Raw genomic sequence first — 56,766 nt, 5'->3', positions numbered from 1 at the left:
CCGCGCGGCCACAGGCGCGGATCCGGGGCGAATCGGATGCGCAGTTCGCCCTCGCGCAGGGCCGCGCCGGCGACCGTGCAGCGGCGTAGGGCGGACGGGAGGGCCACGATCCGGCGGAAGCGGCCGGCCGTGATCACGATTTCGTCGCCGCGCCGGACGAGGTCGAGTTCGTCGCGTATCGCGCCGGGGAGCGGGACGGTCCAGACGAGCACGCCGTCCTCGGCGATCCGGTCGGTGACGGGCCACTCGACGGGGGTGGGCGCCGGGTTGACGGCGGGCACGGCGAGCTCGGCCAGGTCGTCGTGGCCGTGCGGGTCGCGGCCGAGGTGGGCGACCGGGTGGACGTCGTAGGACTCCTGCCAGTCGGCGAGGGCCTTGCGCTGCTGGGCGACGAGTCCGGCGAGCCAGGTGTCGGACGCGTTCTCGGGCAGCACGCGGTTGGCGACCAGGGTCTCGGTGCGCAGACCGCGCAGGGCGAGGCCGAGGGTGGCGGCGCGGACGGCGTCGGCGCCGGCCGGTCCCGGTTCGGCGACCAGCCGTACGGACGTGGCGCGGTCGGCCACGACGGCCTCGACGGCGGCCAGTTCGAGGTCCCAGCGGGCGGCCGTCTCGTAGAGCCAGTCGGCGGGCATGGGGACGCCGGCGAGCCGGCCGAGGACGGGGCGCAGGGCGCGGGCGGCCTGCCGCTCGGGCGGCAGCAGCCTGCGCAGGTAGCGGCGCAGTTCCTCGGGCAGGGCGAGCAGGGCGAGGGCCTGCGGGGTGGGTGGGAGGTCGACGACCAGGAGGTCGTAGCGCTCGGACAGGGCGGCGTCCCGCAGGGCGCGCAGGAAGGACAGTTCCTCGGCGCCGGGGAGGGGGGTGACTTCCTCGGCGTCCAGGCGGGAGGCGCCGAGGAGGTCGAGGACGTTCGCGGCGCGGGACTGGAACGCGGTGAGGTCGTCCCGGAAGCGTTCGGCCGCGTCGGGGCGCCACGCGGTGAGGTGCGGCGCGATCCGCGCCGGGGCGGGTCCCGTCGCCGTGCCCAGCGCCGCACCGAGGGTGTCCGTGCGGTCCGCGCTCAGCACGAGGGTGTCGCTGCCCTCGCCCGCCGCACGCAGGGCGGTGGCGGCGGCGAGGGTGGTACGTCCACAGCCGCCCGGGCCCGTGATCAGGATGGTGCGCATGAGGGTGAACGGTACCGCCGCGCGCCGCCCCGGGACGTCGCGCCTACTTCTCGGGCGACTCCACCCGCTTCTTCAGCCCCGCCAGCGCCCGGTCGATGATGACCTTCTCGGCCTTGCGCTTGATCATGCCGAGCATGGGGATCTTGACGTCGACGGTGAGCTGGTACGTCACCTCGGTGGCGCCGGCCCCGGCGGGCTTGAGGAGGTACGAGCCGTCCAGGGAGCGCAGCATCTGGGACTTCACCAGGGTCCAGGAGACCTCGTTCTCGCCGGTCCAGGTGTAGCCCAGGGTCTGGTCGTCCTTGATGGCCCCGGCGTCCATGACGAGGCGGACCTGCTCGGCGCGGCCCTGGTCGTCGGTCTTGAGGACCTCCGCCTCCTTCACCTCGCCGGTCCAGTCCGGGTAGCGGGCGAAGTCGGCGATCACCGCCATGACGTCGGCCGGAGCCGCCTCGATCGTGATGCTCGAACTGGTGTGTTCCGCCATCGCCGTGGCTCCTCCAGATGCGGGCCGTTAGTCGGGTGCGACGTGCGCGAGCGTGCGCACGTGTGTGCAGCGTGAAGGCTACCGCGCGCCCGACCAGGCGCCTTCACCCCATCTGGGGTCGTTCACCATTCGAGTACCCAGGGCCGTCCCGTCCCGGCGAAATGCCCCACGTTCACGCATTCGGTCGCGCCGATCCGCATCCGCCGCACCAGCGGCTGGTGGACGTGCCCGAACAGGGCGTAGCGGGGCCTGGTGCGGCGTATCGCGTCCAGCAGGGCGCGGCTGCCGCGCTCGAAGCGGCGCGCGACGGTGTCGTACACCAGTTCCGGGACCTCCGGGGGTATGTGCGTGCACAGCACGTCGACCTCGCCGACCGCCTCGATCTTCGCCGCGTACTCCTCGTCGCTGATCTCGTACGGCGTCCGCATCGGGGTGCGCAGTCCGCCGCCGACGAAGCCGAACGTCCAGCCCCCGATCTCCACCCGCTGTCCGTCCAGGACCGTGGTGCCGGGACCGGCGTACTCCCGCCACAGGGGGGGCATGTCGACATTGCCGTACGTCGCGTACGTCGGCGTCGGGAACACGGCGAACATCTCGGCGTACTGCTTGCGCACCGCCTTCTCGATCGCGGAGGCGCGGTCGGCACCCATGCCCGCCCACAGCCGGGCCCCGAACTCCCGCGCCTCCTCGAAGCGGCGGGCGGTGCGCAGCTCGACGAGGCGGTCGGCGTTCGCCACGCCGAACAGGTCGGGGAAGATCCCGCGCGAGTGGTCGGCGTAGTCCAGGAAGAGCACGAGGTCGCCCAGACAGATCAGGGCGTCGGCGCCGTCACCGGCGCTGGCCAGATCATGGGCGTTGCCGTGCACATCGCTGACCACATGGATGCGCGTCCTTCGGTTACCGGCGGGTGTGGGTGCCATGGTGATCAAGGGTAGGCGTGTGCGGCACAGGTGAACAGTGACGGTCGGACCTGCGGTTACTGGCCAGTCAGTAAGGGGGTGGACTACCGTACGCGAAGGAACACCAGTCTGTGTGACGCAGCGAACATCTCGCCGGGAACCCCTGTCGAAAAAGCCATACCGGCGGGTAACGTCCGGGCAGTCCAGTCGTGCTCTGGATTTCAACCACTGATCCTCAAGGTTCGTGGTGGACAACCGGAGTACCTGCCCGAGCCTTGGACCGCACCGTCGCATCGCACAACGTCGTGGCGCCGGCGCCCTATGAGGAGCAGCAGTCTTGCGCGAGTTCAGCCTTCCGGCTTTGTACGAGGTCCCTGCGGACGGCAATCTGACCGACATCGTCCGCAGAAACGCCGCGCAGCATCCCGACGTCGCCGTCATCGCCCGCAAGGTCGACGGTGTCTGGCAGGACGTGACGGCCACGGCGTTCCTGGCCGAGGTGCGCGCCGCGGCCAAGGGACTCATCGCCTCCGGTGTGCAGCCCGGCGACCGGGTCGCCCTGATGTCCCGTACCCGCTACGAGTGGACCCTGCTCGACTTCGCGATCTGGAGCGCCGGCGCGATCACCGTGCCGGTGTACGAGACCAGTTCGCCGGAGCAGGTGCAGTGGATCCTGAGCGACTCCGGTGCCACCGCGTGCATCGTCGAGCTCGACACCCACGCCGCCGCCGTCGACTCGGTGCGCGACCGCCTGCCCGCCCTCAAGCACGTCTGGCAGATCGAGGCCGGCGCCGTGGAGGAGCTGGGCCGGCTCGGCCAGGACGTCACGGACGCCACCGTCGAGGAGCGCAGCTCGCGCGCCAGGGCCGACGACCCGGCGACCATCGTGTACACGTCCGGCACCACCGGCCGGCCCAAGGGCTGTGTCCTCACCCACCGCAGCTTCTTCGCCGAGTGCGGGAACATCGTGGAGCGGCTGCGGCCGCTGTTCCGCACCGGTGAGTGCTCCGTCCTGCTCTTCCTGCCGCTCGCGCACGTCTTCGGCCGGCTGGTCCAGGTCGCGCCGATGATGGCGCCGATCAAGCTGGGCAACGTCCCGGACATCAAGAACCTCACCGACGAGCTGGCCGCGTACCGGCCGACCCTGATCCTGGGCGTCCCGCGCGTCTTCGAGAAGGTCTACAACTCGGCGCGCGCCAAGGCGCAGGCGGACGGCAAGGGCGCCGTCTTCGACAAGGCGGCGGACACGGCGATCGCGTACAGCAAGGCGCTGGACACGCCGTCGGGCCCGTCCATCGGTCTGAAGATCAAGCACAAGGTGTTCGACCGGCTCGTCTACAGCAAGCTGCGCGCGGTGCTCGGCGGCCGGGGCGAGTACGCCATCTCGGGCGGCGCCCCGCTGGGCGAGCGTCTGGGCCACTTCTTCCGCGGTATCGGCTTCACGGTCCTGGAGGGCTACGGCCTGACCGAGTCCTGTGCGGCGACCGCGTTCAACCCGTGGGACCGGCAGAAGATCGGCACGGTCGGCCAGCCGCTGCCCGGCTCGGTCGTGCGCATCGCCGACGACGGCGAGGTGCTGCTGCACGGCGAGCACCTGTTCAAGGGCTACTGGAACAACGAGGCCGCGACCGCCGAGGCGCTGGCCGACGGCTGGTTCCACACCGGTGACATCGGCACCCTCGACGAGGACGGCTACCTCAGGATCACCGGCCGCAAGAAGGAGATCATCGTCACCGCGGGCGGCAAGAACGTCGCCCCGGCCGTGATCGAGGACCGTATCCGGGCGCACGCGCTGGTCGCGGAGTGCATGGTGGTGGGCGACGGGCGGCCGTTCGTGGGCGCGCTGGTCACCATCGACGAGGAGTTCCTGGGCCGCTGGGCCGCCGAGCACGGCAAGCCGGCGGGCTCCACCGCGGCGTCGCTGCGCGAGGACCCGGATCTCGTCGCTGCGATCCAGGACGCGGTCGACGACGGCAACGCCGCGGTGTCGAAGGCGGAATCGGTGCGGAAGTTCCGCATTCTGTCCTCCCAGTTCTCGGAGGAGTCGGGCCACCTGACGCCGTCCCTGAAGCTCAAGCGCAATGTGGTGGCGAAGGACTACGCGGACGAGATCGAGGCGATCTACCGGAAGTAGCGGTCCTGCTGTCGGTGCGTCATGGCGCGGTGTCCTCGGCGAGGACCCGCGCCATGGTGCGTTCGGCGAGCGCGGTGATGGTGACGAAGGGGTTCACCCCGATCGACCCGGGCACCAGCGAGCCGTCGGTGATGTACAGCTTCGAATAGCCCTTCACCCGGCCGTAGTCGTCGGTGGCCCTGCCCAGCACGCAGCCGCCCAGCGGGTGGTACGTGAAGTCGTCGGCGAAGACCTTGCTGGTCGAGCCGAACAGGTCGTACCGGTAGATCGTGGCGTTGGCCAGGTTGATCCGGTCGAACAGCTTCTTGGCCATGCCGACCGACACCGCGCTCTGGGCCGGGGTCCAGCCGAGCTTCACGGAGCCGGAGGCCGCGTCGTAGGTGAATCTCGCCCGCTCCGGGTTCTTGGTGATCGCCAGATAGAGGCTGACCCAGTGCTCGAAGCCCATGGGCAGCGGGGCGATCTCGGCGAAGACCGGGTTGTCGGTGTTGGCCCAGTCGTCGATGCCCAGGACGGGCATGGTCGCCTGGTTGGCGCCGACCGTGTCCCAGATGTGGTTGGCGCGCCCGAGCATGGTGTTGCCGTTGGTGCCCCAGCCGGCGCCCACGCTGGAGTTCAGGTCGGGCAGGGTGCCGGTGTCCCGGGCGCGGACCAGGAGTTCGGTGGTGCCGAGGCTGCCGCCGCCCAGGAAGAGGTAGGTGCAGCTGTACTGCTTGGTCTCGACGACCGCGCCCGTGGCGTCGATCCGGTCGGCGGTCAGGACGTACGTCCCGTCGCCCGCCCGGCTGACGGCCTTCACCTTCTCCAGCGTGTGGATGGTGACGTTGCCGGTGCCGAGCGCGGCGGCGAGATACGTCCTGTCGAGGCTGCGCTTGCCGTAGTTGTTGCCGTAGATGACCTCGCCGGCGAGCGCGGACCTGGTGGCCGTGCCGGCCGCCTCGCGCTGCATGTAGCCGAAGTCGTAGACGTTGGGCACGAAGGTGGTCTTCAGGCCCGCGTTGGCGGCGGCCTTACGGGAGGTGCGGGCGAACTTGTACCACTCGGTCGACTCGAACCAGGCCGGGTCGACGGTGTTCACGCCGAGCATGGAACGGGCGCGCGGGAAGTACGTGCCGTACATCTCCGCCGCGTCCACGGTCGGGAACTGCTCGGTGAAGTACGACTGGAGCGGGGTGACCGCCATCCCGCCGTTGACCAGGGAGCCGCCGCCGACACCCCGCCCGACGTACACGGACATGTTGTCGTAGTGCACCCGGTCCAGGACGCCCGGGTAGGAGCTGATGTTCTTGTTGACGAGGTCCAGCCACAGGAACGTGGCCAGCGGTGCCTCGGTGCGGGTGCGGAACCACATGGACCGCTCGTCCGGGGCGCTGGTGGAGCAGAAGACCTTGCCGTCGGAACCGGCGGTGTTCCACAGCCGGCCCATCTCGATCACGAGGGTGCGGATGCCGGCCTGGCCGAGGCGCAGGGCGGCCACGGCGCCGCCGTAGCCGGAGCCGACGACGATCGCGGGGGCGCTCTCGGCGGCGGCCGGTTCGGCGGCGTGGGCGGACTGGAGACCGATGCGGGTGAGACCGGCCGTGGCGGCGGTCTGGAGGGCGACCATGCCCAGGATTTGACGTCTCGTCAGCTGACGCTGCATCAGTTTTGCTGTCATGCGCGCAGCATGTGCGGATTTTCCGGTTCCGCCTAGAGGACCGGCAGGGTCTGAATCGAACCTTTGCAGCAGCTTCTTACAGGGCAGCAGCCTTTTACAGCAGCGCCTCGGTCCGCTTCACAGCAGCTCCTTGAGCCGCTCCGCGAGCAGGTCCCAGCGCCACTTCTCCTCGACCCACTGCCGCCCGCGCTCCCCCATCCGACGGCGCAGTTCGGGGTCCCCGAGGAGCGTGACGATCCGGTCGGCGGCGTCCCCGGGGGAGCCGCCCCGCACGACCCATCCGGTCTCCCCGTCGAGCACCGCGTCGGGCGCCCCGCCCGAGTCGCCGGCGACGACCGGCAGCCCGGTGGCCGAGGCCTCCAGATAGACGATCCCGAGCCCCTCGACGTCCAGCCCGCCGCGCCGGGTCCGGCACGGCATGGCGAAGACGTCCCCGGCGCCGTAGTGCGCGGGCAGCTCCGACCAGGGCACGGCCCCGGTGAAGCGCACCGAGTCGGCGACCCCGGTCTCCCGGGCGAGCCGGCGCAGGTCCCGCTCGTACGGCCCGCCGCCCACGATCAGCAGGACCGCGTCCGGCTCCTTGGCGAGGATCGCCGGCATGGCCCGGATCAGCGTGTCCTGCCCCTTGCGCGGCACGAGGCGCGAGACGCACACCACCACCGGCCGCTCGGTCAGCCCGAGCCGCGCCCGTACCTCGTCGCCGCCCGACTCCGGATGGAAGGTCTTCTCGTCGACGCCCGGGGGCAGCTGGACCATCCGGCCGGCCGCCCGCGGCGTCAGCGCGCCGGCGATCCGCGAGCGGGTGTACTCGCCGAGGTAGGTGATCGTGTCGGTGGACTCGCCGATCCGGCGCAGCAACTGCCGCGCGGCGGGCAGCTGGGCCCAGCCGGCCTCGTGCCCGTGGGTGGTGGCCACCAGCCGCTCGGCGCCGGCCCTGCGCAACGCCGGGGCCATCAGTCCGAGCGGGGCCGCCGCCCCGAACCACACCGAGGTGCACCCGTGCTCGCGCAGCAGCCCGACCGCCCGCCGGGTCACCCCCGGCGTCGGCAGCAGCATCGTCGTACGGTCGCGTACGACGGTGAAGGGCTGGTCGGCATCGAACGCGGCCGTCGCCTCGACGCCCTCCCGGCTCCGCTTCCAGGTGGAGGCGTAGACGACCAGCCGGTCGGGGTCCAGACGCAGCGCCATGTTGTGCAGGAACGCCTGGATGCCGCCCGGCCGGGGCGGGAAGTCGTTGGTCACGATCAGCGTCTTGTGCATCGCCGCCGACCCTACCCAACCGGCGCACGAGGGGCACGGGCGCCCGCGGCCGTGCTTCATGGCACTCGCACAGGCCGACGGGGGATCATGGGGCCGCACCCACCGCAGTCGGACGAACAGGGGTTCAGGTGAACAGGACGGGCGCGGGGTGGTCCCCGGTGTGGCTGCTGGGCGCCTGGGGCGTCACCCGGGTGGTGCTGGTGCTCTTCGTGGTGAGGGTGTTCGTCATCCCGGGGGTGGACGTCACGACCGACGTGTCCGTGATCTACCACGGCTGGTACGAGGTGCTGCGCCACGGCAGCTTCCCGGTGGGCGACGTGACCTGGCAGTACCCGCCCGCGGCGGCGCTGGCGATCCTCGCCCCCGGCGTCCTGCCCTTCCTCGGCTACACCACGGCGTTCTTCGTCCTGGCCTGCCTGGCCGACCTGACCGCCCTGGCGCTGCTCCTGTACGCGGGCCGGCGTCCCGACGCGTCATCGCGGGGGGCCTGGGTGTGGGTGGCCGGCGTCCCGCTGCTCGGGCCCACGGTGTACGCGCGCTACGACCTGATGGTGACCGCGGTGGCGGTCGCCGCGCTGCTCGCGGGAGCCCGGCACCCCCGGGTGATGGGCGTGCTGGCGGGTTTCGGCGCGATGGTCAAGGTGTGGCCGGTGCTGCTGCTCGTGGGGGCCGTACGGCGCCGGGCGTGGGCCGCGGCGGCGGTGACCGCGGGCGCGCTGGCGGTGCTGTTCTCGGCGGCCATGCCCGGCGCCTTCACCTTCCTCACCGCCCAGCGCGGCCGGGGCACCGAGGTGGAGTCACTGGGCGCGCTGGTCTTCCATGTGGCGCGGCACTTCGGCTGGCACGGCCAGGTGCTGCTGAACTACGGCTCGGTGGAGTTCCTCGGGCCGTACGTCGGCCTGGTGAGCACGGCCGCCCTGGCGCTCACCGGCGCCTGCTTCGGCTGGCTGGTGCTGTGGCGGCTGCGGGCGAACCGCTTCCCGCCGCAGGCGCTCGCGGAGGCGGCCTTCACGGCGGTGCTGATGTTCACGGTGACCAGCCGGGTGATCAGTCCGCAGTACCTGGTGTGGCTGATCGGCCTGGCCGCCGTCTGCCTGTGCTCCCGGCAGAGCCGCATGGGGCTGCCCGCCCTGCTGCTGGTGACGGCCGCCTTCGTCACGGTCCTGGAGTTCCCGATCGGCTTCGCCCACGTCGTCGCCAGCGACCTGTACGGCACGACCCTCCTGCTCCTGCGCAACGGACTGCTCCTCACCGCCACGCTCCTGGCCGCCCACACCCTGTGGCACACCACGGTCTCCGCGCCCGGCACCCCACGGCTGCCGAGCCAGCCGACCCACACGAACGGGACCCCGGTGTCCTCCTGAGCGGACGTGGGACAACGTCCCCCGCCAGGTCAAGCCGCCCGGGTGAACGGGGTCTTCGACTCCTCCCGGTTCCGGGACCGTCCGAACAGCAGTGTGGCGAAGCCGTACTGGAGTGTCATCGCCAGTGCCAGTGCCAGGCAGATGCCCGGGAGGCCGAGTGGGGACAGAGCGTGGGCGAGGGGGAGCTGGACTGCTGTGCCCAGCAGTGTCACGCGGAGCAGGGCCGGTGCTCCGCCGCTGCCCTCGAAGACTCCGCCGAGTGCGATGAAGCAGGCCATCAGGAGGAGGTAAGGGCCCACGCAGCGCAGGAAGAGCACGCCCTGGTGGGCGACGTCGGGCCCGGCTCCGAACGCGGCCATGATCCACGGGGCCGTGGCCGCGAACAGTGCGGCCGACGTGAGCCCCAGGGCTCCCGAGAGCAACACCGCCTGTCGGCCGATGTCCCGGCGTGCGTCCTGGCCGGCTCCGCGGGTGTGTGCCGTGTGGATCGAGGCGGCCTGGCGTACGGCGTAGAAGGCCATGGTGGCGATGTACATCACCTTGTACGCGATCGCGTAGGCGGCCACCGCGGTCACCCCGATCCGCGCCACGATCGCCACCAGCACCAGTGCCCCGCCCTGCCGCACGGTGAAGTCGGCGGACATGGGCAGCCCGCAGGTCAGCGTGCGGCGCAGGGCCGCGGGTACCGGCTCGGCGGGGCGGGCCCGTGCCGCCGTCCGCAGCAGTGCGTTCCGGCGCAGGGCGCGCAGTCCCACCGCGAGCGCGGCGCAGCGGCACAGCACGGTCGAGAGGGCGGCGCCCCGGACGCCGTACAGGTGGATGAGGACGGGGTCGCAGACCAGGATCAGCCCGTTGGCCAGCAGGGCGAGCCGCATCGGGGTGCGGGTGTCGCCGGTGCCCTTGAGGATGCCGTCCACCAGCTGCTGGGCGAAGAAGACGGCCATGCCCGGCAGGGAGATCGCGAAGTAGGCGGCCGCGAGGGCCGGCGCGGCGCCCCCGTCCGCACCGAGCACCAGCTCGGCCAGCGGCCCGCGCAGCAGCAGCCCGCCGGCCACGACCACCGGCGTGACCAGCGTGAACAACGCCCAGCCACCGCGTACCGCGGCCCGTACGGCCTCCGGATCCCGGGCCCCTCCGGCATGCGCGACGAGCACGGTCGTGCCGGAGGCGAAGACCAGGGCGACGCCGAGCAGCACGTTCTCGGTGTTGGTCGCGACGGCGACCGCGGCGACCGCGGCTCCGCCGAGCCGGGACACCCAGACGGTGTTGATGATCCCGGAGGCGACGGAGGCGAGGAGCGAGAAGTAGACGGGGTGGGCGAGCGATATGAGCTGCTTGCGGTGACTGGTCATGGTACGTACCCCCTCGTGACGGCTGCGTCGACAGCCGCTTACCTCTAATCGAGGTAGCTCGATTAGAGGTATCATGGGGTCACTACGTCCGCAAGGAGGAACCGCGTGCTCGAACTGTCGATCCTGGGCTTCCTGGCCGAGCAGCCCCTGCACGGATACGAGCTGAAGGAACGCATCAAGGCACTGAGCGGCCATGTCCGCCCGGTCAGCGACGGCGCCCTCTACCCGGCGATCACCCGCCTGGTGGCCGCGGGCAAGCTCGACCAGCACATGGCGGAGGGCGCGAGCGCCGCCCCGCGCCGGGTGCTGTCACTGACCGACGCCGGCCGCGAGGACCTCCATGAGCGGCTGCGGCACCCCAAGCAGACGGACATCACGGACCAGGTCCGGTTCAACACGGTGCTGGCCTTCCTGCGGCACCTGCCGGACCGGACGGAGCGGGCCGCCGTGCTCCGCCGCCGCCTCGACTTCCTGGAGACCCCGGCGAGCTTCTTCTACCGGGACGGGAAGCCCGTACGGGCCGAGGAGGCCGACGATCTGTTCCGGCAGGGCATGCTGCGGGTGGCTCGGGCGACGGGCCGGGCGGAGCGCGAGTGGCTGCGCGAGGCCCTCGACCTGCTCTCTCAGCCGAGCTGAGCCCGCACGTAGTCCTGCCACTGCGCGGTGAACGCCTCGGGTGTCGTGCCGAGCACCTTCCGCAGCGCGCCCTCGACCGCGCCCGCCCGCTTCCCGTGCCCGCCGACGACCCGGTAGAACTCGCCGAGGCGGACCTCGCCCCAGCGGTCGGCGATCATCCGGCAGGCCAGCCAGCCGCTCTCATAGGCCTGGGCGAGCCTGGTGGGGTTGCTGTCGAAGCCGAAGTCCTTGTCGGTGGGCAGACCGGCCGGCACCCGGTCCTCCTGGACGGCCCGCGCCAGCTCGGCCGCGGCCTCGCCGGGCGTGCGGCCCGTGCCGAGGTAACCGACCCAGTCGGCATAGCCCTCGGACAGCCACAGCGGCGTGGCCGGGGTGGTGTTCGCACGGGTCGCCACATGGGTCGTCTCATGGGTGAGCACGACCTGCTTGCCGACGTCGCCGAGAAGGGCGTACGCCTCCGGGTTGATCACCACCCGGTCCGCGGGTGCCCGGCCGGAGCCGCCCGCCTCGCCGGTGGTGACGGCGGCGATCCCGCGGTAGGAGGAGACGGGTGAGCCGAGGACGCCCGCCATGCCCTCCAGGGACCGCGGTACGAGCACGACGACCCGCCGCGTCCAGTGCGTACCCCACGCCTGGGAGACGGCGGGCACCGCGCGGTCGGCGAGCCGCGCGTAGGTGTGCAGCATGTCGGTCGACTGTCCGACCCCGAGGATCAGGCTGTGCCCGCCCTTGACGGCCGTCACCGCGCCCTGGTCCCACAGTTGCTGGGCCGCCTTCTTCGCGGGCCTGTCGGCGGCGACGTACCACTGCCCGTCGGCCGTGCGCCGCAGGGTGAGCGTGCGGCCGGTGGTCACGGGGGCCCTGTCGATGCCGCGCAGCCGGTAGCGGAGCTCGGCGGCGGCGGTGGCCGTGGAGCCGGTGCGGTGCAGGCTGGTCAGCCGGTAGCTCCAGTCGTCCAGCGGGACGGTACGGAGGTTCTCGTACTGCGTGCGCGAGCCCGTCCTGCCGTACGCCGTCTCGTCGTGGCCGAGTAGCGCCGCCGCCCGCCGGTCGAGCACCTGCTGCACCTCGGTGCGCGCGGAGTCGGCGGCCGTCCGTCCGCCGCCGCACCCGGTCAGGGGAACGAGCAGCAGACAGAGTCCCACCACTCCCGAGCGCCACGCCCGTCTGAGACCAGCCATTTCCCGATCGTACGGCCCGGCGCGCCGGATCAGACCCTGGTGACCGAGGAGATGGGCATCATCCCGACCGGGTCGTAGCGCACCGGTGCGCCGGGGTGGGGCGCGTGGATCACCTGGCCGTTGCCCGCGTACATCGCCACATGACCGGCGTCGGAGCGGTAGACGACCAGGTCACCGGGGCGCACCTGGGAGAGCGGGATCCGCCGGCCCGCGTAGCGCTGCTCCTGCGAGGTGCGCGGCAGCTGGACCCCCGCGTGCGCGTACGACCACTGCATCAGGCCCGAACAGTCGAAGCCGGAGGGCCCGTTGGCGCCCCAGACGTAGGGGCGGCCGAGGGCGGAGCGGGCGGCGGCGAGGGCGGCGGCCGCGCGGCCGGCCGGGGCGGCGGCGCCCGAGAGCTCCGGCATGTACGGGCGGGCGCCGCGGGTGGCCCGTTCGTAGGCGGCGCGCTCCGCGTCAGGCAGGGAGTTGAGCAGCTTGCGGGCCTCGGCGAGCTTCTTCTCGACGGTCCGCTTGTGCGCGGCGACGGCCCTGCGGCTCCGCTCCAGCTCGGTGAGCTTACCGACCGTCTCGGTGCGCTCCTGGGCGAGTTCGCGCAGGGCCGACTGGAGTTCCCTGAGGCGGCCGGCCTGGTGGGCGCCGATCCGGTCGAGCGTGGCCGCCTTGTCGAGGTAGTCGTCCGGGTCGTCGGAGAAGAGCAGGGCCACGGTGGGGTCGATGCCGCCGGAGCGGTACTGGGCGCCGGCCAGCGAACCCAGTTCGTCCCGCATGGTGTTGATGCGCTCCTGCTGACGGGCGATGTGGTCCCGTGCGTCGCCGACCTGCCTGCGCAGCACGCCCGCGCGTTCGCCGGCCCTGTCGAAAGCCTCGGTCGCCTTCTCCGCCTCCTGGTAGAGGCGGTCCACCTCGGCACGGGGGTCGCCGTGCGGCGCGGCGGCCGCGGGTACGGCGCCTAGGGCCGCGGCGGCGGCGGACAGGACGCACAGGACGACGGCGCCCCGGTTGAACCCGGACGGTACAAGGCGGCGATGGGACCCCACGGGAAGCCGCGCTCCTTCCGCTGGCGGACGGCTGACTGTTCGGAAACTCGCCAGACAGTAGCCGCGCGGACACGCAGCGTCCAAAGTCTCCCAGCCGGTCGCCCGACGCGACGACCCGCCGCCGACGCAGGTCAGCAGCGGGTCGTGGAGTCAGTTCGGGTTGTCGCGAATCGCCCGTTCGGGCGGCATCCGCAGGGCGGCAGCCGCGGGGTCAGACGCGGACGCCGAACTGGAACGGCATGTTGTTGATCGACTCGTAGCGCACGACGGCACCGGTGTGCGGGGCGTGCAGCACCTGGCCGTTGCCGGCGTAGAGGCCGACGTGGTGCAGGTCGCCGTAGAAGAACACCAGGTCGCCGACCTGGAGCTGGCTCATGGAGAGGTGGGCTCCGATGCCCGCCTGGGCCTGGGAGGTGCGCGGTATGGAGACGCCGGCCTGGGCGTAGGCCCAGGAGGTCAGGCCCGAGCAGTCGAAGGAGGAGGGACCGGAGGCGCCGTAGACGTAGGGCGAGCCGATCTTGCTCTGGGCGGCGGAGAACGCGGCGGCGGCCCGGCCGGAGGCGGAGGTGTCGTTGCCGAGGTCCACGCGCTCGGTGGAGGAGCGGCTGGCGCGGCTCTGCTCGGCGGCGAGCGCCGCCTTCTCCTTGGCCGTCAGCGTGTTGAGGAGCCGCTGCGCCTCGGCGAGCTTGCCCTGGACTTCCTTCTTCTTCTTGCCCAGCTCGGTGCGGGTGGAGGCGAGGTCCTTGAGCTTGTCGGTGGCCTCTGCCCGCTCCTGGGCGAGTTCGCGCTGTTTGTCCTGGATCTTCTTCAGGGCCTCGACCTGCTGGCTGCTCAACTGGTCGAGCGTGGACGCCTTGTCGAGGTAGTCGTCCGGGTTCGAGGAGAGGAAGAGCTGGACGGACGGGTCTATGCCGCCTGAGCGGTACTGGGCGCTCGCCATCGAACCCAGGCCGTCGCGCAGCTTGTTGAGTTCCTCCTGGCCGCGGGCGACGTTGTCCTGGATGGTGGAGATCTCCTTCTGGAGCTTCTCCTGCTTCTCCTTGGCCCCGTTGTACTTCTCGGTGGCCTGCTCCGCCTGCTCGTAGAGCGCGTCGACCTTCGCCTTGACCTCGTCCTTGCTGAGCTTCTCGCTCGGTGCCGCGTTGGCGGCGTTCGCGCTCAGGGCGACGGCAGCGGCGGCTGCGGTGGTCAGCACGGTCACGCGCGTGCGGCTCGGCTGCTTGGGTCGACGGTGGGACGCCACGGAGACGGGCTCCTTCTTTTGAGTGATCACCCGTGTGGAGGTTCGAGCCCTGACCCTAGTGACCTTGCTGTGATCAGTTCAAATCCTCACACCAAAAAATCCCGTCCCGCAGTGCATTCTTTGCACACAACTCACATGCAGTGATCTCCGATTGACGCTACGTTGGGCGACAGTCCGGTCAATTCGGGCATTGCATATGCACCTTGAATGTTCAGGACAGTCGCTTCAGAAGCACCGCAGACGCGACGGGTCGGGCACCGGCCCTGGCGACCCCGTCGGCCACCTCGCGGTCGGTCGAGGCGACGATGACCGGACGCCCCGGCGGCTCCGCTCGCACCAGCTGGCGGATGAGCTCGTCGGCCGTGACGCCCGGCTTGGAGAACAGCACCCGGACGCCGCGCGGCGGGGCGAGCAGGACGGGCGCCGCCAGTTCGGCGCCGTCGAAGACACAGGTCACCTCGGCGCCGGTCTGCGCGGCGAGCTGCGAGAGCTGGCCGAGCAGCCGCAGGCGCTGCTTCTCCAGCGGCATCTGCGGATAGCCGGTCTTGGTGACGTTGTAGCCGTCGACCACCAAGTGCGCCTGTGGCAGGGCGAGAAGCTGGTCGAGAATGGCCGGATCACTGTCCGACAGGGCCCGCGCGGCGATGTCCTTCGGGGTCATTCGTCCCGGTTCGACCGCATCCACGGTCTCGGCCGGACGGACCGAGACGGGCGGCAACGCCAGTTCCCGGCGCAGTCCTTGGGCCGCCTCCAGCACGGTGTCGAGCAGCAGCCGTACCCGCATGTCCTCGACGCTGCGCCCCTCCCGGGCGGCCCGCCGGGTCGCCTCCAGGGCGGCCTCGGCCTCCCCCAGGCGGGCCTTGAGCCGCCGGGTCTCGCTCTCGGCGGTGGACACCTGGGCCTGCCCCTCGGCCCGCACGGCCTCGATCTCGCTCTGGACCTTGCGCAGGGCCGCCTCGCCGCGCTTGACGTCGCTCAGGGCCGCCCGGAGCTTGCGGTGAAGCGATTCCGCTTCCTTCTTCGCCGTCTCCAACTCGGTACGCAGCCGCTCGGTCTCGGCCCGGGTCTGCTCCCGGGCCCGGTCGAGCTCCTCGCGCAGCCGCTCCAGTTCGGCCCGGCTCTCCTCGTCCGCGCGCTCGGCGTCCGCCCGCTGGGCCTCCTCGCCGGCCGCGGTGACCAGCTTCACCCAGCCCGTGGGACGCAGTACATAGGCCGCGGCCGCCACGTCGAGCGGGTCCGCGGCCGGGGGCGGCGAGCCGGAGTCGAGGGCGCCGGCGAGTTCCGGCTGGGCCTCTCTCAGTTTCTCGCCGATGCGCTGCCGGAACAGGGCGTCGGTCTCCAGGGCCGCCGCCATGGCGTTCCCGGCGAACTTCGCCCGGCGGTTCGGGGCGAACCGGGCGTACTGCCGCAACTGGGCGGGCAGTTCGCCGACGGTCAGCCCGCCGAAACCGTCCGAGACGATCTGTACGACACGGCGTCGCACGCCGTCGGGCAGCGGACGGTCAAGCACCTCAGCGGTGCCGTCGCCCGGCCCCCCGCCTGTGGTCTCCACCATCCGTCACACCCCAATATCCGTACGGGGCCGCTCCCGGTCAGGAGTCGGCGCCCGGCCTGTCCACCAGTTCCACCTGGTCCACCGCGTTGCACCAGCGGCAGCGGACCGACTCGATGGTCTCACTGACCACCTCGCGCTCCTCGACCTTCGGCTCTCCGGCCAGGTCGAGATGGACGTACTCGACGACCTTCGAGGCGCGCGTCACGTCGAAACGCGTGAGGTTGCCGCAGAGGGAGCAGCGCCACCGCGTCGTGGCGGTAGGCAGGGGAACCGGCATCGTGGCTGTTCGCTTCCTTCTAGTGTCCGTGACGCGCCATCTGCCCGACGCGTGTGGCTCGTAACCCTACGGCCTGGTGGGGACTCGTCGCTGGTGCGTCCATGGCGGCGAGGCGGTCTGCGGGAGTGCGTCCCCTTACGTCATGCTCTGTGTCCATGATCAGCAACTGGAGCGCGGTGGCCGCGAGGACCTTCAGGGCGGTTCGGGGCACGCCGGCGCCGATGACGTACACCTTCATCGCCCTGTGCTGCCTGATCTTCGTGATGGGTCCGGCGTCGGGGCTCAATCCGGCGTACGGCACGGGGGACGCGCTGCTCGCCGTGCAGCGGGCGTACTTCCGGCACTGGGGCGTCATCCCCGCGAAGCTGTTCGAGCAGCCGGCGCAGGAGGCCCTCACCCCCGCCACGGCCCTCTTCGTGCACGGCAGCTGGGTGCATCTGCTCGGCAACATGCTCTTCCTCTACGTCTTCGGGGCGATGACCGAGGAGCGGATGGGCCGCGTGCAGTTCACCCTGTTCTACGTCGGCTGCGGCTATCTCGCGCTGATCGGCTACGCGGCCGCCAACGCCTCGTCCCAGCAGTCGCTGGTGGGCGCGTCCGGGGCGATCTCGGCGGTACTCGGAGCGTTCCTGTACCTGTTCCCCGATGCCCGTGTCACCAGTCTCCTCCCCTTCCTGTTCTTCCTCCCACTGCGCTTCCCGGCCTGGGTGGTCCTGCCCTTCTGGGCGGCCATCCAGTGGCTGGCGGCGGGCCGCGCCTCCCAGGGTCCGGGGGTGGCCTATCTGGCCCATCTGGTGGGCTTCTCGCTGGGCTTCGTCTTCGCGTGGGTGCGGTTCGGGCGGCCTACTAAAGTGAGGGACGCCCCAGCTCCGGCCCCCGAGGGAGAGAAACAGCCGTGATCACCGCGATCGTCCTCATCAAGACCAGCGTGGACCGGATCCCCGAGATCGCGGAGCAGATCGCTTCGCTGGACTCGGTGAGCGAGGTCTTCTCCGTCACCGGTACGTACGACCTGATCGCGATGGTGCGGGTCAAGGAGCACGAGGAGCTGGCGGAGGTCATCCCGGGCCGGATCAGCAAGATCCCCGGGGTGGAGGGAACGGACACGCACGTGGCCTTCCGCACGTACTCGCAGCACGACCTCGAGGCGGCGTTCTCGATCGGGCTGGACAACTAGCCGCTCGGTCGGGACGACCTACCCGCTCGGTCAGGACGGCTAGACGGTCACGTCGACCGCCGCGATCCCGGTGCCCGAGGGTACGTAGAGGCGGCCGGCGCGGACGACCGGGGTGTGCTGGTCGTCGCCCTGGCTCCGGCCGATGTCCGCGCTCCAGCGTGGCCCGCCGTCGACCAGGGCCAGGGTCTGGACGCGGTCGTCGACGCGGGCGTACACGGTGTCGCCGGACACCACCGCGCCGGGAAGCGAGGAGGTGCCGTCGCCGACCTGGCGCGTCCACGCCTTGGTGCCGTCGGCGGCGCGCAGCGCGTAGACGCCGCCGTTCTCGGTGGCGACGGCGAGGGACCGGTTGCCGGGGACCGGGGCCGTCGGACTGCTGTCCGGATTGCGCCACAGCCGCCTGCCGTCCGTGCTCCGGAAGCCCTGCAGGCCGGGGCCGGAGTCGGCGAGCAGCGTCGTGCCGGCCAGCGCCGACACCCTCACGTCGGTTCCGCCCGGCACGGACCACTTCCGGGAGCCGTCCGTGGCGTCCAGCGCCAGCAGCCGGTCTCCGTAGCTGCCGGTGTAGACCACGCCGCCCGCGACCAGCGGGATGCCGGTGGGGCCGGCGGGGGTCGTCACGAGCCAGCGCTCGCTGCCGTCGGCGGCGACGCAGCGCAGGCCGCCGGCGTCGGTGCCGCCCATGACGACGAGGACGTGGTCGCCGAGCAGGACCGGGATGCCGTAACCGTGGTCGCCGAGGGTCTGCTGCCACTTCGGGGTGCCGTCGAGGGCCACGGCGCGCAGGCGGCGCAGGTTGCGGTCGTGGTCCCAGGTCACGCAGAAGACGCCGGCCGCGGTGACCACGGGGGTCGAGACCTCGTCACCGAGCTTGATCTTCCAGCGGCGGCTTCCCGTGCGCGAGACGGCGTGCAGGGTGCCGCTGGAGCTGCCCAGGTAGACGGCGGAGCCGTCCGGGGAGAGGGCGACGCAGGGGCCGTCCAGCCCGCCGAGGCCACCGACGTCGTACTGCCACCGCAGCATGGCGGGCCCGCCGGTACGGTCCCCGCCCGTGCGGGACGCCCCCACGGACGTGCCTCCCCTCTCGCCCTCGCTCCCCGTCCCCCGCTGCCAGAGCCACCCTCCGACCCCGGCCCCCGCGGCAACGACGGCCCCACCGGCCAAGACCTGCAACAACCGCCGCCGCCCGGGAGCCACCACGCCCGCCGGGGTGACGGTGCTCGCGTACGCATCGGGCACGGAGGCTTCGGCCACAGGTGGAGCAACGGCAGCGCTCACGGACGCGGGGACACCGGTCCCGGATGCGCCTGCCTCGGCTTCGGCCTCGGACGCGCCAACGGCTGACGCACCCGTGCCGGCACCGATCACGAACGCGCTGGAATCGGCACCGGGCGCGGCGGCGTCGATCACAGACGCGTCCGATTCGGCCACAGCCGCGTAGGCATCCGCAACCGGTGCGGCGCCGTCGGTTCCGGACACGGCGATGTCGGCGACAGGCAGGGCACTTCCGGTCGCAGTCTGGTCGGCATCAGTCACGGACGCGGTGCTGTCAGCCCCTGGCACGGCGGCGTCGATCAAGGACGCGGCAGCGTGCGACGCAGACGCGTCGACATCGGTCGCAGGCGTGGCAACTCCGGATGCAGAAACCTTGCCGTCAGGCCCGGGCGCGACCATGTCGGCCCCCGGCGCACCGGCGTCGATCAAGGACGCGGCAGCATCCGCGCCGGACACGGCAGAGTGCGACGCAGACGCGGCGACATCCGTGCCGGGCACGGCAGAGTGCGACGCAGACGCGTCGACATCGGTCGCAGGCGTGGCAACGCCGGACGCGGAAACCTTGCCGTCAGGCCCGGGCGCGACCATGTCGACCCCCGGCGCACCGACGTCGATCAAGGACGCGGCAGCATCCGCACCGGACACAGCAGCGTGCGACGCAGACGCGGCGACATCCGCGCCGGACACGGCAGCTCCCGGTGCCGACGTCGCTGTCGGTGGTGTGGGGGTGTGTGGGGCCGCGTACTCCACGCCGGTCGCGTGGGGCGCCGGGATCCAGTGGGGGGTGGTGTGGGGCGGTGTGGGGTCGGGGGTGGCCGCGTACCAGCCCGGGCGGATGTCCGTGCGCAGTGAGGCCGGGGTGTGGCCGGTGGACGTCAGGAGGTCCGCGGGGGTCGGGCGCTCCAGTGGGTCCTCTCGCAGGCAGGCCGCCACCAGCGGGCGCAGGTCGTCCGGCACCCCGGACAGGTCGAAGTCGCGGGTCAGGATGCGCAGCAGGATCACCGAGTCCTGGCCCTCGCCGAACGGCTCGCGTCCGGCCGCCGCGTAGGCCAGGACCGCGCCCAGGGAGAAAACGTCGCTCGGCGGTCCCACCTGGCCGCCGTTGCGGATCTGCTCGGGCGAGACGTAGCCGACCGAGCCCACCACCGCGCCGGTGCGGGTCAGCGCCGTGGCCTCCAGGGCCCGTACGATCCCGAAGTCGATGACCCGGGGGCCGTCCGCGCCCAGCAGGATGTTGGAGGGCTTCAGGTCGCGGTGGACCATCCCCTTGGCATGGATGGCGGCGAGCGCCTCCCCGAGGGCCCCCGCCAGGACCCGTACCGCCGACCGGGGCAGCGCGCCCCCGTCCAGCACCGCGTCCCGCAGGTTCGGTCCCTCCACGAACTCCGTTGCCATCCAGGGCCGTTCCGCCCCGGTGTCGGCGTCCACCACCCGCGCGGTGTACGTGCCCGCCCCGCCGACGGTCTGCGCGGCCCGTACCTCATGACGGAACCGGGCCCGGAAGGTGCGGTCCTCGGCGTGCTCGGCGCGCACCACCTTCACCGCGAGCCGGAGTCCGGTGCGCGACTCGGCGAGATACACCTCGCCCATCCCGCCCGCGCCGAGCCTGCCCAGGACCTCGTACGGCCCGATCCGCCGCGGATCCGCCGCGCGCAGCGCGTCCACCCCGTGCTCCCCCGTCAAGAGTCCGGCTGACAGGGGGAGCGTATACCGCGGTGACGTACGGCGATCAGACGGCCGGGACGCAGCGCCCGTCCTCGGTGCGGTACTGCCACTTGGCGCCGTCCCGGACCAGTTCCTTCACGGCGTTCACGAACCGGTCGACGTGCTCGTCCGGCGTGCCCGCGCCGAAGCTGACGCGGACGGCGTTGAGGGACTTCTCGCCGGGCGCGGCCTCCGGAGCGCCGCACTCGCCCTGGGTCTGCGGGTCGCTGCCCAGCAGGGTGCGGACGAGCGGGTGCGCGCAGAACAGGCCGTCGCGGACCCCGATGCCGTACTCGGCGGAGAGCGCGGCGGCGAAGTGCGAGCTGTTCCAGCCCTCGACGACGAAGGAGATCACGCCGACGCGCGGGGCGTCGTCGCCGAAGAGGGAGAGGACGCGGACCTGCGGGACCTCGGCCAGGCCGTCCCTGACCTTGCGGATCAGGTGCTCCTCACGGGCCACCAGGGTGTCGAATCCGGCCTCGGTCAGGGCCTTGCAGGCGGAGGCGATGGAGTAGACGCCGATGACGTTCGGGGAGCCGGCCTCGTGGCGGGCCGCGGTCTCGTGCCACTCCACGGCCACTCCCCCGTCCGCACGGCGGCTGACCCCGCGGCTGGCGCCGCCGCCCGCCAGGTACGGCTCGGCCGCGCGCAGCCAGTCGGCGCGGCCGGCCAGCACTCCGGAGCCGAAGGGGGCGTACAGCTTGTGACCGGAGAAGGCGACCCAGTCGACGTCCAGGTCCTGGACCGACACCGGGTGGTGGGGGGCCAGCTGGGCGGCGTCCAGGACGATCCGGGCACCGTGCGCGTGGGCGGCGGCGGCCAGTTCGCGGACCGGCCACAGCTCGCCGGTGACGTTGGAGGCGCCCGTGACGCAGACGAGGGCCGGGCCGTGAGGGTCACGGTCGGCGAGGGCCCGCTCCAGGGTCGCGACCGCCTCGCGCGGGCTGCGCGGGGCGTCGAGGTAGCTGACCCGGGCGTCCTTCCAGGGCAGCAGCGAGGCGTGGTGCTCGGTCTCGAAGACGAAGACGTGGCAGTCGGCGGGCAGCGCGGCGGCGAGCAGGTTGAGGGAGTCGGTGGTGGACCGGGTGAAGATCACCTGGTCGGCGTCGCGGCAGTCGAGGAACTCGGCGACGGTCGCGCGGGCGTTCTCGAAGAGGTCGGTGGAGAGCTGGGAGAGGTAGCCGGCGCCGCGGTGGACGCTGCCGTAGTAGGGGGCGTAGGCCGCCACGTCGTCCCAGACGCGCTGGAGGGCGGGGGCGCTGGCCGCGTAGTCGAGCGCGGCGTAGGTGACTTCGCCGCCCGTGACGAGCGGGACGGTGACGTCCTCGCCCAGGACGGGCAGCGGCCCCGGAATGTCACAGCAAACGGTCCGGACGGCGGCAGCGGTGGAGACGGACATGGTGAACTCCCGTGAGAAGCAAGGCGGAACCACCACGCGAGCACGCACGGCTCAAGCGCGGGGAAGGTGAAAAGGGGTACGCGGAGGCGGGGCTCTACGCCCTATCGCATTCGCTTGCTCACAGAAGGCTCCCTCGACGACCAGGACCCCTGGTGTACGAGGGGTCCGCGCTTGCCGTAGACCTCGCTGCCTACGACCTGGTCCTCACCCGGGGCACCCCGCCACGGACGGAGGGTTGCCGGACAGTCGGCCGGGGCCTCATGACTGTCACTCATGACCTGGACAGGAAAGTACGTGAAGTGATCGCGGTCCCGCAACCCGTGTCCGGATCGCGGGACCGCCGACCGCTCATGTCAGGCGTTGCTCGCGGCCACCCACCGCTCCAGCACCCGCTTGGCCGAGCCCGAGTCGATCGACTCCGCGGCCTTGGCCATCTGGGCGCCGAGCTGCTCGGCGAGGGTGCCGGGGCCCGGGTCGAGGGCCACCAGGGCGGCCGCCGAGTTCAGCAGCACCGCGTCCCGTACGGGCCCCTTCTCGCCGTCCAGCAGCCGCCGGGCGACCTCCGCGTTGTACGACGGGTCCCCGCCCCGCAGCGCCTCCACCGGCACCAGTTCGAGGCCGACGTCCCGCGGGTCGAAGCTCTCCTCGGTGACCTTGCCGTCCCGGACGACCCAGACGCGGGAGGTGGACGTCGTGGTCAGCTCGTCGAGCCCGTCGTCGCCGCGGAACACCAGGGAGGAGTTGCCGCGCTCGGCCAGGACGCCCGCGATCATCGGCGCCAGCCGGGGGTCCGCGACGCCGACCGCCTGGGACCTGACCTTGGCCGGGTTGGTCAGCGGTCCGAGGGCGTTGAAGACCGTGCGGATGCCCAACTGGCCGCGGGCCGCGGCGACATGGCGCAGCGCAGGGTGGAACTTCACGGCGAAGCAGAAGGTGATGCCCGCCTCCTCCGCGACCTCGGCGACGCGCTGGGGCGTCAGGTCGAGGTTCACGCCGAGCTTCTCCAGGACGTCGGAGGAGCCGGACGCGGACGAGGCGGCCCGGTTGCCGTGCTTGACGACCTTGGCGCCGGTGCCGGCCACCACCAGCGCCGACATCGTGGAGATGTTCACCGTCTTCGCGCCGTCGCCGCCCGTGCCGACGATGTCGACCGTGCGGCCGGACACCTCGATCACCTTGGCGTGCTCGTACATCGCCCGGACGACGCCCGTGATCTCCTCGACGGTCTCGCCCTTGGCCCGCAGTGCCACCACGAAGCCGGCGATCTGCGCGTCGGTCGCCTCGCCGCGCATGATCCGGTCCATCGCCCAGGCCGTCGCGTCGGCGCTCTGGTCACGACCGTCCAGCAGGGCGTTCAGTACCTCGGGCCAGGAACGGCCCGCCGCGGTGTCGCCTCCAGCGGGGGTCACAGCGCTCATAAGCCGCTCCTGGGTGAGGTCCCGGATTCCGGGACGCCAATCTCAACAAGGTCCACCCTATCCAGCCGCCGGGCATGGCGAAGGGCCCCGTCCGAACACCGGACGGGGCCCCTGCCGTGGCGTGGCGTGCGCAGCGATCAGTGGTGGCCGTGGCCGCTCGTGATCTCCTTGTACTCCTCGACGGTGGCCTTCGGGATCTGGGACTCCTCGCCGTAGAGCGCGTCGCTGAGCTTGGCTCGCAGCTTCTGCGAGCCCGGCACCTTGCGCTCGACACCGTTCTCGTCGACCGTCGGGCCGATCTCGGCCGGCGCGTACTGCTCGTGCGCCGTGAGGGTGTGCAGCTGCTCCTGGCTGAGCGGCTCGTGGATCTCGATGAACTCACCGTGCGGCAGGCGCTTGATGATGCCGGTCTCGCGACCGTGCAGCACCTTCTCCCGGTCCCGGCGCTGCAGGCCGAGGCAGATCCGCTTGGTGAGGAGGAACGCCAGGACCGGTCCGACGAAGACGAAGATCCGGACGAACCAGGTGACCGCGTTGATCGACAGGTTGAAGTGCGTGGCCCACAGGTCGTTGCCACCGCCGACCAGCAGCGTCAGGTACACCGTCATCCAGGCGACACCGAGCCCGGTGCGCGTCGGGGCGTTGCGCGGGCGGTCCAGGATGTGGTGCTCGCGCTTGTCCCCGGTGACCCAGGACTCGATGAACGGGTAGACCGCGATCGCGACCAGGACCAGCGGGAAGATCACCAGCGGGATGAACACACCCAGGACGAGCGTGTGACCCCAGAAGTTGACCTCCCAGCCCGGCATGAAGCGGATCAGGCCCTCGGAGAAGCCCATGTACCAGTCGGGCTGGGCGCCGGTGGACACCTGGTCCGGACGGTAGGGGCCGATGGCCCAGATCGGGTTGATCTGCGCGACCGCGGCGATGGCCGCGATGACGCCGAAGACCAGGAAGAAGAAGCCTCCGGCCTTGGCCATGTACACCGGCAGCAGCGGCATGCCGACGACGTTCTTCTCGGACTTTCCGGGACCCGCGAACTGCGTGTGCTTGTGGTAGAAGACCAGGATCAGGTGGCCCACCACCAGGCCGAGCATGATGCCCGGCAGCAGCAGGATGTGGACCGAGTAGAACCGGGCCACGAAGTCGTGGCCGGGGAACTGACCGCCGAAGAGGAAGAACGACAGGTACGTGCCGACGATCGGCACGGACAGGACCGCGCCCTCCATGAAGCGGACACCGGTGCCGGAGAGCAGGTCGTCCGGGAGCGAGTAACCGGTGAAGCCGGTGAACATGCCCAGGACGAACAGCAGGAAGCCGAACAGCCAGTTGATCTCACGCGGCTTGCGGAACGCGCCGGTGAAGAACACGCGCATCATGTGCACGAACATGCCGGCCAGGAAGATCAGCGCGGCCCAGTGGTGGATCTGCCGGATGAGCAGACCACCGCGCACGTCGAAGGAGATGTGCAGGGTCGAGCTGAACGCCTCGGACATCAGCTGTCCCTGCAGCGGGACGTAGCTGCCGTGGTACACCACCTCGTTCATCGACGGGTGGAAGAACAGCGTCAGATACACACCCGTGAGGATGATGATGATGAAGCTGTACAGGCACACTTCGCCCAACATGAACGACCAGTGGTCGGGGAAGATCTTGCGCATGTTGGTCTTGGCCAGGGAGTAGATCCCGAGCCGGCCGTCGGCCCAGTCGGCGACGCGCTCGCCGGCGGGCGCCTTGCCGCGTCGCTCGTTGTTCTCGTTGGTGCTCATCCGCGCTCCCAGAATGCAGGACCGACGGGCTCTTCGAAGTCGCCGAGCGCCTCGAGGTAGCCCTCGTCGTTCACGCCGATGCGGAGCTGCGGCAGGGCGTGACCGGCGGGGCCGAAGATCACCCGGGCACCGTCGGAGAGGTCGAAGGTGGACTGGTGGCAGGGGCACAGCACGTGGTGCGTCTGCTGCTCGTACAGCGAGATCGGGCAACCGACGTGGGTGCAGATCTTCGAGTACGCCACGATGCCCTCGTGCGACCACGCGAGCTCGCGCTTGTCCTTGATGTTGTCCGGCTGGAGCCGGACGATCATCAGGGCCGCCTTGGCGATCTCTTCCTGGAACTCCTCGTCGGTCTCCTCCAGGCCCTCGGGCTTGGCGAAGGTCAACGAGCCGACGGCGACGTCCTCGGGCCGCAGCGGCTCGTTGGTGTTCATGTTGACGAGCAGCTTGCCCTTGGCCCACAGGGTGTGCCGCAGCGACGTCCCGGGCAGCGGGCCGAGGTCACGCAGCAGCATGACGCCGGAGAGCGGCACCAGGGCGAGCGCACCGAACATCGTGGTGCGGATCAGCCCGCGGCGGCCGATCGCCGACTCCTTGGCACCCTGCTTGAAGTCGGCGATGACCTTCGCCTTGACCTCCGGCGGCGCCGAGATCGCGTGACGCTCGTCGGCGATCTCCACGTCGGACATCAGGGTGCGGGCCCAGTGGACCGCGCCCGCGCCGATGCAGAACAGCGCCGCGCCGAGGGTCAGGCCCAGCGCGAAGTTCAGCGCGCTGACGTGACCGATCGGGAAGACGAAGATCGACTTGTCGTGCGGGATCGCCACGTACGAGGCGATGAAGCCGACGGTGGCGAGCATCGAGACCGTGAACAGCAGGGCGACGGCGCGCTCGGACCGCTTGGCGGCGCGCTCGTCGATGTCCTGGATCCGGTGCTCGTGGGGCGGCAGGCCCGGGTCCGCGAACGGGTCCTTCTCGTCCGCGATGCTCACCGCGCCGTGCGCGGTCTCCTGCTCAGCGGGCAGGTTCTCTTCTGGAATGTCTTGGCTACTCATGACTTCTTGGCCTTTGCGGTCCGAGCGGCGACCCAGACGGCGACCGCGATCAATGCGCCGAGACCGAAGATCCACGCGAACAGGCCCTCGGTGACCGGCCCGAGGCCGCCCAGTTCGAGACCGCCGGGGTTCTCCGTCTGGTCGCTGTCGACCGCGTTCAGGTACGCGATGACGTCCTTCTTGTTCTTCTCCGACAGGGTCGTGTCGGGGAAGGACGGCATGTTCTGCGGGCCGGTGAGCATGGCCTCGTAGATGTGCTTCGGGGCGACGCCCGCAAGGGGCGGCGCGTACTTGCCATCGGTCAGGGCGCCGCCCTTGCCGGTGAAGTTGTGGCACTGCGCGCAGTTGGTGCGGAACAGTTCACCGCCCTTGGCGATGTCCGCGCCCTCGGGGCTGTACTGCTCGCCCGTCGGCACCTGCGGACCCGCGCCCAGCGAGGCGACGTACGCCGCGAGCATGTCGATCTGGGCCTGCGTGTAGACGGGCTTCTTGCGCGGAGCCTGGGCGCCCTGGGAGGTGGCGGCGGGCATACGGCCGGTGCCGACCTGGAAGTCGACGGCCGCGGCGCCGACGCCCACCAGGCTCGGCCCGTCGGAGGAGCCCTGGCCACCGGTGCCGTGGCAGCTGGCGCAACCGACCGAGTAGAGCTTCTTGCCCTGCTCGATGGTCAGGGACTGGGCGGTTTCATCGGCCTGCGCCTTGCTCGCGGGCGCGAACGCGGAGTACAGCCCCCCCGTGGCCGCCAGCGCGAGGAGTAGGACGACGACCGCCGCCAGCGGATGGCGTCGTCGTGCGGAGAGCTTTTTCACGGATTACCCCGGTGTCAGGATCTTCTGCGTCGATGCTTCTGGGATGTGCGTTTCGAGGAACGCGTGCGGGAACGGCCCCGGCTACTTGATCATGTAGATCGTGGCGAAGAGGCCGATCCAGACGACATCGACGAAGTGCCAGTAGTAGGACACGACGATGGCCGCGGTCGCCTGCTCGTGGGTGAACCTCTTCGCCGCGTAGGTGCGGCCGAGGACGAACAGGAAGGCGATGAGGCCGCCCGTCACGTGCATGCCGTGGAAGCCGGTGGTCAGGTAGAACACCGAGCCGTACGGGTCGGAGGAGAGCGAGAGCCCGTCCTTCTTCACCAGCTCGGTGTACTCGTAGATCTGACCGCCGATGAAGATCGCACCCATGATGAAGGTGACGATGAACCAGGCACGGAGCTTCTTCACGTCACCGCGCTCGGCGGCGAAGACGCCCATCTGGCAGGTGAAGGAGGAGAGCACCAGGATCGTGGTGTTCGTCGCCGAGAACGGGAAGTTCAAGGCCTCGGCCATGTGCTTCCAGTGCTCTGGACCGGTCACCGATCGGAGGGTGAAGTACATCGCGAAGAGGGCCGCGAAGAACATCAGCTCGGAACTCAGCCAGATGATGGTTCCGACGCTGGTGAGGTTCGGCCGATTGACCGACGGGTGCGCGTGCCCGGTATCTACTGTCGTTGCTGTCGCCACGACCGACATTATGTCGGTCGCTTATCCCGCCCTCACTCCGGGGGGTGCCGTTCGGAGTGTCCGTACCGTGTGTACTGCCCGGATGGCCCATCCAGCGGTCTTTCGAAGTCCTGTCCGAGCCGCTGTTGACACGGTGTCGGAGGGGGTAGCATCCGGCCCATCGATCCTGTCCGTACGACGCTGACGTCCCGGAGGAACAATGCAGCCGACCGCCACGGTGCTGGTCTACAGCGACGACTCCAACACCCGCGAGCAGGTGCGGCTCGCCACCGGACGCAGGCCGGCTCCGGACGTCCCTGTGGTGGAGTTCGTGGAATGCGCGACTCCCGCCGCCGTTGTGACGGAGCTGGACAAGGGTGGCATCGACGTCTGCGTGCTGGACGGTGAGGCCGTGCCCATGGGGGGCATGGGCCTGTGCCGCCAGATCAAGGACGAGGTGTTCAACTGCCCGCCGGTGCTCGTGCTGATCGGCCGCCCGCAGGACGCGTGGCTGGCCACCTGGAGCCGCGCCGACGCGGCTGTGACGCTCCCTGTGGAGCCGGTGGAGTTCGCCGGTGCCCTGGCGGCCCTGCTGCGGCAGAAGAGGCTCCAGAGCGCCTAGGGGCCCACGGGCAGGGGGCCGGCGGTCATACCGCCGTCGGCCGGAGGCGGTCCGCGTCCTGGGGCTTCGGGGCGTCCTGCTTGCCGTTGGTCAGGGCGCTGCCCGAGCGCCACTTGGCCCAGTCGAGGTTCCAGTCGCCGAAGCCGTTGCCGAACGGCTCCATCTCGTGCCCGTTGGAGTTGACGACCTTGACCAGGTCGCCGGGGTGGAACGTGCCGAAGAACCACTCGGCGTTGCTGGTGTTCATACCGGTGCAGCCGTGGCTGACGTTCGCGGACCCCTGGGAGCCGACCGACCAGGGTGCCGCGTGCACGTACTCGCCGGACCAGGTGACGCGGGTCGCGTAGTACACGGGCAGGTCGTAGGAGTCGGAGCTGTCCTCGGAGATACCGACGGTGGTGCCGCGCATCCGTACGAAGTACTGCTTCTCCAGCACCACCTTGACGCCGTTGCGGGTCTCGAAGCCGGGCTTTCCGGTGGTGACCGGGATCGTGTTGATCAGCGCGTCGTTCTTGTAGACCGTCATGGAGTGCGCCGAGGCGTCCGTGACGCCCACGATCTTGTCGCCCGTGGTGATGGTCAGCGGCTTGGCCTTGCCGCCCCACAGCCGGTCGCCGATCTTCACGCCCTCCAGGTTGCTGTGCACCAGGATGGTCGCGTGGGCGGGCCAGTAGTCCTTGGGGCGGAAGTGCAGTTGCTTGTCGTTCACCCAGTACCAGGTGCCGTCCGCGGCGGGCGTGGAGTCCACCCTGAGGGCGCGCTCGACGACGGCCCGCTGGGCCTTGTCCTTGATGGGCTGGTTGAGGTCGGCCGTGACGGGCTGCCCGACGCCGTACTGGCCCGCCTTGGGCCCGAAAGTGACGTCCAGGGTCTTCTTGGTGGTGGGCTTGCTGGTGTCGAAGGTGAGGACCTTGCGGCCGGGGGCCCCGTCCTCGTCCTCGGTGCTGACCCGCACCGTGTAGTGGGCGTCCGCGGCCAGCGGGGAGGTGCTGTGCCAGCGGCTGCCGTCGGCGGCCAGTTCGCCCGCCACGTAGCGTCCCGTCGAGTCGGTGGCCGTGACGTCCGTGATGCGTCCCTCACCGTCCTCCGCGGTGACCTCCAGGGGCTTGTCCGGGTCGACCTTCTTCCCCGCCCCGGTGGGGCTGTTGAAGGAGATCTGGTCCGCTGCGTCGTACGGCTCGGCCGCCAGCGGGTTTTCGTCCGAACCACACGCGGTGGCGCCGGCGCCCAGGGCGGTCACCAGCAGCGTGCAGCCGACGACGACGGTGCGGGTGCGCGGAGAGGTTCTCATGGCCTCACGCTAAGAAGCTTCACCGGCCGCGGCGCGGTGGATGGGGCCGAACGGGGGACGCGCGCGGGGTGCCCCCGCACCGCAGACGAAGGAGCCCGGACCTCCTGACGGAGTGTCCGGGCTCCCCTGTTGGCGCGGCGCCGTGCTACTGGGTGCGGTTCTCACCGTGGTAGTACTCGAAGACCCAGCCGAACAGGCCGATCACGATGATCGGCGCCGAGAAGTACAGCAGCCACCAGCCGACCGCGACACCGAGGAAGGCCAGCGCGCCACCGATGCCGAGGGCGAGCGGCTGCCAGCTGTGCGGGCTGAAGAAGCCCAGCTCGCCCGCGTCGTCCGCGACGTCGGCCTCCTTGTTGTCCTGGGCACCCGCGTCGACCCGCCGGGCGGTGAAGCCCAGGTAGAAGCCGATCATGATGCTCAGGCCGAAGGCCAGGAAGAGCGCCGTGGTACCGGCCGGCTCCTTCGACCACACGCCATAGACGATCGCCATGACGAGGAGGAAGACGCTCAGCCAGACGAACAACCGGCCCTGGATCTTCACTTGCCGGCCTCCTTGCTGCCCGCGATGGCGCTGCTGCCGTGACCGGCGAGCTCCAGCTGCTCCATGGCGGCGATCTCCGGGTGGTGCAGGTCGAACGCCGGGGATTCACTGCGGATCCGCGGCAGGGTGATGAAGTTGTGCCGCGGCGGCGGGCAGGAGGTCGCCCACTCAAGGGAGCGGCCGTAGCCCCACGGGTCGTCGACCTCGACCTTCTTGCCGTACTTGGCCGTCTTCCACACGTTGTAGAGGAACGGCAGGATCGACAGGCCGAGCACGAACGAGCTGATCGTCGAGACCGTGTTCAGGGCAGTGAATCCGTCGGCCGCGAGGTAGTCGGCGTAGCGACGCGGCATGCCCTCGGCGCCCAGCCAGTGCTGGACCAGGAACGTGCCGTGGAAGCCGATGAACAGCGTCCAGAAGGTGATCTTGCCGAGCCGCTCGTCCAGCATCTTGCCGGTGAACTTCGGCCACCAGAAGTGGAAGCCGGAGAACATCGCGAACACCACGGTGCCAAACACCACGTAGTGGAAGTGCGCCACCACGAAGTACGAGTCCGAGACGTGGAAGTCCATCGGCGGCGAGGCCAGGATGACACCGGTCAGACCACCGAACGTGAAGGTGATCAGGAAGCCGGTCGCCCAGAGCATCGGTGTCTCGAAGGACAGCGAGCCCTTCCACATGGTGCCGATCCAGTTGAAGAACTTCACACCGGTCGGTACCGCGATCAGGAAGGTCATGAAGGAGAAGAACGGCAGCAGCACACCGCCGGTGACGTACATGTGGTGGGCCCACACGGTCACGGACAGACCGGCGATCGAGATGGTCGCGGCGATCAGGCCCATGTAGCCGAACATCGGCTTGCGGGAGAAGACCGGGATGACCTCGGAGATGATGCCGAAGAACGGCAGCGCGATGATGTACACCTCTGGATGGCCGAAGAACCAGAAGAGGTGTTGCCACAACAGGGCTCCGCCGTTGGCGGAATCAAATACATGGGCGCCGAACTTGCGGTCCGCCTCCAGGGCGAACAGCGCGGCCGCGAGGACCGGGAAGGCGAGCAGGATCAGGACGGCGGTCAGCAGCACGTTCCACACGAAGATCGGCATGCGGAACATGGTCATGCCCGGGGCGCGCATGCAGATGATCGTGGTGATGAAGTTGACCGCGCCGAGGATCGTGCCGAAGCCGGAGAAGGCCAGACCCATGATCCACATGTCGGCGCCGATGCCCGGCGAGCGGACCGCGTCCGACAGCGGGGAGTAGGCGAACCAGCCGAAGTCGGCCGCGCCGTCCGGGGTGAGGAAGCCACCGACCGCGATCGTCGAGCCGAACAGGTAGAGCCAGTAGGCGAACATGTTCAGACGCGGGAAGGCGACGTCGGGGGCACCGATCTGGAGCGGCATGATCCAGTTCGTGAAGCCGGCGAACAGCGGCGTCGCGAACATCAGCAGCATGATCGTGCCGTGCATCGTGAACGCCTGGTTGAACTGCTCGTTCGACATGAACTGCAGGCCCGGACGGGCCAGCTCGGCACGCATGAGCAGTGCCATCACGCCGCCGATCAGGAAGAACGCGAACGACGTGACGAGGTACAGCGTTCCGATCGTCTTGTGGTCGGTGGTCGTCAGCCACTTCACCACGACGTTGCCGGGCTGCTTGCGCCTGACCGGCAGCTCGTTCTCGTACGAGTCTTCAGCTGCCGCGGCACCCTGGGGTTCGTTGAGGATGCTCACAGGTTGTTCGTCTCCCGGTTCTTCTCGTGCGGCGTCTGCGCGATGCCGGCGGGAATGTAACCGGTCTGCCCCTTCTTGGCGAGGTCCTTGAGGTGCTGCTCGTAACGCTCGGGAGAGACGACCTTCACGTTGAACAGCATCCGGGAGTGGTCGACGCCGCAGAGCTCGGCGCACTTGCCGAGGAACGTGCCCTCCTGGCTGGGAATCACCTGGAAGGCGTTGGTGTGGCCCGGGATGACGTCCATCTTCATCAGGAACGGCACCACCCAGAAGGAGTGGATGACGTCACGCGAGGTGAGGACGAAACGGACCGTCTTGCCCTTGGGAAGCCAGAGGGTCGGGCCGGGGTTGCCGGTCTGCGGGTTCCTCGTGCCGGGCGTACCGACGTCGTAGACACCGCCGGCGTTCGCCGGGAAGTCCTTCTTGAACCGGTCCGGAATGGCGACCAGTTCCGGGGACGTCTTGGCGTTGCCGGTGGAACCGGGCACATCCGCGACGTAGTTGAAGCCCCAGCTCCACTGGAAGCCGACCACGTTGACCGTGACGTCGGGCTTCTTGGAGAGGTCCAGGAGCTTCGTCTCGTCCCGGGCCGTGAAGTAGAACAGGACCGAGATGATGATGATCGGGACCACCGTGTACAGGGCCTCGATCGGCATGTTGTACCGGGTCTGCGGAGGTACCTCGACCTTGGTGCGGCTGCGCCTGTGGAACATGGCCGCCCAGAGGATCAGGCCCCACACCAGCACGCCGACGGCGAGCGCGGCAGCCCAGGAGCCCTGCCACAGGGAGAGGATCCGCGGAGCCTCTTCCGTGACCGGGGTGGGCATACCAAGGCGGGGGAAGTCCTTGTATGTGCAACCGGTAGCGGTCGCCAGGACCAGGCCCGCGGTCATTGCCTGCAGCAGCTTCCGCCGCATCGGGCGCCGCGGCGAGCGGTCGGAGCCGTTGGGACTCACGTAGCGCCTTCCCGAGAGTCTCGCCCGCGCGTTTGGCTGCGGCCTTCTCGCTGGTCGGTCGCCGTCCTGCGTCGGGCAGGGGTTTGATGTTTATGCGGACCAAACCCTAGCCGACGCCCTCCGGGGGTTCGAGGGGAGGGTGCCATACGCGCTGCGGGTCACCCGAAAGCGCCTAGTAGCTCGGGGGTTCGTGTGGTTCGGCGGGTGCGGGAGCCTCTCGGCCGGTCGCGCAGTTCCTCGCGCCTTCGTGACCTGCCGCAAGCTTTAACGTTGCTGTATGTCCTACTTCGACGCTGCCTCCGGCGCTCCCCTTCATCCCGTTGCCCGTCAGGCGTTGTTGGCCTCTCTCGACGAGGGATGGGCCGATCCCTCCCGGCTCTACCGGGAAGGGCGCAGGGCGAGGCTGCTGCTCGACGCCGCGCGGGAGGCGGCCGCCGAGGCCGTGGGGTGCCGGAGTGATGAGCTGGTGTTCACATCGTCCGGTACGCGTGCCGTGCATATGGGAGTCGCTGGAGCGCTGGCCGGGCGTCGGCGGGTCGGACGCCACCTGATCGTGTCAGCGGTCGAACACTCCTCGGTGCTCCATTCGGCCGAGGCGTTCGAGGCGGACGGCGGGACGGTGACCCGGGTGCCGGTGCTGCGTTCCGGTGCGGTGAGCGTCGAGTCGTACGAGAAGGAGCTGCGGCCGGACACCGCGCTGGCCTGTCTGCAGTCGGCCAACCACGAGGTGGGGACCGAGCAGCCGGTCGCGGCGGTGGCCGGGGCGTGCCGGGCGGCCGGGGTGCCGCTGCTGGTGGACGCGGCCCAGTCGCTGGGCTGGGGGCGGGTGGAGGGCGACTGGTCGCTGCTGGCGGCGAGCGCCCACAAGTGGGGCGGGCCGTCCGGGGTCGGACTGCTCGTCGTGCGCAAGGGAGTGCGGTTCGCCTCCCAAGGGCCCGTGGACGAGCGGGAGTCGGGGCGTGCGGCCGGGTTCGAGAACATCCCGGCCGTCGTGGCCGCGGCCGCCTCACTGCGGGCGGTACGAGCGGAGGCGGCCGCCGAGGCGGTACGGCTGCGGGAGCTGACGGAGCGGATCCGGGCGCGGGTACCGCAGTTGGTGCCGGACGTGGAGGTGGTCGGCGATCCGGAGCACCGGCTGCCCGGGATCGTCACCTTCTCCTGTCTCTATGTGGACGGCGAGGCCCTGCTGCACGCGTTGGACCGGGAGGGTTTCTCCGTATCGTCCGGATCGTCCTGTACGAGCAGCACGCTGACGCCGAGCCATGTGCTGACGGCGATGGGGGTGCTGACCGAGGGGAACGTACGGGTGTCGCTGCCGCCGGGGACGGCCGAGGAGGACGTCGAGCGGTTCCTCGGGGTGCTCGCGGGGGCGGTGGCCGGGGTACGGGAGAAGCTGGGGGCGCCGGCTCCGGCGACCGTGGTGCGGGCCGAGGAGCTGGTGGTGGACGCCCTCGGCAAGCGCTGCCCGATCCCGGTGATCGAGCTGGCCAAGGTCATCGGGGACGTGCCGGTGGGCGGCACGGTGCGGGTCCTGTCGGACGACGAGGCGGCCCGGCTGGACATTCCCGCGTGGTGCGAGATGCGGGGGCAGGAGTACATGGGTGAGGAGCCGGCGGACCAGGGGTCGGCGTACGTGGTCCGCCGGGTGTCCTGATCAGGCCAGGTGCGCCTGGACCTCGGCGGCGGCGTCATGGCCGTACGCCTTGGTGAAGCGGTCCATGAAGTGGGCGCGGCGCAGCTGGTACTCCTGGGTGCCGACCGTCTCGATGACGAGGGTGGCGAGCATGCAGCCGACCTGGGCGGCGCGCTCCAGGGAGACGCCCCAGGCGAGGCCGGAGAGGAAGCCGGCGCGGAAGGCGTCGCCGACGCCGGTGGGGTCGGCCTTGCGCTCCTCCTCCGGGCAGCCGACCTCGATCGGGTCCTCGCCGGCCCGCTCGATGCGGACGCCGCGGGAGCCGAGGGTGGTGACGCGGTGGCCGACCTTGCCGAGGATCTCCTCGTCGGTCCAGCCGGTCTTGGACTCGATGAGGCCCTTCTCGTACTCGTTGGAGAAGAGGTACTTCGCGCCGTCCAGCAGTATCCGGATCTCTTCGCCGTCCATGCGGGCGATCTGCTGGGAGAAGTCGGCGGCGAAGGCGATGGAACGGGAGCGGCACTCCTCCGTGTGGCGGAGCATCGCCTCCGGGTCGTCGGCGCCGATCAGGACCAGGTCGAGGCCGTCGACGCGGTCCGCGACCGTCTTCAGCTCGATGAGGCGGGCCTCGCTCATCGCGCCCGTGTAGAAGGAGCCGATCTGGTTGTGGTCCGCGTCGGTGGTGCACACGAAGCGGGCGGTGTGCAGGGTCTCGGAGATACGGACCGACTCGGTGTCGACACCGTGCCGGTCGAGCCACGCACGGTAGTCGTCGAAGTCGAAGCCGGCGGCGCCGACCAGGATCGGCTTCGAGCCGAGCTGTCCCATGCCGAAGGCGATGTTCGCGGCTACGCCGCCCCGGCGTACGTCCAGGTTGTCGACCAGGAAGGAGAGCGAGACCGTGTGCAGCTGGTCCGCGACGAACTGGTCGGCGAAGCGGCCGGGAAAGGTCATGAGGTGGTCGGTGGCGATGGAGCCGGTGACTGCGATGCGCACGGCGAGGACTCTCCTGGAGGGGGGCGGGTTGACAGTTCACGCTACCGGGTTCGGGCGAGGCTCTGAAGTTGGCAAAACTACCCGATAGTAGATCTTTCTTCGCGCGGCTCGACGTGCTTACGGTTCCGCCATGACGAACCTGAAGGTCCATGCCTCCGTTCCGGCCGATCTCGACGGCGACCTGGCGTCGCTGCGCGGGGACTGTGCGCGGATGGCTCCCCACTGGGCCGCTCCCGAGCACATCGATGCCCGTCCGGTCTCCCCGTCACTCATCCACGGCGTGAAGGTCCCGGCCAGGTCCGCCCGACTGCTGGACGCGATGTCCGACTACGGCGACTGAGCGACGCCCCAGTGAAGTACGCCCCCTGATCCGCCCCGGCGCCTTTCAGGGAACCGCGCGCTCCCCCGCTGCGTCCCATTGCCGTCCCCCGTGAAGGGGATGCGGGATACGACCCAGCGAGGAGCGATGCGGTGAACACCGAGCGACCCGACCACGACGACGCGGAGGCCTCCGGCGGGCCGCGGAACACGGAGCCCGGCGACGGAACTCCCTCGGGCGACTCGGAGACGACGCAGGCACCGAGCACGGCTTTCGAAGCGACTACCGGCGAGAACGCGGAAGCGTCCGCCGGTACGTCAGCTGCCCCGGAGGCCGGGGACGACTCACCGACCGACAAGGCCCTGGGGGCGCAGGACGGCGAAGCCATGGGCTCGGAGGCCACGCGCGAGGCGCCAGGGGACGGCGCCGAGCCCATGGCCCCCGAGCCCCGCGCCGCACGCGGGACAGCGGGCGAGGCGGCCACCGAGCCGGAGGCCGGGCATCGGGATTCGGACAGCGCTGCGTTCACACCATCGGCCGAGGCCCAGGTTCCGAGCACCGACGCCACCGAGGCCGAAGCCGGGCACCGGACTGCGGACGACGAGCCCACCGGGCCGGAGGCCCGGCGCCCGGGCCCGAACAGCACCGACGGCGCGCCGTCCGCCGAGGCGGAGCCCCTGAACACCGAGGCCACCCAAGCCGAAGCCCGGCACCAGACTGCCGACGACAAGCCCACCGGGCCGGAGGCCCGGCGCCCGGGCGCGGGCAGTGCCGACGGCGCGGTGTCGGTCGGGGCGGAGGCTGAAGTCGCCGGGGCGGAGGGCGGCGGTTCCGGGTCGGGCGGCGAGGTCCCGGAGGTCGCACGGGACTTCGGCGGCGGGGATGAGCGGAGCGGGCGGCGGCGGTCGGTGGCGCTTGTTGCTTCTGTTGCCGCCGCCGTGTTGCTGGTCGGTGGTGGTGGGGCGTATCTGGCCGCGCATGCCGGTGGTGGCTCGGGAGGGAGCAGCGGGTCGGGGACGCCCGGGGGTGGAGGGACTCCCCCGCCGCTCGCCCTTGACGGCTATGCGTCCGCCTCGGGCGGTACGAACGGCATCGCGCCCGGTGAGCCCAATCCGTACGGCGTGACCTACGAGGCGAGCGGCAAGCTGCCCGACGGGCCCGGCTCGGCGGCCGTGTACCGGCCTGCCGGGGAGGTCACCGAGGACGAGGTGGCCCGGCTGGCCGAGGCGTTCGGGATCGACGGGACGCCGGTGGCCGAGGGGCAGACCTGGCGGGTCGGGCCGGACAAGGACGGCTCGGGGCCGAGTCTGCAGGTGAACAGGCAGGCGCCGGGCAGCTGGACCTTCAGCCGGTACGCGCCGGGTACCGACAACTGCAAGAGCACCCTCGTGTGCACCCAGGACCCCGGCGCCCCGGCCGGCGCCCCGGTGAGCGTGGCCGTCGCGCAGAAGGCCGCGGCACCGATCCTGAAGGCGCTGGGCCAGGACGACGCGAAGGCCGACGCGAGCCAGGTGATGGGCGCCCAGCGGGTGGTGAACGCCGATCCGGTGGTCGGCGGGCTGCCCACCTACGGCTGGACGACCGGTCTGACCGTCGGCAGGCAGGGTGAGGTGATCGGCGGCTACGGGCTGCTGAAGACACCGGTCAAGGGCGACACGTATCCGGTGCTGAGCGCGCGGAAGACGCTGGACCTGATGAACTCGGCACCGCGGACCGACGCCCGCATGGGCATCGGCGGCTGTGCCACCCCCGTACCACTGAAGGACCGGCTCGAACAGCCCTGCGGCGCGTCGACGTCGGCACCGACCTCGCCGCTGTCGGCGACTCCCACCCCGGCGCAGGACCCGTCCACGGTCACGGTGGACCGCGCGGTGTTCGGGCTGGCCTCGCACTCGGTCGAGGGGCGGCAGGCGCTGGTGCCGTCCTGGCTGTTCGAGGTGACGGGGGCGCAGGCGCGGGGCACCTTCACCGTCACGTATCCGGCGGTCGACCCGAAGTATCTGACCTCGTCGGCGCCGGCCACGGAACCGGCCTCACCGGGCGGTGAGCCGAGCTCGGCGCCGAAGACGAGGGACGTCCACGTCGACGGCTACACGGCCGACGACAAGGAGCTGACCGTGAGCTTCATGGGCGGGGTGTGCGCCGACTACAAGGCCTCCGCGGACGAGAGCGCGGACCGGGTGACGGTCACGGTGACCGAGAAGCCGTGGCCCAACAAGATCTGCATCATGATCGCCAAGCAGTTCCAGCAGACCGTCCAGCTGGACGAACCCCTCGGCACCCGCAAGGTCGTCGGCTCGGACGGCCAGGACATCCCGCTGCAAAAGCCGGGAGCACGACTGCCGCAGCCGTCCTCGGCGCGCTGACCACGGCGCGGGGATGCGCGAAGGCGGCGGCCCCGTCGGAGGGGGCCGCCGCCTTTCGCGGTCTTTGGGGTGCGGTTCAGCTGAAGGAGTCGCCGCAGGCGCAGGAGCCGGTCGCGTTCGGGTTGTCGATCGTGAAGCCCTGCTTCTCGATCGTGTCCACGAAGTCGACGGTGGCGCCGCCCAGGTACGGGGCGCTCATGCGGTCGGTGACGACCTTGACCCCGTCGAAGTCCTTCTCGACGTCGCCGTCGAGCGAACGCTCGTCGAAGAACAGCTGGTAGCGCAGGCCGGAGCAGCCGCCGGGCTGGACGGCGACGCGCAGCGCGAGGTCGTCACGGCCTTCCTGGTCGAGCAGGGCCCTGACCTTGGACGCCGCGGCGTCGGTCAGAACGATGCCGTCGGTGACGGTGGTGGTCTCGTCCGATACGGACATCTATCTCTCCCGGGTTGTACGGAGACTGCTTGCCGACAGTGCAACCGGCGGGCCCACGAATTCATTCCAGGCCGAGCACTTGCGTTTTCGGTTCCTCTTCATGCTCGCACACGCGTCGTGGAGCGAACAGTGAACCCGGGGCCGGCCCGGCGGGATTCACGTCACATCGACGCTATCGGCATCGTCAAACTGACGTGAACCGGTTATGATAGATAGCGTCAGTTCGACGAAAAGAAGAAAGGGTGCGTGTCGTGACCACCGCCCAGACCCAGGAGCTCGACGTACAGCCGACTCCCCTCGCCCTGCTGCTCCTCGGCCGTGATGCCGACCCCAAGAGCGAGCGCGGCGTCGAATGCCCCGGCGACCTGCCCGCGCCGTCCGACCCGGACCTGGTCGAGCGCGCCCGCGCGGCCAAGGAAAAGCTCGGTGACAAGGTCTTCGTGCTCGGCCATCACTACCAGCGCGACGAGGTCATCCAGTTCGCCGACGTCACGGGCGACTCCTTCAAGCTGGCGCGGGACGCGGCGGCGCGCCCGGAGGCCGAGTACATCGTCTTCTGCGGCGTTCACTTCATGGCCGAGTCGGCCGACATCCTGACGTCCGACGACCAGAAGGTCGTCCTGCCCGACCTGGCCGCCGGCTGCTCCATGGCCGACATGGCCACGGCCGAGCAGGTGGCGGAGTGCTGGGACGTGCTGACGGAGGCCGGCGTAGCCGAGCAGGTCGTGCCCGTCTCGTACATGAACTCCTCCGCGGACATCAAGGCGTTCACGGGCAAGCACGGCGGCACGATCTGCACCTCCTCGAACGCCAAGCGGGCCCTTGAGTGGGCCTTCGAGCAGGGCGAGAAGGTCCTGTTCCTGCCGGACCAGCACCTCGGCCGCAACACCGCCGTCCGCGACATGGGCCTGTCCCTCGCGGACTGCGTCGTCTACAACCCGCACAAGCCGAACGGCGGCCTGACCGCCGACGAGCTGCGCGCGGCGAAGATGATCCTGTGGCGGGGCCACTGCTCGGTCCACGGCCGCTTCAACATGGACTCGGTCAACGATGTGCGCGCCCGGATCCCCGGTGTGAACGTCCTGGTCCACCCCGAGTGCACGCACGAGGTCGTGGCCGCCGCCGACTACGTCGGCTCCACGGAGTACATCATCAAGACCCTGGAGGCCGCCCCGGCCGGGTCCAAGTGGGCCATCGGCACGGAGCTGAACCTGGTCCGCCGGCTGGCGAACCGCTACGCGCCCGAGGGCAAGGAGATCGTCTTCCTCGACAAGACGGTCTGCTTCTGCTCGACCATGAACCGCATCGACCTGCCCCACCTGGTCTGGGCCCTGGAGTCCCTGGCCGACGGCAACCTGGTCAACCGCATCGAGGTCGACAAGGAGACCGAGGCGTTCGCCAAGCTGGCGCTGGAGCGCATGCTGGCGCTGCCGTAAGACCCGCGTACAGCTGCTGCCGTAAGACGACCGCGTACAGCTGCCGTAAGACCCGCCGTACAGAAGCACCCCGCATGCACCGGAGCGGTGCCCCTCAAGATGACGAGGGGCACCGCTTTTCCGGCCCGCGAGGCGGCGGAGTCAGTCCGCTCTGGGGCGGACCAGGCCCGACTCGTACGCGATCACCACGAGCTGTGCCCGGTCCCGGGCGCCCAGTTTGGCCATGGCCCGGTTGACATGCGTCTTCACCGTCAGCGGGCTGACCACCAGACGCTCGGCGATCTCGTCGTTGGAGTGGCCGCCGGCGACCTGGACCAGCACCTCCCGCTCCCGGCCCGTGAGGGCGCCGAGCCGGTCGGAGCGGGCGGGGTCGCGGCCGTCGTCCCCCGCGTCGCCCTGGGCGAGGAACCGGGCGATCAGGCCCTTGGTGGCCGTCGGGGAGAGCAGGGCCTCGCCGCCCGCGGCGATCCGGATGGCGCTGAGGAGTTCCTCGGGCTCCGACCCCTTGCCGAGGAAGCCGGAAGCGCCCGCGCGCAGCGCCTGCACCACGTAGTCGTCGACCTCGAAGGTCGTCAGGATCACCACGCGGACATCCGTGAGGGAAGGGTCGGTGCTGATCAGGCGGGTGGCTGCGAGGCCGTCGGTGCCCGGCATCCGGATGTCCATCAGGACGACGTCGGCCTGCCGTTCCCGGGTCAGCCGTACCGCCTCCGCGCCGTCGGACGCCTCGCCCACGACCTCCATGTCGGGCTCGGAGTCGACGAGCACCCGGAACGCGCTGCGGAGCAGTGCCTGGTCGTCGGCGAGCAGGACACGGATCGTCATGCGGTCTCCCCCGTCGCGGCGGTGCGGGTCCTGACCGGAAGGATCGCATGCACGCGAAAGCCGCCGCCGTAGCGGGGACCCGTGGTGAGGGTGCCGCGCAGGGCCGTGACGCGTTCGCGCATGCCGAGCAGTCCGTGGCCGCCGCCCACCTCGACGGTGGCGTCGTCCCCGGAGCCGTCGTCGAGGACGGTGACCTCTATGTTCGGTCCCACGCGTACGACGCTGACCTCGGCCCTGGCTTCGGGGCCCGCGTGCTTCTGCACATTGGTCAGGGCCTCCTGGATGATCCGGTACGCGGCCAGGTCGACGGCGGCGGGCAGTGCGGTGCCCTGGTCGGCGCGGGCGACCTGGACCGGGAGGCCGGCGCTGCGGAAGGTGCCGGCGAGTTCGTCGAGCTGGCTGAGGCCGGGGGCCGGCTCGGTGGGGGCCTCGGGGTCGCCGGACTGGCGGAGCAGACCGACGGTGGCGCGAAGCTCGTTGAGCGCGGAGCGGCTGGCCTCGCGCACATGCGCGAGGGCCTCCTTGGCCTGGTCGGGGCGCTTGTCCATGACATGGGCGGCGACCCCGGCCTGAACGTTGACCAGGGCGATGTGATGGGCGACGACGTCGTGCAGATCGCGGGCGATGCGCAGCCGCTCCTCGGCGACGCGCCGCCGGGCCTCCTCCTCCCGGGTGCGCTCGGCACGCTCGGCACGCTCCCGCATGGCCCGGACGACCGTACGGCGGCTGCGGACGGCGTCTCCGGCGGTGGCGCCGATGCCGGTCCAGGCGAAGATGGCGAGGTTCTCCTGGGCGTACCAGGGCAGCGGGCCGGCGAGCATGGCGGCGCCGGTCAGCACGGTCATGGTGAGCAGGCCGACGCGCCAGGTGGTGGGCCGGTCGGTGGTGGAGGCGACGGTGTAGAGGGCGACCACGGCGGCCATCGCGACCGGTGCGCGGGGGTCACCGGTGACGCACTCGACCAGGGCGACGGTGCCGGTGATCGCGAGGACCGTCTTGGGGGCGCTGCGGCGGAGGACGAGCGCAGCAGCACCGACGGTCATGAGGACGAGGCTGAGCGGGTCCGGGCTGCGGATGCCCCAGATGGCGTCGGCCTCCCCGTGGGGGTCCACGAAGGAGCCGACGACCATGCACACCAGAGCGCCCGCCGCGATCGCCGCGTCGAGCGCGAGGGGGTGCGCCTTCAGCCGGCTGCGGGCGCGTTCCAGGGTGCTCACGGGGTGAACAGTACGTCGCCGGATGCCGCCGCCCCCAGCCCCGTCACCCCGGGATGAGACCGTCGTCGCTCAACAGTTCCCGGACCTCCTCCAGCGTCGCGTCGGGTGACGGGAGGATCAGGTCGGAGGGGGCCAGGGAGTCGTCGGGTACCGGTTCGCCCAGGTCGCGGACCTTGGCGAGGAGTGCCTGGAGGGTGCGGCGGAAGGCCGGGCCGTCGCCGTTCTCCATCTCGGACAGGAGCTCGTCGTCCAGCTTGTCGAGTTCGGCGAGGTGGCTGCCGGCCAGCCTCACCTGACCCTCCCCCATGATCCGTACGATCATGTCCGCCATCTCGGCCCTCCAGGCTTGTGGCTACTGCTTGTCGAAGCGCGGGGTGTCCTGCGGCTGCTGCTGGGACTGCGACTGGCCGGTGCCGCCCTCGATCGCCTGCTGGGGCGAGCCTCCGGCCAGCTCCGCCTTCATGCGCTGCAGTTCCAGCTCTACATCCGTACCACCGGAGAGCCGGTCCAGCTCGGCCTGGATGTCGTCCTTGGCCATGCCGGAGGGGTCGTCCAGGGCGCCGGAGGCGAGGAGCTCGTCGATGGCGCCGGCGCGGGCCTGGAGCTGGGCCGTCTTGTCCTCGGCGCGCTGGATGGCCAGGCCGACGTCGCCCATCTCCTCGGAGATGCCGGAGAAGGCCTCGCCGATGCGGGTCTGGGCCTGGGCCGCGGTGTAGGTCGCCTTGATCGTCTCCTTCTTGGTGCGGAAGGCGTCGACCTTGGCCTGGAGGCGCTGGGCCGCGAGGGTGAGCTTCTCCTCCTCGCCCTGGAGCGTGGTGTGCTGTGTCTCCAGGTCGGTGACCTGCTGCTGGAGGGCGGCGCGGCGGGACAGCGCCTCGCGGGCCAGGTCCTCCCGGCCCAGCGCGAGCGCCTTGCGGCCCTGGTCCTCCAGCTTGGTGGACTGCTGCTGGAGCTGGTTGAGCTGGAGCTCCAGGCGCTTGCGTGAGGTCGCCACGTCCGCGACGCCGCGGCGGACCTTCTGGAGCAGTTCCAGCTGTTTCTGGTACGAGTAATCGAGGGTCTCGCGCGGGTCCTCGGCCCGGTCAAGGGCCTTGTTCGCCTTCGCGCGGAAGATCATCCCCATACGCTTCATGACACCGCTCATGGGCTTCGCGCGCCCCCTTCTGACGGACTCCAGCTCACAGATCTGCGACAGAACCCACAGTACGGGCCCTGACTCCATTACCGCACTGTTCGGGGACGGATGCGCTCATCCCCAAGGACGACTACGGACGGTCCCGCTCCGGCGTAGGGAGTAGGTGGTCCCCGAGGCAGCCCCCGAGGCAGCCCCCGAGGTGACTGCCGGGTGAACCGCCTGCAACGTCCCCTCTGTCCCCCTACAGACGACTGGTGTTGCCGGATCGTTCCCCGCTCCGCTGGGGTCTACGCCCCGCCACCCCGTACCCTTGGGTTTTGTGTTTCGTAGCCGTTCAAAGGACGAGAAGGCGCCCACCGACAAGGTGCCGGTGACCGACTCCACGCAGCCCCGTGACCCGCAGGCCCCCAAGGGCAGGCCCACGCCCAAGCGCAGTGAGGCCCAGTCCCAGCGCCGCAGCGTCGCCAACACGCCGACGACCCGCAAGGAGGCCGCCAAGCGACAGCGCGACGAGCGCCGTACCCAGATGGAGCGGCAGCGTCAGGCGCTGGCCGGCGGCGACGAGCGGTATCTGCCCGCCCGCGACAAGGGCCCGGTCCGCAAGTTCGCCCGCGACTGGGTCGACTCGCGCTTCAACGTGGCGGAGTTCTTCCTGCCACTGGCCGTGGTCATCCTCGTGCTGAGCGTCGTGCGGGTGGCCTCGCTGCAGAACATCGCGCTGCTGCTCTGGCTCGTGGTGATCGTGCTGATCGTGCTCGACTCGATCGTCTCGGCGTTCCGGCTGCGCAAGCGGCTGGGCGAGCGCTTCCCGGACCAGAACCGTCGGGGCGCGGTCGCCTACGCCCTGATGCGCTCCCTCCAGATGCGCCGGCTCCGGCTGCCGAAGCCGCAGGTCAAGCGCGGAGAGCGGCCCTGAGCGCAGAGGCTTTCTCCGGGGGTGCGGCCGATGCCTGGCTGAGCAGGCTGGGCGGTCTGCGTGATGTCGTACGACAGGAGCTGGTGGCCCGGCAGCTCGATGAGCAGATAGCCGGGCGGTTCCCGGTCGGGCAGCGGCTGCGGGTGCTCGACGTGGGGATGGGCCAGGGCACGCAGGCGCTGCGGCTGGCCCGGGCCGGGCATCATGTGACCGGCGTCGAGCAGGACGCCACGATGATCGCGGCCGCCCGTGAGGTCCTGTCCGGGCAGCCGGAGGGGATCCGCGAGCGGATGCGGATCGTCCAGGGCGACGGGCGGGACACCGGCGTGCACTTCCTGCCGGGCAGCTTCGACGTGGTGCTCTGCCATGGCGTGCTCATGTACGTCGAGGAGCCCGACCCGCTGGTGGCCGGGCTGGCCCGGATGCTCGCCCCGGGCGGACTGCTGTCGCTGCTGGTGCGCAACGGGGACGCGCTGGCCATGCGGCCGGGGCTGGCCGGCGACTGGGCCGGGGCGCTGGGCGCGTTCGACACGACGGCCTACCGGAACCGGCTGGGGCTCGACGTACGGGCCGACCGGCTGGAGACGCTGACGGCCACGCTGGCCGGGATCGGCGCCCCGCTGCACGCCTGGTACGGCGTACGGGTCTTCACCGACACGGCCGCGGACGGCACGGAGATCCCGGCCGACCTGGACACGCTGCTGGCCGCCGAGGAGCGGGCCGGGCGGACGGATCCCTACCGGGGGGTCGCGGCGCTGCTGCATCTGTGCGGCGTACGGGGCTGAGCCGCCGGGGCGAAAGGGAACGGGGCGGCCGCGTCGGCGGGACCGCCCCGTGAGAGCCGACCCGGAGGTCCTACGACTCTTCGGCGTGCAGGTTCATCGGCCCGTAGATCTCCGTCGTGTCCTCGAAGAGCCGCACCTGGTCCGCGCCGCCCTCGAGAAGGGCCTTCCAGTGCTCACCGATCCATGACTCGGCATCCCCCTGCGTGGTGAATTCCTCGGGCTGCACCGCGGGCTGGACCTCCGTCCCGTCGGCCTTCTCGAACCGCCACGTCCATGCCGCCATGTACGCCTCCAAGGTGTCGGCACGTGCAGATCAGGGGCCGGAATCTTGATCGGCTCCCGCCTGCGTCAGCCTATTCGCTCCGCTGGGTCGGCGGTGAGAGCACTGCGGGTTGTGGATCAACTCTCGGCCGGTGGGGGCTTGTCGCGCAGTTCCCCGCGCCCCTACTGGTGCCCCTTCGGGGCTACCAGTGCGCGAGACCTGCGCCGCCGGGTGAAAATCGGTCCGTGGAAGTGACCTTGCTCGGAACCGGTGCCCCCGCGGGACTGCCCCGCCCCGCATGTCCCTGTGCCGTCTGTGCGACGGCGTTGGGGCCGGATGCGCGGGCTGCTGCCGCGCTGCTCGTGGACGGGGCGCTGTTGCTCGATCTCACGCCCGGGGCGGCGTTCGCGGCCGCTCGGGCCGGGCGTTCGCTGGGGGGTGTGCGGCAGGTGCTGCTGTCGCATCCGCACGACGGGCCCGCCGTGGAGGTGCCGGCCGGGCTGCCGCAGCCGGTGCGGGTGCCGGACGGGCGGGAGTTGGCGCTGCTGACGGGGCATCGGGTGCGGGCGCTGGCGATGGACGCGGGCGGCACCGGGTACGCGGTGACCGGGCCGGCGGGGCAGCGGCTGCTGTATCTGCCGCCCGGGTCCGCGCCGGCCGGGCTGGAGGAGGGGACGGTTCCCGCCGAGGTGTACGACCTGGTCCTCGCGGACGTCGTGGGGCGGCCGGACGCGCTGGCCAAGCTGCGGGCGGTGGGGGCCGTGGGGCCGACGACGGATGTGGTCGCCGTGCATCTGGACCACGATGTGCCGCCGGGCGCGGAGTTGCGGCGCCGGCTGGCCGCCGCGGGGGCGCGGGCGGTGCCGGACGGGGCGACCTTGGTGGTGGGGGCGTACGAGGAGGTGCCCGACGTGCCGCGGCGCACGCTGGTCCTCGGTGGCGCCCGGTCGGGGAAGTCCGTGGAGGCCGAGCGGCGGCTGGAGGCGTTTCCCGACGTGCTGTACGTGGCGACGGGCGGTTCGCGCAACGGGGACACCGAGTGGGCGGCCCGGGTGGCCGCGCACCGGGAGCGGCGGCCGGGGTCGTGGCGTACGACGGAGACCTGCGACCTCGTGCCCCTGCTGGCGGAGGACGGGCCGCCGCTGCTGATCGACTGTCTGTCGTTGTGGCTGACGGATGCGATGGACTCGGTCGGGGCGTGGGACGACGCGGAGTGGGCGGCCGGGGGTGAACGGGCGTTGCGGGAGCGGGTGCGGGAGCTGACGGCGGCGGTGCGGGCCGCCCGGCGGACCGTGGTCGCCGTGTCGAACGAGGTGGGTTCGGGGATCGTGCCGGCCACCGCGTCCGGGCGGCGCTACCGGGATGAACTGGGGCGGCTGAACGCGGCGTTCGCGGCCGAGTGCGAGCAGGTGCTGCTGGTGGTGGCGGGGCAGGCCCTGGTGCTGCGGCCTTGAGGGCTACGCAGGTTGTGCCGGGTTCTTGCGGGCGATGATCCGGTAGGCGTTGGAGAAGCGGGTGCGGCGCAGGAGCGGGGCCAGGGTGTGGTCGAGGGCTGTCGCGGCGGTCACCAGGGGGGTGGTCGCCGGGTGCCATGCCCTGGGCAGGACATGGGTCAGGGCCAGGGAGAGGGCCGCTGACAGGTCGTAGGGGATGTGGGGGGCTCTGCGGTCCGTGGTGACGATGGTGCAGCCCTGGGACTCCAGTTCCGCGCGCAGGTTGTCCAGGGGCATCAGATGGAGATGGCGGGGCTGGCTGTAGGGGAGCCACCACTTGCCCAGGAGCGTGGCGAACGCGCTGTGGGGGTCGGGGACTTCGACGAGGAGATGGCCGCCGGGGCGCAGGGCGGTGAGGGCGGCGCGGAGTTCGGCGCGCGGGTCGGGGGTGTGCTCCAGGTGGTGGAACATGCTGACCACGTCGTAGCGGGAGCGCAGCCGGGCGAGTACGGCGGGGGTGGTGAGGTGGCCCTGGTGGGCCTCCTCGATACGGCCGGCCGCCCGGGCCCACTCCACGCGCGGGGTCGGGTCCAGGCCGTCGAAGGACGTGTAGGCGAAGAGTTCCCTCGCCGACTGAGGGAAGTGGGCGTGGCCCGTGCCGACGTCCAGCCAGCTCTCCGGCTCGGGCAGGGCGAGCATCGCGCGGGCCGCGGCCCGGTGGCGCCGCCGGCCGGCGCGGGCGGCGAGGATGCGCTCGGCGAAGTCCTCCAAGTGCCCTTCGTAGAAGTCCCGGTGGTAGAGGGCGAGTCCCTCGGAGGTGAGCCGTGGGTTCTGGAAGGCGTGGGCGCAGTCGCGGCACTCGTCGACGACGAACGTGCCGGGCCTGTGCCGGGTGAAGTCGGGCGCGCGCAGCCGGGTGCGCAGGCGTCTCGAACCGCACCAGGGGCAGTCCTCGCGGCGCGGCTCGTGGAATCCGTCGGTGGACTGCGGGGTGGGGGGCGAGGGCGGCATGGGCGGCTCCCTGTACGACAATCCGCTGCAAAGCGGAACGTATGGGATTCCGATCTTGGGTGCCAAGACGCCGTCCGGGTGGGGTGGCGATGTGGCGCGGAACCGTTGGTTCTCTGCCGGTACTGTTCGGCGAATGAGCTCGCTTAATCTCGACGACTTCACCGATCTGATCGAGCGCCCGGACGGGGGCGTGCGCCGTGACGCCGAGGCGCGACGGGAACGTCTGGTCGTGCCGCCCGGGTCGCTGGGGCGTCTGGACGAACTGGGTGAGTGGCTGGCGGCCGCGCAGGGCGCGGTGCCGGTACGACCGGTCGAACGGCCGCGGGTCGTTCTCTTCGCCGGTGACCACGGAATCGCCGAACTGGGCGTCTCCGCGCGGCCCGCGGGCAGCGCCGAGCTGCTGGTGCGGTCCGTGCTGGAGGGGGCCAGCCCGGTGTCGGTGCTCGCGCGGCGGCTCGGTGTGCCGGTGCGGGTCGTGGACATGGCGCTGGACTGCGAGCCGGACGCGCTGCCGCAGGACGTCGTACGGCACCGGGTGCGGCGCGGCAGCGGTCGTATCGACATCGAGGACGCGCTGACCGCGGAGGAGGCGGAGGCCGCCTTCCGTGCGGGTGTCGCGGTGGCCGACGAGGAGGCCGACTCGGGTACGGATCTGGTGGTGCTCGGGGATGTGAGCGTGGGCGGGACCACGGCGGCGGCCGTGCTGGTCGCGGCGCTGTGCGGGACCGACGCGTCGGTGGTCACCGGGCGGGGCGGGCTCGCGATCGACGACCTGACCTGGATGCGTAAGTGCGCGGCGGTCCGTGATGCGCTGCGCCGGGCCCGGCCGGTGCTCGGCGACCAGCTGGAGTTGCTCGCCACCGTGGGCGGGGCCGACCTCGCCGCGATGACGGGGTTTCTGCTGCAGGCCGCCGTACGGAAGCTGCCGGTGATCCTGGACGGGGTCGTGGCGGCCGCGTGTGCGCTGGTCGCGCAGCGCGTCGCGTTCCGGGCGCCGGACTGGTGGCTGGCCGGGCACGGCAGCGGGGAGCCGGGGCAGGCGAAGGCGCTGGACCGGATGGCCCTGGAGCCGCTGCTCGACCAGGGGGTGACCGTCGGGGAGGGCGCCGGGGCGCTGCTCGCGCTGCCGCTCGTGCAGGCCGCGGCGGCGCTGGCGGCGGAGCTTCCCGAGAAGGAGCCGGAGAAGGACGCCGAGGACGGCTCCGACGCGGACGCCGCGAAGGACGCGGTGACGGACGCCGGGACGGACGCGGAGAAGGGCGTCGAAGAGGACTAATCCGAAGAGGGCGGTCCGGCCTGAATGACGCGGTTCGCCGTGTCCGCGCCCATATGATCCTCCCCTATGGGAGATGCCCGAATTGCCGCTGAACAGGAAGCCGGCCCGGGGCGCCCGGGTGACACGGAGCGGCGGTCCACCGGGGCCTCCCGGCGGGCCGCCGCCTTCGCCGTCTGGTACTTGCGGGCCGTCGCCTTCATCAACTTCCTCAGCGCGGTGTGGGTGTCCCTGGGGCAGGACGTGCGGCGGCACAACCAGGAGAACTTCTTCACGCCGTATCTGCTGACGGCCGGCTTCGCCTCCGGTGTCTTCACCGCCTTCCTGGCGATCACCATGCGGCGCCGCAAGCGGGCCGCGTGGATCCTGAACCTGGTGCTGAGCGGGGTGTTCCTGGCCCTGTTCGTCCTCGCCATGGCGTTCCCGGAGATCCGGCAGTACGCACAGAACTGGATCTCCCTCGTCCTCACGGCCGCCTTCGTCGGCGCGCTGCTCGTGGGGCGGCGGGAGTTCTACGCCAAGGGCGACCGGTCCAACCCCAAGCTCGCCGCCACCGTCGCGGTCGGCGGCGGGCTGCTCGCCTCCCTGCTGGCCGCGCTCCTGGTGACGGTCACCGACCAGGCGCCGGACGCGGCCCGTTCGACGTTCACGGAGCGCTGGCACTACGGCACGCTGCGGCTGATCTCGGTCGCCGCCGACGAGTCCCGCTTCCCCGGGATCTCCACGCCCAACTGGGTCAACGTCGTCATCAACGTGCTCAGCACGATCCTCGTCCTCGCCGTCCTCTACGCCGCCTTCCGCTCCCGGCGCGCCGTCGACCCGCTCACCGAGGACGACGAGAAGCGGCTGCGGACGCTGCTCGACCGGCACGGCGAGCGGGACTCGCTCGGGTACTTCGCGCTGCGCCGGGAGAAGAGCGCGGTGTGGTCGCCGACCGGGAAGGCCGCGGTGGCCTACCGGGTGGTGGGCGGGGTGTCGCTGGCCTCCGGGGATCCGATCGGCGACCCGGAGGCCTGGCCCGGGGCGATCGTGCCGTGGCTGGCCCAGGCGCGCGAGCACGGGTGGATCCCGGCCGTGATGGGGGCGAGCGAGGAGGCCGGGACCGTGTACGCACGGCACGGGCTCGACGCCCTGGAGCTCGGCGACGAGGCGATCGTGGAGGTGGCCGAGTTCACGCTGGAGGGGCGGGCGATGCGCACCGTCCGGCAGGCGTTCAACCGGGTGAAGCGGGCCGGGTACCAGGTGCGCATCCGGCGGCACGCGGACATTCCGGCCGACGAGATGGCTTACCTCGTCGGCCGGGCCGACGACTGGCGGGACGGGGCGACCGAGCGCGGCTTCAGCATGGCGCTCGGGCGGCTCGGGGACCCCGCCGACGGACAGTGCGTGATGCTGGAGTGCACGGACGCGAACGGCGAGCTCAAGGCGCTGCTGTCATTCGTCCCCTGGGGTCCGCAGGGACTGTCGCTCGACCTCATGCGGCGGGACCGGGACTCCGACAACGGACTGATGGAGTTCATGGTCATCGAGCTGCTGCGGCGGGCCCGGGAGATCAAGATCACTCAGGTCTCGCTGAACTTCGCGATGTTCCGTTCGGTCTTCGAGCGTGGCGCACGCCTCGGTGCCGGGCCGGTACTGAGGCTGTGGCGGTCGCTGCTCAGCTTCTTCTCGCGCTGGTGGCAGATCGAGTCGCTGTACCGCGCCAACGCGAAGTACCGGCCCATCTGGGAGCCCCGGTTCCTGCTCTTCGAGAAGAGCGCGGACCTGCCGCGCATCGGCCTGGCGTCGGCGCGCGCGGAAGGGTTCCTGGAGGCACCTGGGCTGCCGAAGTGGCTGCACCGAAAGCACCTGGAGACGTACAGATGAGGACACTCGCCCGCTGGGTCCGCGCCGAATGGGGACTGCTCTGGGTCACCGTGCGCGAGCCGCTGCTCAAGCGGCGCTGGCGAGCGCTCCCGATGACGCTCGCGGCGGTGTGTCTGACCGCGGCGCTGCAGTTCGTGCAGAACCAGTCCTGGGGCTACCGGTTCGTGCAGAACATCGGGGCCGTGCGCGCCGAGGACCCGCTGTGGCTGGGGCTCCTGCGGACTCCGCTGTCGCTGTTCGTGCCGGCCCTGGACCTGCCGGTGTGGGGTGCGCTCGCCCAGATCCTGTTCGTGTTCGGGATCGCCGAGATCTGCCTCGGCTGGTGGCGGACGCTGGCCATCGCGTACGTCGCCACACTCGCCGGAACCCTGTACGCCCGCCTCGGCATCGCCCTGGGCCCGCACGCCCCGCTGGGCCTGCCGGCCTCGGACGCGCTGGTGGTGGACACCGGTCCGTCGGCGGCCGTGGTGGGGCTCGCCGTGTACGTGGGGTGGCGTTACGGCGCCCATGTCACGGCGGCCGGAGTGGCCATGGCGATGATCGCCGAGGTCGTGGTGCGGGAGAACCTCGCGGGCAAGGAGCATCTGGCCGCGATCGTGGGCGTCACGGCGCTGTGCGGGGCGACGGCCCTGCTGCACCGCCACCGCCACGCCCTCGTACGCCTGAGGAGACGAGCGGGCTCCGACCGGGAATTACCGCCGCTGCGTACCTGAGCCCGAGCCGACGGCCGTGTCCTCAGTGGTGGCCGGGAAGGCTCGGCGGGTTCGAGTCGGGTTTGCCTGCGATCCAGTTCTGCAGGGTGCGGCTGGGGCCGGCCCAGCGGCGGTCGTGGCGGTAGGCGCGCAGGGTGGCCCTCGCCCTGGCCCGGGGGCGCTTGCGGTAGAAGTGTCTGGCCCAGGGGGAGGCGGGGCGGGCCAGACGGATCGCGCCGACGAGGGCGACCACCGGCACGATCACCCCGAACAGCGCGGTGCGCAACTTGCCCTTGGAGAGCGCGACGAGGGCGCAGACGAAGTTGACCGCGATGGTCACGATGACCGTGCCGCGGTCCTGGAGCTCCTCCTGCGAGAGGTCGTTGACGCCGAAGGGCGCGAAGCCCGCGAGGAGCAGCCCTACGAGGGCGGCGGTGACGACGACGACCTCGATGCTCTTGCGGCCCTCCTCGGTCCAGTAGACGTCGGCGAGGTGCAGGATCAGCGCGAACTCGTCGAGGACCAGTCCCGCGCCGACACCGAAGACGACCGCGGCGAAGGCCGCTTCGAAGCCGTGCCGGTCGGCGGCGGCGACGGCCCCGAACCCCCCGACGACGGTGAGGATGACACCGGGCACGACGTGGTGGATGTGCAGCCCGCCCGCCTTCACATTGCCGAACGGGCCTCTGCCCGCCCGGATCAGACGGGTGATGACCCGGGTGATCAGAAAGGTCAGGACGAAGGCGGCCAGCGCGAGGAGCAGCGGAAGCTTGCCGGGTTCGATGATGTTCCGCTCCAACCAGTGCCCCATGTGCGCACTTTATCCCTGAATGCCAGGTCCATCGCTGAGTGTCCCGGCGATCCCGCCCGGTCTCCCCGGCGGCCGAACGGATCGGTCCGGCCGCCGGGTAACCTGCGCCGGTGTCCAAGATCCCCTGGCCGGACGGCCTGCGCTTCGCCTTCGGCACCCTCACCGTGCTCCCGGTGCGTGTCACCCGCTGGGACCGGGACGCCGCACGCGGCGGCATGCTCTGCGCTCCGCTGGCCGGGCTCGTGGTCGGCGGCTGCGCGGCGGCGCTCGGCGGCCTGCTGCTGTTCCTCGGCGCCGGGCCCCTGCTCGCGGCCGTCGCCACCGCCGCCGTACCCGCGGCCCTCACCCGGGGCCTGCACCTCGACGGTCTCGCCGACACCGCGGACGGGCTGGGCAGCGGCAAGCCCGCCGAGGACGCGCTCCGGATCATGAAGCAGTCGGACATCGGCCCGTTCGGGGTCATCACCCTCCTCTTCGTCCTGCTGACCCAGGTGGCCGCGCTGGCCCAGGCGTACGGCGGCTCATGGGCCCGGGGCGCGCTCGCCGCGATCGTCTCGGCGGCCGCCGCCCGGCTGGCGCTGACCCTCGCGGCCCGCGCCGGGACGCCGGCCGCCCGGCCGGACGGACTGGGGGCGGCGGTCGCCGGGGTGGTGCCGCGCGGCGGCGCGGCGGCCGTCGCGCTCGCCGTCGTCGCGCTCGCCGCGGCCGGGGGTGCCTTCTTCGGGCCGTACGACATCGCCCGTACCGCCCTCGCGGTCGTCGCCGCCGTCGCCGTGGCCGAACTCCTGCTGCGCCACTGCACGCGCCGCCTCGGCGGGGTCACCGGCGATGTGTTCGGCGGCCTCGCGGAGACGGCCGCCACGACGGCACTCGTCGTTCTCTCACTGGGTCGCTAGGCTCGTCCGCCGACATGGACAAGTACGTGTGATCGGGGGACTTCCATGCCGAAGCTGCGCCGTGCCGTGGCCTGGTTCATCGACTTCGGGCTGGTGATCGCGGCGGCCTCGCTGCTCGCCGTGCTCACCTTCCACCGGATATCCGCGCTCGTCACCGACGTCCCGGAGCTGGCGACCCGCGGCGGGTTCGACCTGCTGACCTCCCGCGGTGACGTCCTCGACGCCTCCACCGACCTGGGCCTGTCGCTGTGGGACAAGGTCGTTCTGGACGTGGAGGAGGCCTTCGCGGCACTCGTCGTCGTCACGTTCCTCTACCAGTGGGCCTGCCTGGCGTTCCTCGGCCGCACCGTCGGCAAGGGGCTCCTCGGGCTGAGGGTCACCCCGCGGCTGTCCCGGCACGCCGCCCGCCGGGCCGCCGTCACCACCGCGGCCGACGTCGCCGTGTACGCGGTCGCCTGCGTCCTGCTGATCGAGGGTCAGTTCGCGCTGTCGGTGCTGGTGTGGGTGCTGGCGGTGGTGCTGTTCCTGGTCAACGCCGTGCCGGTGCTCCTCCCGGGCCGCCGCTCGCTCGCCGACCGGCTGGCCGGCACCTCGGTCACCGGGTTCGGGCTCGGCGCGCCCGCCGTCGTGGAGCCGGGCCCGGCGGCGCCGACGCGGTCCTGGTAGGCCCCCGGCGCCGGAGTCGACCATGGCGCCACGCACCGGTGAACGGCATGCGGGAATGAGTGAACGCACACACGCGCGTAGGCTCGTCCCGGGTGTTCGCCGACAGGGTGAAGGCCCCGCTTGAGACGCGCCCCGCCCGGGGTCGGCTCCCGGGCCCGGTCGACCCACCCACTCGGCCACAGCAACTTCACATCGGAAGCGAGTTTCACCACAGTGACTGCTCTTACTCTCAGCACCGCCGCGGCGCCCGGCCTGCGGGCCGACGCGATCGTGATCGGTGTCGCCAAGGGCGCCAAGGGACCCGTCGTCGCGCCGGGCGCCGAAGCCGTGGACAAGGCGTACGACGGCCGGCTCGCCGACGTCCTGGACACCCTCGGCGCCGCCGGTGCCGAGGGCGAGCTGACGAAGCTGCCCTCGCCGGCCGGCTTCAAGGCACCGCTCGTGGTCGCGGTGGGCCTGGGCGCGGAGCCGGAGAAGGACGCGTCCTACGACGCCGAGACGCTGCGCCGGGCCGCCGGTGTCGCCGCCCGCGCGCTCGCCGGGACCAAGAAGGCCGCCTTCGCGCTGCCCGTCGCCGACGCCGACGCCGTCGGCGCGGTCGGCGAGGGCGTGCTGCTGGGCGCGTACTCCTTCGACGCGTACAAGGAGAACGGCAAGGACGCCAAGAACGGCCGGTCGCCGCTCGCCGAGGCCTCCCTGCTCGGCGGCAAGCCCCGCGACGCGGCGCACAAGGCGGCCCTCGCCCGCGCCACCGCGGTGTCCGAGGAGCTCAACCGCGCCCGCGACCTGATCAACATGCCGCCGAACGACCTCAACCCGGCGCAGTTCGCCGCGATCGCGCAGACCGCGGCCAAGGAGCACGGCCTCAAGGTGCAGGTGCTCGACGAGAAGGCCCTCGCCAAGGGCGGCTACGGCGGCATCCTCGGCGTCGGCGGCGGCTCGGCGGCGGCCCCGCGCCTGGTGAAGCTGTCGTACACGAACTCGAAGGCGACCAAGCACCTGGCCTTCGTCGGCAAGGGCATCACCTACGACTCGGGCGGCATCTCCCTGAAGCCGGCCGGTCACAACGAGACGATGAAGTGCGACATGAGCGGCGCGGCCGCCGTGTTCGCCGCCGTCGTCGCAGCCGCGCGCCTGGGCCTTGAGGTCAATGTCACCGGCTGGCTGGCGCTGGCCGAGAACATGCCCTCGGGCGCCGCCGTACGCCCGGGTGACGTGCTGCGCATGTACAGCGGCAAGACGGTCGAGGTGCTCAACACGGACGCCGAGGGCCGGCTGGTCCTCGCCGACGCCCTGTGGGCCGCCTCGGCGGAGAAGCCGGACGCGATCGTGGACGTGGCGACGCTGACCGGCGCGATGGTGCTGGCGCTCGGCAACCGGACCATGGGCGTCATGGCCAACGACGACGCGTTCCGTACCACGGTGCACGAGACCGCCGAGCAGGTCGGCGAGCCCTCGTGGCCGATGCCGCTGCCCGAGCACCTGCGCAAGGGCATGGACTCCCCCACCGCCGACATCGCCAACATGGGTGAGCGCGCGGGCGGCGGCCTGGTCGCCGGTCTCTTCCTGCGCGAGTTCGTCGGCGAGGGCATCACCTGGGCCCACCTGGACATCGCCGGCCCCGCCTTCAACGAGCAGGGCCCCTTCGGCTACACCCCGAAGGGTGGCACGGGCTCGGCGGTGCGCACGCTGGTGCGCCTGGCCGAGCTGAGCGCCGACGGCGAACTGGCCTGACCCTCCCCCCGGGGACGGGGACCGCGGCGCCCACCGGCCGGGGGCGCCGCGGTCCGCTCGGTCGAGTGGGACGCCTCACACTCCGGTCAAGTGGGACGCCTCACACTGTGGCCCCGCGTCTCGAACTCAAGCGACAAGTGCGAAGATGGAGCCCGGCAGGACAGGGCCCCCATCACAGGGCCGAAGAATGAGCGGCCGGACACCAGCCGCCGACCGGTCACCGAAGACCGGCGTGGCGCACATGCATGGAGGACGTGACGTGGCGAACGACGCCAGCACCGTTTTCGACCTAGTGATCCTCGGCGGTGGTAGCGGTGGTTACGCCGCGGCCCTGCGCGGGGCTCAGCTGGGCCTGGACGTCGCCCTGATCGAGAAGGACAAGGTCGGCGGCACCTGCCTGCACCGGGGTTGCATCCCCACCAAGGCCCTGCTGCACGCGGGCGAGATCGCCGACCAGGCCCGCGAGAGCGAGCAGTTCGGTGTGAAGGCCACGTTCGAGGGCATCGACGTACCGGCCGTCCACAAGTACAAGGACGAGGTCATCTCGGGCCTGTACAAGGGTCTGCAGGGGCTCGTCGCCTCGCGCAAGGTGACGTACATCGAGGGCACGGGGCGGCTGTCCTCCCCGACCTCCGTGGACGTGAACGGCCAGCGCGTCCAGGGCCGCCACGTCCTCCTCGCGACCGGCTCCGTGCCGAAGTCGCTGCCGGGCCTGGAGATCGACGGCGACCGCATCATCTCCTCCGACCACGCCCTCGTCCTGGACCGCGTGCCGAAGTCCGCGATCATCCTGGGCGGCGGCGTCATCGGCGTCGAGTTCGCGTCGGCGTGGAAGTCCTTCGGCTCCGACGTCACGGTGATCGAGGGCCTCAAGCACCTCGTCCCGGTCGAGGACGAGAACTCCTCCAAGCTTCTTGAGCGCGCGTTCCGCAAGCGCGGGATCAAGTTCAACCTCGGCACGTTCTTCTCGAAGGCCGAGTACACGCAGGACGGCGTCAAGGTCACCCTCGCCGACGGCAAGGAGTTCGAGGCCGAGGTCCTCCTCGTCGCCGTCGGCCGCGGCCCGGTCTCGCAGGGCCTGGGCTACGAGGAGCAGGGCGTCGCGATGGACCGCGGCTACGTCCTCGTCGACGAGTACATGCGCACGAACGTGCCGACCATCTCGGCCGTCGGTGACCTGGTCCCGACGCTCCAGCTCGCGCACGTCGGCTTCGCCGAGGGCATCCTGGTGGCGGAGCGCCTGGCCGGGCTCAAGGCCGTTCCGATCGACTACGACGGCGTGCCGCGGGTGACGTACTGCCACCCGGAGGTCGCCTCCGTGGGCATCACCGAGGCCAAGGCCAAGGAGATCTACGGCGCGGACAAGGTCGTCGCTCTGAAGTACAACCT

At 71.1% G+C, this 56,766-nt stretch carries 51 protein-coding genes and 1 riboswitch (1 of these 52 only partly in view); of the genes, 20 read left to right on the top strand and 31 right to left on the bottom strand.

What is annotated here, in order from left to right; genetic code table 11:
- From AB0I54_RS18245 to AB0I54_RS18235, 3 genes are all read right to left on the bottom strand, one after another.
- Window positions 1-1,163, bottom strand: partial view of an ArsA-related P-loop ATPase gene (locus AB0I54_RS18245; protein WP_363297004.1) — the 5' portion only. 7 nt of this gene lie to the left of the window's left edge; only the first 1,163 of its 1,170 coding nucleotides appear in the window; the start codon lies at window positions 1,161-1,163; its stop codon lies beyond the left edge, outside the window.
- A 43-nt stretch (window positions 1,164-1,206) separates the two neighbouring features.
- Entirely contained in the window at window positions 1,207-1,650 is a 444-nt protein-coding gene (locus AB0I54_RS18240) for an SRPBCC family protein (RefSeq protein ID WP_263207848.1), read from the bottom strand.
- Between the two features lie 122 nt (window positions 1,651-1,772).
- Window positions 1,773-2,570, bottom strand: a complete 798-nt coding sequence (locus AB0I54_RS18235; protein WP_363297003.1) for a metallophosphoesterase — start codon at window positions 2,568-2,570, stop codon at window positions 1,773-1,775.
- A gap of 316 nt (window positions 2,571-2,886) precedes the next feature.
- On the opposite strand from AB0I54_RS18235, the gene AB0I54_RS18230 reads away from it, so the two are divergent.
- The gene (locus AB0I54_RS18230; protein WP_363297002.1) at window positions 2,887-4,683 is read left to right on the top strand and encodes an AMP-binding protein; all 1,797 of its coding nucleotides are present in this window, start codon (window positions 2,887-2,889) and stop codon (window positions 4,681-4,683) included.
- Between the two features lie 19 nt (window positions 4,684-4,702).
- Here the strand turns inward: AB0I54_RS18230 and AB0I54_RS18225 are convergent, their stop codons facing one another.
- Entirely contained in the window at window positions 4,703-6,289 is a 1,587-nt protein-coding gene (locus AB0I54_RS18225) for a GMC oxidoreductase (protein WP_363297426.1), read from the bottom strand.
- A 168-nt stretch (window positions 6,290-6,457) separates the two neighbouring features.
- On the bottom strand, window positions 6,458-7,600 hold the full coding sequence (locus AB0I54_RS18220) for a glycosyltransferase family 4 protein (RefSeq protein WP_363297001.1): 1,143 nt from the start codon (window positions 7,598-7,600) through the stop codon (window positions 6,458-6,460).
- A 128-nt stretch (window positions 7,601-7,728) separates the two neighbouring features.
- On the opposite strand from AB0I54_RS18220, the gene AB0I54_RS18215 reads away from it, so the two are divergent.
- The gene (locus AB0I54_RS18215) at window positions 7,729-8,964 is read left to right on the top strand and encodes a glycosyltransferase 87 family protein (protein WP_363297000.1); all 1,236 of its coding nucleotides are present in this window, start codon (window positions 7,729-7,731) and stop codon (window positions 8,962-8,964) included.
- A 29-nt stretch (window positions 8,965-8,993) separates the two neighbouring features.
- Here the strand turns inward: AB0I54_RS18215 and AB0I54_RS18210 are convergent, their stop codons facing one another.
- The gene (locus tag AB0I54_RS18210; RefSeq protein WP_363296999.1) at window positions 8,994-10,316 is read right to left on the bottom strand and encodes an MATE family efflux transporter; all 1,323 of its coding nucleotides are present in this window, start codon (window positions 10,314-10,316) and stop codon (window positions 8,994-8,996) included.
- A 105-nt stretch (window positions 10,317-10,421) separates the two neighbouring features.
- Between AB0I54_RS18210 and AB0I54_RS18205 the strand changes: the two genes are divergently transcribed.
- Window positions 10,422-10,952: a PadR family transcriptional regulator gene (locus AB0I54_RS18205; RefSeq protein ID WP_363296998.1), complete on the top strand. Its 531-nt coding sequence runs from the start codon at window positions 10,422-10,424 to the stop codon at window positions 10,950-10,952.
- Here AB0I54_RS18205 and AB0I54_RS18200 read toward each other — a convergent pair.
- From AB0I54_RS18200 to AB0I54_RS18180, 5 genes are all read right to left on the bottom strand, one after another.
- On the bottom strand, window positions 10,940-12,133 hold the full coding sequence (locus tag AB0I54_RS18200) for a hypothetical protein (protein ID WP_363296997.1): 1,194 nt from the start codon (window positions 12,131-12,133) through the stop codon (window positions 10,940-10,942). The genes AB0I54_RS18205 and AB0I54_RS18200 overlap by 13 nt on opposite strands.
- A 29-nt stretch (window positions 12,134-12,162) precedes the next feature.
- The gene (locus AB0I54_RS18195) at window positions 12,163-13,173 is read right to left on the bottom strand and encodes an NlpC/P60 family protein (protein WP_363296996.1); all 1,011 of its coding nucleotides are present in this window, start codon (window positions 13,171-13,173) and stop codon (window positions 12,163-12,165) included.
- A 211-nt stretch (window positions 13,174-13,384) separates the two neighbouring features.
- Window positions 13,385-14,416 carry an NlpC/P60 family protein gene (locus AB0I54_RS18190; RefSeq protein ID WP_363296995.1) on the bottom strand — a complete coding sequence of 344 codons (1,032 nt, stop codon included), beginning with the start codon at window positions 14,414-14,416 and terminating at the stop codon, window positions 13,385-13,387.
- 211 nt (window positions 14,417-14,627) lie between these two features.
- On the bottom strand, window positions 14,628-15,971 hold the full coding sequence (locus AB0I54_RS18185) for an NYN domain-containing protein (protein ID WP_363296994.1): 1,344 nt from the start codon (window positions 15,969-15,971) through the stop codon (window positions 14,628-14,630).
- A 37-nt stretch (window positions 15,972-16,008) separates the two neighbouring features.
- Entirely contained in the window at window positions 16,009-16,248 is a 240-nt protein-coding gene (locus AB0I54_RS18180; protein WP_263207863.1) for a hypothetical protein, read from the bottom strand.
- 155 nt (window positions 16,249-16,403) lie between these two features.
- Here AB0I54_RS18180 and AB0I54_RS18175 point away from each other — a divergent pair, with 155 nt between their 5' ends.
- The gene (locus tag AB0I54_RS18175) at window positions 16,404-17,147 is read left to right on the top strand and encodes a rhomboid family intramembrane serine protease (protein WP_363296993.1); all 744 of its coding nucleotides are present in this window, start codon (window positions 16,404-16,406) and stop codon (window positions 17,145-17,147) included.
- Complete coding sequence (locus AB0I54_RS18170; protein WP_363296992.1) at window positions 17,144-17,425, top strand: Lrp/AsnC ligand binding domain-containing protein; 282 nt, start codon at window positions 17,144-17,146, stop codon at window positions 17,423-17,425. Before AB0I54_RS18175 ends, AB0I54_RS18170 begins: the two co-directional genes overlap by 4 nt.
- 39 nt (window positions 17,426-17,464) lie before the next feature.
- Here AB0I54_RS18170 and AB0I54_RS18165 read toward each other — a convergent pair whose 3' ends face one another.
- The 7 genes from AB0I54_RS18165 to AB0I54_RS18135 all read right to left on the bottom strand — a co-directional run bounded on the left by AB0I54_RS18165 (window position 17,465) and on the right by AB0I54_RS18135 (window position 27,556).
- Window positions 17,465-20,365: a serine/threonine-protein kinase gene (locus tag AB0I54_RS18165; RefSeq protein WP_363296991.1), complete on the bottom strand. Its 2,901-nt coding sequence runs from the start codon at window positions 20,363-20,365 to the stop codon at window positions 17,465-17,467.
- Window positions 20,366-20,429: 64 nt separating this feature from the next.
- Window positions 20,430-21,803, bottom strand: a complete 1,374-nt coding sequence (locus AB0I54_RS18160; protein ID WP_363296990.1) for an aminotransferase class V-fold PLP-dependent enzyme — start codon at window positions 21,801-21,803, stop codon at window positions 20,430-20,432.
- Between the two features lie 162 nt (window positions 21,804-21,965).
- Window positions 21,966-22,082, bottom strand: a riboswitch (SAM riboswitch).
- Window positions 22,083-22,156: 74 nt separating this feature from the next.
- A complete protein-coding gene (trpD, locus tag AB0I54_RS18155) occupies window positions 22,157-23,221 on the bottom strand; it encodes an anthranilate phosphoribosyltransferase (RefSeq protein WP_363296989.1) in 1,065 nt (354 codons plus the stop codon).
- Window positions 23,222-23,358: 137 nt separating this feature from the next.
- On the bottom strand, window positions 23,359-24,990 hold the full coding sequence (locus AB0I54_RS18150; protein WP_363296988.1) for a cytochrome bc complex cytochrome b subunit: 1,632 nt from the start codon (window positions 24,988-24,990) through the stop codon (window positions 23,359-23,361).
- Window positions 24,987-26,045, bottom strand: coding sequence for a Rieske 2Fe-2S domain-containing protein (locus AB0I54_RS18145; RefSeq protein WP_363296986.1), 1,059 nt, complete (start codon window positions 26,043-26,045; stop codon window positions 24,987-24,989). Before AB0I54_RS18145 ends, AB0I54_RS18150 begins: the two co-directional genes overlap by 4 nt.
- Window positions 26,042-26,854, bottom strand: a complete 813-nt coding sequence (locus tag AB0I54_RS18140; RefSeq protein ID WP_363296985.1) for a c-type cytochrome — start codon at window positions 26,852-26,854, stop codon at window positions 26,042-26,044. The genes AB0I54_RS18145 and AB0I54_RS18140 overlap by 4 nt, the downstream gene beginning before the upstream one ends.
- Before the next feature lie 81 nt (window positions 26,855-26,935).
- Window positions 26,936-27,556, bottom strand: coding sequence for a heme-copper oxidase subunit III (locus AB0I54_RS18135; protein WP_316753902.1), 621 nt, complete (start codon window positions 27,554-27,556; stop codon window positions 26,936-26,938).
- A 190-nt stretch (window positions 27,557-27,746) separates the two neighbouring features.
- Between AB0I54_RS18135 and AB0I54_RS18130 the strand changes: the two genes are divergently transcribed.
- Window positions 27,747-28,148 carry a hypothetical protein gene (locus AB0I54_RS18130; protein WP_363296984.1) on the top strand — a complete coding sequence of 134 codons (402 nt, stop codon included), beginning with the start codon at window positions 27,747-27,749 and terminating at the stop codon, window positions 28,146-28,148.
- 25 nt (window positions 28,149-28,173) lie between these two features.
- Here AB0I54_RS18130 and AB0I54_RS18125 read toward each other — a convergent pair whose 3' ends face one another.
- The 4 genes from AB0I54_RS18125 to coxB all read right to left on the bottom strand — a co-directional run bounded on the left by AB0I54_RS18125 (window position 28,174) and on the right by coxB (window position 32,672).
- Window positions 28,174-29,439: an Ig-like domain-containing protein gene (locus AB0I54_RS18125; protein ID WP_363296983.1), complete on the bottom strand. Its 1,266-nt coding sequence runs from the start codon at window positions 29,437-29,439 to the stop codon at window positions 28,174-28,176.
- Between the two features lie 145 nt (window positions 29,440-29,584).
- Entirely contained in the window at window positions 29,585-29,983 is a 399-nt protein-coding gene (locus AB0I54_RS18120) for a cytochrome c oxidase subunit 4 (RefSeq protein WP_363296982.1), read from the bottom strand.
- The gene (gene ctaD / locus AB0I54_RS18115) at window positions 29,980-31,716 is read right to left on the bottom strand and encodes a cytochrome c oxidase subunit I (protein ID WP_363296981.1); all 1,737 of its coding nucleotides are present in this window, start codon (window positions 31,714-31,716) and stop codon (window positions 29,980-29,982) included. Before ctaD ends, AB0I54_RS18120 begins: the two co-directional genes overlap by 4 nt.
- Window positions 31,713-32,672, bottom strand: coding sequence for a cytochrome c oxidase subunit II (coxB, locus tag AB0I54_RS18110; RefSeq protein WP_363296980.1), 960 nt, complete (start codon window positions 32,670-32,672; stop codon window positions 31,713-31,715). The genes ctaD and coxB overlap by 4 nt, the downstream gene beginning before the upstream one ends.
- A gap of 277 nt (window positions 32,673-32,949) precedes the next feature.
- On the opposite strand from coxB, the gene AB0I54_RS18105 reads away from it, so the two are divergent.
- Window positions 32,950-34,326: an aminotransferase class V-fold PLP-dependent enzyme gene (locus AB0I54_RS18105; RefSeq protein WP_363296979.1), complete on the top strand. Its 1,377-nt coding sequence runs from the start codon at window positions 32,950-32,952 to the stop codon at window positions 34,324-34,326.
- Here the strand turns inward: AB0I54_RS18105 and AB0I54_RS18100 are convergent, their stop codons facing one another.
- A complete protein-coding gene (locus AB0I54_RS18100; RefSeq protein WP_363296978.1) occupies window positions 34,327-35,301 on the bottom strand; it encodes a carbohydrate kinase family protein in 975 nt (324 codons plus the stop codon).
- 130 nt (window positions 35,302-35,431) lie between these two features.
- On the opposite strand from AB0I54_RS18100, the gene AB0I54_RS18095 reads away from it, so the two are divergent.
- Both AB0I54_RS18095 and AB0I54_RS18090 read left to right on the top strand, forming a co-directional pair.
- The gene (locus AB0I54_RS18095) at window positions 35,432-35,641 is read left to right on the top strand and encodes a hypothetical protein (protein ID WP_363296977.1); all 210 of its coding nucleotides are present in this window, start codon (window positions 35,432-35,434) and stop codon (window positions 35,639-35,641) included.
- Window positions 35,642-36,402: 761 nt separating this feature from the next.
- Window positions 36,403-37,986: a hypothetical protein gene (locus AB0I54_RS18090; protein ID WP_363297425.1), complete on the top strand. Its 1,584-nt coding sequence runs from the start codon at window positions 36,403-36,405 to the stop codon at window positions 37,984-37,986.
- A gap of 76 nt (window positions 37,987-38,062) precedes the next feature.
- On the opposite strand, the gene AB0I54_RS18085 is transcribed toward AB0I54_RS18090, so the two are convergent.
- Entirely contained in the window at window positions 38,063-38,419 is a 357-nt protein-coding gene (locus AB0I54_RS18085; RefSeq protein ID WP_363296976.1) for an iron-sulfur cluster assembly accessory protein, read from the bottom strand.
- 251 nt (window positions 38,420-38,670) lie between these two features.
- Here AB0I54_RS18085 and nadA point away from each other — a divergent pair, with 251 nt between their 5' ends.
- Window positions 38,671-39,855, top strand: coding sequence for a quinolinate synthase NadA (gene nadA, locus AB0I54_RS18080; protein WP_363296975.1), 1,185 nt, complete (start codon window positions 38,671-38,673; stop codon window positions 39,853-39,855).
- A gap of 141 nt (window positions 39,856-39,996) precedes the next feature.
- On the opposite strand, the gene AB0I54_RS18075 is transcribed toward nadA, so the two are convergent.
- Genes AB0I54_RS18075 through AB0I54_RS18060 form a run of 4 tightly spaced genes read right to left on the bottom strand, consistent with a single transcriptional unit; the run spans window position 39,997 to window position 43,041 of the window.
- A complete protein-coding gene (locus tag AB0I54_RS18075) occupies window positions 39,997-40,680 on the bottom strand; it encodes a response regulator transcription factor (protein WP_363296974.1) in 684 nt (227 codons plus the stop codon).
- Entirely contained in the window at window positions 40,677-41,897 is a 1,221-nt protein-coding gene (locus AB0I54_RS18070; RefSeq protein WP_363296973.1) for a sensor histidine kinase, read from the bottom strand. Before AB0I54_RS18070 ends, AB0I54_RS18075 begins: the two co-directional genes overlap by 4 nt.
- Before the next feature lie 43 nt (window positions 41,898-41,940).
- Window positions 41,941-42,219 (bottom strand): hypothetical protein, encoded by a 279-nt coding sequence (locus AB0I54_RS18065; protein WP_363297424.1) that lies wholly within the window; start codon window positions 42,217-42,219, stop codon window positions 41,941-41,943.
- Window positions 42,220-42,249: 30 nt separating this feature from the next.
- Entirely contained in the window at window positions 42,250-43,041 is a 792-nt protein-coding gene (locus tag AB0I54_RS18060; protein ID WP_363296972.1) for a PspA/IM30 family protein, read from the bottom strand.
- Between the two features lie 271 nt (window positions 43,042-43,312).
- On the opposite strand from AB0I54_RS18060, the gene AB0I54_RS18055 reads away from it, so the two are divergent.
- Together AB0I54_RS18055 and AB0I54_RS18050 are read left to right on the top strand one after the other, a co-directional pair.
- The gene (locus AB0I54_RS18055; RefSeq protein ID WP_363297423.1) at window positions 43,313-43,948 is read left to right on the top strand and encodes a DUF3043 domain-containing protein; all 636 of its coding nucleotides are present in this window, start codon (window positions 43,313-43,315) and stop codon (window positions 43,946-43,948) included.
- A gap of 83 nt (window positions 43,949-44,031) precedes the next feature.
- Complete coding sequence (locus tag AB0I54_RS18050) at window positions 44,032-44,733, top strand: methyltransferase domain-containing protein (protein ID WP_363296971.1); 702 nt, start codon at window positions 44,032-44,034, stop codon at window positions 44,731-44,733.
- A gap of 70 nt (window positions 44,734-44,803) precedes the next feature.
- Here the strand turns inward: AB0I54_RS18050 and AB0I54_RS18045 are convergent, their stop codons facing one another.
- The gene (locus AB0I54_RS18045) at window positions 44,804-45,016 is read right to left on the bottom strand and encodes a hypothetical protein (protein WP_316765030.1); all 213 of its coding nucleotides are present in this window, start codon (window positions 45,014-45,016) and stop codon (window positions 44,804-44,806) included.
- A gap of 224 nt (window positions 45,017-45,240) precedes the next feature.
- Here AB0I54_RS18045 and AB0I54_RS18040 point away from each other — a divergent pair, with 224 nt between their 5' ends.
- On the top strand, window positions 45,241-46,449 hold the full coding sequence (locus AB0I54_RS18040; protein WP_363296970.1) for a bifunctional adenosylcobinamide kinase/adenosylcobinamide-phosphate guanylyltransferase: 1,209 nt from the start codon (window positions 45,241-45,243) through the stop codon (window positions 46,447-46,449).
- 3 nt (window positions 46,450-46,452) lie between these two features.
- Here the strand turns inward: AB0I54_RS18040 and AB0I54_RS18035 are convergent, their stop codons facing one another.
- Entirely contained in the window at window positions 46,453-47,439 is a 987-nt protein-coding gene (locus AB0I54_RS18035) for a class I SAM-dependent methyltransferase (protein ID WP_363296969.1), read from the bottom strand.
- Window positions 47,440-47,572: 133 nt separating this feature from the next.
- On the opposite strand from AB0I54_RS18035, the gene cobT reads away from it, so the two are divergent.
- The 3 genes from cobT to AB0I54_RS18020 all read left to right on the top strand — a co-directional run bounded on the left by cobT (window position 47,573) and on the right by AB0I54_RS18020 (window position 51,291).
- The gene (gene cobT / locus AB0I54_RS18030; RefSeq protein ID WP_363296968.1) at window positions 47,573-48,715 is read left to right on the top strand and encodes a nicotinate-nucleotide--dimethylbenzimidazole phosphoribosyltransferase; all 1,143 of its coding nucleotides are present in this window, start codon (window positions 47,573-47,575) and stop codon (window positions 48,713-48,715) included.
- A gap of 66 nt (window positions 48,716-48,781) precedes the next feature.
- A complete protein-coding gene (locus tag AB0I54_RS18025; RefSeq protein ID WP_363296967.1) occupies window positions 48,782-50,578 on the top strand; it encodes a phosphatidylglycerol lysyltransferase domain-containing protein in 1,797 nt (598 codons plus the stop codon).
- Window positions 50,575-51,291, top strand: coding sequence for a hypothetical protein (locus AB0I54_RS18020; protein WP_363296966.1), 717 nt, complete (start codon window positions 50,575-50,577; stop codon window positions 51,289-51,291). Before AB0I54_RS18025 ends, AB0I54_RS18020 begins: the two co-directional genes overlap by 4 nt.
- Before the next feature lie 22 nt (window positions 51,292-51,313).
- Here AB0I54_RS18020 and AB0I54_RS18015 read toward each other — a convergent pair whose 3' ends face one another.
- Window positions 51,314-52,081, bottom strand: coding sequence for a hypothetical protein (locus AB0I54_RS18015; protein WP_363296965.1), 768 nt, complete (start codon window positions 52,079-52,081; stop codon window positions 51,314-51,316).
- A 110-nt stretch (window positions 52,082-52,191) separates the two neighbouring features.
- Between AB0I54_RS18015 and AB0I54_RS18010 the strand changes: the two genes are divergently transcribed.
- The 4 genes from AB0I54_RS18010 to AB0I54_RS17995 form a co-directional block, all read left to right on the top strand.
- The gene (locus AB0I54_RS18010) at window positions 52,192-52,977 is read left to right on the top strand and encodes an adenosylcobinamide-GDP ribazoletransferase (protein ID WP_363296964.1); all 786 of its coding nucleotides are present in this window, start codon (window positions 52,192-52,194) and stop codon (window positions 52,975-52,977) included.
- Window positions 52,978-53,022: 45 nt separating this feature from the next.
- Window positions 53,023-53,643, top strand: a complete 621-nt coding sequence (locus AB0I54_RS18005) for an RDD family protein (RefSeq protein WP_363296963.1) — start codon at window positions 53,023-53,025, stop codon at window positions 53,641-53,643.
- A 213-nt stretch (window positions 53,644-53,856) separates the two neighbouring features.
- Entirely contained in the window at window positions 53,857-55,377 is a 1,521-nt protein-coding gene (locus AB0I54_RS18000) for a leucyl aminopeptidase (protein WP_363296962.1), read from the top strand.
- Window positions 55,378-55,636: 259 nt separating this feature from the next.
- The coding region (locus tag AB0I54_RS17995) for a dihydrolipoyl dehydrogenase (protein WP_363296961.1) at window positions 55,637-56,766 on the top strand (1,130 nt) is incomplete at its 3' end.

This window comes from Streptomyces sp. NPDC050625 (genome assembly GCF_040654755.1).
Classification (GTDB): Bacteria; Actinomycetota; Actinomycetes; order Streptomycetales; family Streptomycetaceae; genus Streptomyces.
Note: the sequence above shows the minus strand (reverse complement) of the source record. Positions and strands in the feature narration are given on the sequence as shown.

Bases quoted from the DNA above. Each gene is read 5' to 3' on its own strand.
- AB0I54_RS18240 (WP_263207848.1), bottom strand. From the start codon at position 1,650: ATGGCGGAACACACCAGTTCGAGCATCACGATCGAGGCGGCTCCGGCC.
- AB0I54_RS18235 (WP_363297003.1), bottom strand. From the start codon at position 2,570: ATGGCACCCACACCCGCCGGTAACCGAAGGACGCGCATCCATGTGGTC.
- AB0I54_RS18225 (WP_363297426.1), bottom strand. From the start codon at position 6,289: ATGGTCGCCCTCCAGACCGCCGCCACGGCCGGTCTCACCCGCATCGGT.
- AB0I54_RS18220 (WP_363297001.1), bottom strand. From the start codon at position 7,600: ATGCACAAGACGCTGATCGTGACCAACGACTTCCCGCCCCGGCCGGGC.
- AB0I54_RS18210 (WP_363296999.1), bottom strand. From the start codon at position 10,316: ATGACCAGTCACCGCAAGCAGCTCATATCGCTCGCCCACCCCGTCTAC.
- AB0I54_RS18200 (WP_363296997.1), bottom strand. From the start codon at position 12,133: ATGGCTGGTCTCAGACGGGCGTGGCGCTCGGGAGTGGTGGGACTCTGT.
- AB0I54_RS18185 (WP_363296994.1), bottom strand. From the start codon at position 15,971: ATGGTGGAGACCACAGGCGGGGGGCCGGGCGACGGCACCGCTGAGGTG.
- AB0I54_RS18180 (WP_263207863.1), bottom strand. From the start codon at position 16,248: ATGCCGGTTCCCCTGCCTACCGCCACGACGCGGTGGCGCTGCTCCCTC.
- AB0I54_RS18175 (WP_363296993.1), top strand. From the start codon at position 16,404: ATGATCAGCAACTGGAGCGCGGTGGCCGCGAGGACCTTCAGGGCGGTT.
- AB0I54_RS18160 (WP_363296990.1), bottom strand. From the start codon at position 21,803: ATGTCCGTCTCCACCGCTGCCGCCGTCCGGACCGTTTGCTGTGACATT.
- trpD (WP_363296989.1), bottom strand. From the start codon at position 23,221: ATGAGCGCTGTGACCCCCGCTGGAGGCGACACCGCGGCGGGCCGTTCC.
- AB0I54_RS18150 (WP_363296988.1), bottom strand. From the start codon at position 24,990: ATGAGCACCAACGAGAACAACGAGCGACGCGGCAAGGCGCCCGCCGGC.
- AB0I54_RS18145 (WP_363296986.1), bottom strand. From the start codon at position 26,045: ATGAGTAGCCAAGACATTCCAGAAGAGAACCTGCCCGCTGAGCAGGAG.
- AB0I54_RS18135 (WP_316753902.1), bottom strand. From the start codon at position 27,556: ATGTCGGTCGTGGCGACAGCAACGACAGTAGATACCGGGCACGCGCAC.
- AB0I54_RS18130 (WP_363296984.1), top strand. From the start codon at position 27,747: ATGCAGCCGACCGCCACGGTGCTGGTCTACAGCGACGACTCCAACACC.
- AB0I54_RS18125 (WP_363296983.1), bottom strand. From the start codon at position 29,439: ATGAGAACCTCTCCGCGCACCCGCACCGTCGTCGTCGGCTGCACGCTG.
- AB0I54_RS18105 (WP_363296979.1), top strand. From the start codon at position 32,950: ATGTCCTACTTCGACGCTGCCTCCGGCGCTCCCCTTCATCCCGTTGCC.
- AB0I54_RS18095 (WP_363296977.1), top strand. From the start codon at position 35,432: ATGACGAACCTGAAGGTCCATGCCTCCGTTCCGGCCGATCTCGACGGC.
- AB0I54_RS18085 (WP_363296976.1), bottom strand. From the start codon at position 38,419: ATGTCCGTATCGGACGAGACCACCACCGTCACCGACGGCATCGTTCTG.
- AB0I54_RS18075 (WP_363296974.1), bottom strand. From the start codon at position 40,680: ATGACGATCCGTGTCCTGCTCGCCGACGACCAGGCACTGCTCCGCAGC.
- AB0I54_RS18065 (WP_363297424.1), bottom strand. From the start codon at position 42,219: ATGATCGTACGGATCATGGGGGAGGGTCAGGTGAGGCTGGCCGGCAGC.
- AB0I54_RS18060 (WP_363296972.1), bottom strand. From the start codon at position 43,041: ATGAGCGGTGTCATGAAGCGTATGGGGATGATCTTCCGCGCGAAGGCG.
- AB0I54_RS18045 (WP_316765030.1), bottom strand. From the start codon at position 45,016: ATGGCGGCATGGACGTGGCGGTTCGAGAAGGCCGACGGGACGGAGGTC.
- AB0I54_RS18035 (WP_363296969.1), bottom strand. From the start codon at position 47,439: ATGCCGCCCTCGCCCCCCACCCCGCAGTCCACCGACGGATTCCACGAG.
- cobT (WP_363296968.1), top strand. From the start codon at position 47,573: ATGAGCTCGCTTAATCTCGACGACTTCACCGATCTGATCGAGCGCCCG.
- AB0I54_RS18025 (WP_363296967.1), top strand. From the start codon at position 48,782: ATGGGAGATGCCCGAATTGCCGCTGAACAGGAAGCCGGCCCGGGGCGC.
- AB0I54_RS18020 (WP_363296966.1), top strand. From the start codon at position 50,575: ATGAGGACACTCGCCCGCTGGGTCCGCGCCGAATGGGGACTGCTCTGG.
- AB0I54_RS18015 (WP_363296965.1), bottom strand. From the start codon at position 52,081: ATGGGGCACTGGTTGGAGCGGAACATCATCGAACCCGGCAAGCTTCCG.
- AB0I54_RS18005 (WP_363296963.1), top strand. From the start codon at position 53,023: ATGCCGAAGCTGCGCCGTGCCGTGGCCTGGTTCATCGACTTCGGGCTG.